The 57,671-nt window shown below is 37.8% G+C and carries 59 protein-coding genes and 1 tRNA gene (2 of these 60 cut by a window edge); 7 read left to right on the forward strand and 53 right to left on the reverse strand.

Features of this window, described 5'->3' with window-relative positions; translation table 11 throughout:
• The 13 genes from DLJ74_RS05610 to DLJ74_RS05670 all read right to left on the reverse strand — a co-directional run.
• On the reverse strand, window positions 1-97 hold the beginning of the coding sequence (locus DLJ74_RS05610; protein ID WP_109983689.1) for a DUF5702 domain-containing protein. 2,285 nt of this gene lie to the left of the window's left edge; only the first 97 of its 2,382 coding nucleotides appear in the window; its start codon is at window positions 95-97; its stop codon lies beyond the left edge, outside the window.
• A gap of 27 nt (window positions 98-124) precedes the next feature.
• Complete coding sequence (locus tag DLJ74_RS05615; protein ID WP_109983690.1) at window positions 125-751, reverse strand: hypothetical protein; 627 nt, start codon at window positions 749-751, stop codon at window positions 125-127.
• 34 nt (window positions 752-785) lie between these two features.
• Window positions 786-968 (reverse strand): Flp1 family type IVb pilin, encoded by a 183-nt coding sequence (locus tag DLJ74_RS05620; protein WP_054787202.1) that lies wholly within the window; start codon window positions 966-968, stop codon window positions 786-788.
• Between the two features lie 35 nt (window positions 969-1,003).
• Window positions 1,004-1,870, reverse strand: a complete 867-nt coding sequence (locus DLJ74_RS05625) for a type II secretion system F family protein (RefSeq protein ID WP_109983691.1) — start codon at window positions 1,868-1,870, stop codon at window positions 1,004-1,006.
• A 6-nt stretch (window positions 1,871-1,876) separates the two neighbouring features.
• Window positions 1,877-2,803, reverse strand: coding sequence for a type II secretion system F family protein (locus DLJ74_RS05630; protein ID WP_245902266.1), 927 nt, complete (start codon window positions 2,801-2,803; stop codon window positions 1,877-1,879).
• A gap of 7 nt (window positions 2,804-2,810) precedes the next feature.
• Window positions 2,811-4,037, reverse strand: coding sequence for a TadA family conjugal transfer-associated ATPase (locus DLJ74_RS05635; protein ID WP_425454564.1), 1,227 nt, complete (start codon window positions 4,035-4,037; stop codon window positions 2,811-2,813).
• A 1-nt stretch (window position 4,038) separates the two neighbouring features.
• Window positions 4,039-5,133 carry an AAA family ATPase gene (locus DLJ74_RS05640; protein WP_054787200.1) on the reverse strand — a complete coding sequence of 365 codons (1,095 nt, stop codon included), beginning with the start codon at window positions 5,131-5,133 and terminating at the stop codon, window positions 4,039-4,041.
• A gap of 611 nt (window positions 5,134-5,744) precedes the next feature.
• On the reverse strand, window positions 5,745-6,236 hold the full coding sequence (locus tag DLJ74_RS05645) for a PTS sugar transporter subunit IIA (RefSeq protein WP_109983692.1): 492 nt from the start codon (window positions 6,234-6,236) through the stop codon (window positions 5,745-5,747).
• An 87-nt stretch (window positions 6,237-6,323) separates the two neighbouring features.
• Complete coding sequence (locus tag DLJ74_RS05650) at window positions 6,324-7,094, reverse strand: sugar phosphate isomerase/epimerase family protein (RefSeq protein WP_109983693.1); 771 nt, start codon at window positions 7,092-7,094, stop codon at window positions 6,324-6,326.
• 17 nt (window positions 7,095-7,111) lie between these two features.
• Window positions 7,112-8,152, reverse strand: a complete 1,041-nt coding sequence (locus DLJ74_RS05655) for a Gfo/Idh/MocA family protein (protein ID WP_109983694.1) — start codon at window positions 8,150-8,152, stop codon at window positions 7,112-7,114.
• Window positions 8,153-8,168: 16 nt separating this feature from the next.
• On the reverse strand, window positions 8,169-9,137 hold the full coding sequence (locus DLJ74_RS05660) for a sugar phosphate isomerase/epimerase family protein (protein WP_109983695.1): 969 nt from the start codon (window positions 9,135-9,137) through the stop codon (window positions 8,169-8,171).
• A gap of 15 nt (window positions 9,138-9,152) precedes the next feature.
• Window positions 9,153-10,178, reverse strand: coding sequence for a Gfo/Idh/MocA family protein (locus tag DLJ74_RS05665; RefSeq protein ID WP_109983696.1), 1,026 nt, complete (start codon window positions 10,176-10,178; stop codon window positions 9,153-9,155).
• A gap of 18 nt (window positions 10,179-10,196) precedes the next feature.
• Window positions 10,197-10,922, reverse strand: coding sequence for a ThuA domain-containing protein (locus DLJ74_RS05670; protein ID WP_109983697.1), 726 nt, complete (start codon window positions 10,920-10,922; stop codon window positions 10,197-10,199).
• Between the two features lie 122 nt (window positions 10,923-11,044).
• Between DLJ74_RS05670 and DLJ74_RS05675 the strand changes: the two genes are divergently transcribed.
• Complete coding sequence (locus tag DLJ74_RS05675; RefSeq protein ID WP_109983698.1) at window positions 11,045-11,809, forward strand: AraC family transcriptional regulator; 765 nt, start codon at window positions 11,045-11,047, stop codon at window positions 11,807-11,809.
• 4 nt (window positions 11,810-11,813) lie between these two features.
• Here DLJ74_RS05675 and DLJ74_RS05680 read toward each other — a convergent pair whose 3' ends face one another.
• The 6 genes from DLJ74_RS05680 to DLJ74_RS05710 form a co-directional block, all read right to left on the reverse strand.
• On the reverse strand, window positions 11,814-12,491 hold the full coding sequence (locus DLJ74_RS05680; RefSeq protein ID WP_054859759.1) for a response regulator: 678 nt from the start codon (window positions 12,489-12,491) through the stop codon (window positions 11,814-11,816).
• Between the two features lie 169 nt (window positions 12,492-12,660).
• A complete protein-coding gene (locus DLJ74_RS05685; RefSeq protein ID WP_109983699.1) occupies window positions 12,661-13,692 on the reverse strand; it encodes a glycosyltransferase family protein in 1,032 nt (343 codons plus the stop codon).
• Entirely contained in the window at window positions 13,667-14,083 is a 417-nt protein-coding gene (locus DLJ74_RS05690) for a helix-turn-helix domain-containing protein (protein WP_109983700.1), read from the reverse strand. The genes DLJ74_RS05685 and DLJ74_RS05690 overlap by 26 nt, the downstream gene beginning before the upstream one ends.
• A gap of 33 nt (window positions 14,084-14,116) precedes the next feature.
• A complete protein-coding gene (locus DLJ74_RS05695) occupies window positions 14,117-15,232 on the reverse strand; it encodes a glycosyltransferase (protein ID WP_109983701.1) in 1,116 nt (371 codons plus the stop codon).
• A 365-nt stretch (window positions 15,233-15,597) separates the two neighbouring features.
• Window positions 15,598-17,748, reverse strand: coding sequence for an endo-1,4-beta-xylanase (locus DLJ74_RS05700; RefSeq protein WP_109983702.1), 2,151 nt, complete (start codon window positions 17,746-17,748; stop codon window positions 15,598-15,600).
• A 531-nt stretch (window positions 17,749-18,279) separates the two neighbouring features.
• Window positions 18,280-18,723, reverse strand: coding sequence for a DUF5392 family protein (locus DLJ74_RS05710; RefSeq protein ID WP_054859756.1), 444 nt, complete (start codon window positions 18,721-18,723; stop codon window positions 18,280-18,282).
• Between the two features lie 172 nt (window positions 18,724-18,895).
• Here DLJ74_RS05710 and DLJ74_RS05715 point away from each other — a divergent pair, with 172 nt between their 5' ends.
• Window positions 18,896-19,618 (forward strand): metallophosphoesterase family protein, encoded by a 723-nt coding sequence (locus tag DLJ74_RS05715; RefSeq protein WP_109983704.1) that lies wholly within the window; start codon window positions 18,896-18,898, stop codon window positions 19,616-19,618.
• 106 nt (window positions 19,619-19,724) lie between these two features.
• Here the strand turns inward: DLJ74_RS05715 and DLJ74_RS05720 are convergent, their stop codons facing one another.
• Entirely contained in the window at window positions 19,725-20,198 is a 474-nt protein-coding gene (locus tag DLJ74_RS05720) for a tRNA (cytidine(34)-2'-O)-methyltransferase (protein WP_054787190.1), read from the reverse strand.
• A 65-nt stretch (window positions 20,199-20,263) separates the two neighbouring features.
• The gene (locus DLJ74_RS05725) at window positions 20,264-21,088 is read right to left on the reverse strand and encodes an amidase domain-containing protein (protein WP_109983861.1); all 825 of its coding nucleotides are present in this window, start codon (window positions 21,086-21,088) and stop codon (window positions 20,264-20,266) included.
• Window positions 21,089-21,305: 217 nt separating this feature from the next.
• Here DLJ74_RS05725 and DLJ74_RS05730 point away from each other — a divergent pair, with 217 nt between their 5' ends.
• Entirely contained in the window at window positions 21,306-21,650 is a 345-nt protein-coding gene (locus DLJ74_RS05730; protein WP_109983705.1) for a hypothetical protein, read from the forward strand.
• 412 nt (window positions 21,651-22,062) lie between these two features.
• Window positions 22,063-22,206 (forward strand): hypothetical protein, encoded by a 144-nt coding sequence (locus DLJ74_RS20375; RefSeq protein WP_181397440.1) that lies wholly within the window; start codon window positions 22,063-22,065, stop codon window positions 22,204-22,206.
• A 32-nt stretch (window positions 22,207-22,238) separates the two neighbouring features.
• On the opposite strand, the gene DLJ74_RS05735 is transcribed toward DLJ74_RS20375, so the two are convergent.
• The 4 genes from DLJ74_RS05735 to DLJ74_RS05750 form a co-directional block, all read right to left on the reverse strand.
• Window positions 22,239-22,751 (reverse strand): methylated-DNA--[protein]-cysteine S-methyltransferase, encoded by a 513-nt coding sequence (locus DLJ74_RS05735; RefSeq protein ID WP_109983706.1) that lies wholly within the window; start codon window positions 22,749-22,751, stop codon window positions 22,239-22,241.
• Window positions 22,748-23,902: a tRNA epoxyqueuosine(34) reductase QueG gene (gene queG, locus DLJ74_RS05740; RefSeq protein WP_109983707.1), complete on the reverse strand. Its 1,155-nt coding sequence runs from the start codon at window positions 23,900-23,902 to the stop codon at window positions 22,748-22,750. The genes DLJ74_RS05735 and queG overlap by 4 nt, the downstream gene beginning before the upstream one ends.
• 14 nt (window positions 23,903-23,916) lie before the next feature.
• Entirely contained in the window at window positions 23,917-25,623 is a 1,707-nt protein-coding gene (locus DLJ74_RS05745; RefSeq protein WP_109983708.1) for an ABC-ATPase domain-containing protein, read from the reverse strand.
• Between the two features lie 276 nt (window positions 25,624-25,899).
• Window positions 25,900-25,973: transfer RNA gene (locus tag DLJ74_RS05750), tRNA-Gly, on the reverse strand.
• An 812-nt stretch (window positions 25,974-26,785) separates the two neighbouring features.
• Between DLJ74_RS05750 and DLJ74_RS05755 the strand changes: the two genes are divergently transcribed.
• Window positions 26,786-26,920, forward strand: a complete 135-nt coding sequence (locus DLJ74_RS05755) for a lmo0937 family membrane protein (RefSeq protein ID WP_109983709.1) — start codon at window positions 26,786-26,788, stop codon at window positions 26,918-26,920.
• Between the two features lie 45 nt (window positions 26,921-26,965).
• On the opposite strand, the gene zupT is transcribed toward DLJ74_RS05755, so the two are convergent.
• From zupT to DLJ74_RS05865, 22 genes are all read right to left on the reverse strand, one after another.
• On the reverse strand, window positions 26,966-27,781 hold the full coding sequence (zupT, locus tag DLJ74_RS05760) for a zinc transporter ZupT (protein WP_181397441.1): 816 nt from the start codon (window positions 27,779-27,781) through the stop codon (window positions 26,966-26,968).
• A gap of 191 nt (window positions 27,782-27,972) precedes the next feature.
• Window positions 27,973-29,424: a PH domain-containing protein gene (locus tag DLJ74_RS05765; RefSeq protein ID WP_245902267.1), complete on the reverse strand. Its 1,452-nt coding sequence runs from the start codon at window positions 29,422-29,424 to the stop codon at window positions 27,973-27,975.
• Window positions 29,417-29,899: a PH domain-containing protein gene (locus tag DLJ74_RS05770; protein WP_054787185.1), complete on the reverse strand. Its 483-nt coding sequence runs from the start codon at window positions 29,897-29,899 to the stop codon at window positions 29,417-29,419. The genes DLJ74_RS05765 and DLJ74_RS05770 overlap by 8 nt, the downstream gene beginning before the upstream one ends.
• Before the next feature lie 183 nt (window positions 29,900-30,082).
• Window positions 30,083-30,679, reverse strand: a complete 597-nt coding sequence (locus DLJ74_RS05775) for an ABC transporter ATP-binding protein (protein ID WP_054787184.1) — start codon at window positions 30,677-30,679, stop codon at window positions 30,083-30,085.
• Window positions 30,672-31,442 carry an ATP-binding cassette domain-containing protein gene (locus tag DLJ74_RS05780; protein ID WP_109983712.1) on the reverse strand — a complete coding sequence of 257 codons (771 nt, stop codon included), beginning with the start codon at window positions 31,440-31,442 and terminating at the stop codon, window positions 30,672-30,674. Before DLJ74_RS05780 ends, DLJ74_RS05775 begins: the two co-directional genes overlap by 8 nt.
• Complete coding sequence (locus tag DLJ74_RS05785; RefSeq protein ID WP_109983713.1) at window positions 31,420-32,229, reverse strand: ABC transporter permease; 810 nt, start codon at window positions 32,227-32,229, stop codon at window positions 31,420-31,422. The genes DLJ74_RS05780 and DLJ74_RS05785 overlap by 23 nt, the downstream gene beginning before the upstream one ends.
• On the reverse strand, window positions 32,226-33,233 hold the full coding sequence (locus tag DLJ74_RS05790) for an ABC transporter permease (RefSeq protein ID WP_109983863.1): 1,008 nt from the start codon (window positions 33,231-33,233) through the stop codon (window positions 32,226-32,228). Before DLJ74_RS05790 ends, DLJ74_RS05785 begins: the two co-directional genes overlap by 4 nt.
• Window positions 33,221-34,810, reverse strand: a complete 1,590-nt coding sequence (locus tag DLJ74_RS05795; protein WP_109983714.1) for an ABC transporter substrate-binding protein — start codon at window positions 34,808-34,810, stop codon at window positions 33,221-33,223. Before DLJ74_RS05795 ends, DLJ74_RS05790 begins: the two co-directional genes overlap by 13 nt.
• A gap of 33 nt (window positions 34,811-34,843) precedes the next feature.
• A complete protein-coding gene (larB, locus tag DLJ74_RS05800) occupies window positions 34,844-35,593 on the reverse strand; it encodes a nickel pincer cofactor biosynthesis protein LarB (protein WP_054787180.1) in 750 nt (249 codons plus the stop codon).
• A 17-nt stretch (window positions 35,594-35,610) separates the two neighbouring features.
• Entirely contained in the window at window positions 35,611-37,077 is a 1,467-nt protein-coding gene (locus tag DLJ74_RS05805; protein WP_109983715.1) for a gluconokinase, read from the reverse strand.
• Between the two features lie 72 nt (window positions 37,078-37,149).
• Window positions 37,150-37,968 (reverse strand): ATP-dependent sacrificial sulfur transferase LarE, encoded by an 819-nt coding sequence (larE, locus tag DLJ74_RS05810; protein WP_109983716.1) that lies wholly within the window; start codon window positions 37,966-37,968, stop codon window positions 37,150-37,152.
• 21 nt (window positions 37,969-37,989) lie between these two features.
• A complete protein-coding gene (locus DLJ74_RS05815) occupies window positions 37,990-38,760 on the reverse strand; it encodes a glucose 1-dehydrogenase (RefSeq protein WP_109983717.1) in 771 nt (256 codons plus the stop codon).
• Window positions 38,761-38,772: 12 nt separating this feature from the next.
• Window positions 38,773-40,041, reverse strand: coding sequence for a nickel pincer cofactor-dependent isomerase, group 22 (locus DLJ74_RS05820; protein WP_109983718.1), 1,269 nt, complete (start codon window positions 40,039-40,041; stop codon window positions 38,773-38,775).
• Window positions 40,042-40,062: 21 nt separating this feature from the next.
• A complete protein-coding gene (locus tag DLJ74_RS05825; protein WP_109983719.1) occupies window positions 40,063-40,986 on the reverse strand; it encodes an AEC family transporter in 924 nt (307 codons plus the stop codon).
• Window positions 40,987-41,225: 239 nt separating this feature from the next.
• Window positions 41,226-42,302: a Gfo/Idh/MocA family protein gene (locus DLJ74_RS05830; RefSeq protein WP_109983720.1), complete on the reverse strand. Its 1,077-nt coding sequence runs from the start codon at window positions 42,300-42,302 to the stop codon at window positions 41,226-41,228.
• 64 nt (window positions 42,303-42,366) lie between these two features.
• A complete protein-coding gene (locus DLJ74_RS05835; RefSeq protein ID WP_109983721.1) occupies window positions 42,367-43,212 on the reverse strand; it encodes a sugar phosphate isomerase/epimerase family protein in 846 nt (281 codons plus the stop codon).
• Entirely contained in the window at window positions 43,209-44,219 is a 1,011-nt protein-coding gene (locus DLJ74_RS05840) for a Gfo/Idh/MocA family protein (RefSeq protein WP_109983722.1), read from the reverse strand. The genes DLJ74_RS05835 and DLJ74_RS05840 overlap by 4 nt, the downstream gene beginning before the upstream one ends.
• Window positions 44,220-44,227: 8 nt before the next feature.
• Window positions 44,228-45,373 carry a Gfo/Idh/MocA family protein gene (locus DLJ74_RS05845; protein WP_109983723.1) on the reverse strand — a complete coding sequence of 382 codons (1,146 nt, stop codon included), beginning with the start codon at window positions 45,371-45,373 and terminating at the stop codon, window positions 44,228-44,230.
• A 5-nt stretch (window positions 45,374-45,378) separates the two neighbouring features.
• Window positions 45,379-46,224, reverse strand: a complete 846-nt coding sequence (locus tag DLJ74_RS05850) for an AraC family transcriptional regulator (RefSeq protein WP_109983724.1) — start codon at window positions 46,222-46,224, stop codon at window positions 45,379-45,381.
• 329 nt (window positions 46,225-46,553) lie between these two features.
• The gene (locus DLJ74_RS05855) at window positions 46,554-47,834 is read right to left on the reverse strand and encodes a TRAP transporter large permease (protein ID WP_109983725.1); all 1,281 of its coding nucleotides are present in this window, start codon (window positions 47,832-47,834) and stop codon (window positions 46,554-46,556) included.
• 5 nt (window positions 47,835-47,839) lie between these two features.
• A complete protein-coding gene (locus DLJ74_RS05860) occupies window positions 47,840-48,340 on the reverse strand; it encodes a TRAP transporter small permease (protein ID WP_054859744.1) in 501 nt (166 codons plus the stop codon).
• A 28-nt stretch (window positions 48,341-48,368) separates the two neighbouring features.
• Window positions 48,369-49,382, reverse strand: coding sequence for a TRAP transporter substrate-binding protein (locus DLJ74_RS05865; protein ID WP_109983726.1), 1,014 nt, complete (start codon window positions 49,380-49,382; stop codon window positions 48,369-48,371).
• A gap of 323 nt (window positions 49,383-49,705) precedes the next feature.
• On the opposite strand from DLJ74_RS05865, the gene DLJ74_RS05870 reads away from it, so the two are divergent.
• Together DLJ74_RS05870 and DLJ74_RS05875 are read left to right on the forward strand one after the other, a co-directional pair.
• Window positions 49,706-50,893 (forward strand): ROK family protein, encoded by a 1,188-nt coding sequence (locus DLJ74_RS05870; RefSeq protein WP_245902268.1) that lies wholly within the window; start codon window positions 49,706-49,708, stop codon window positions 50,891-50,893.
• Window positions 50,894-50,960: 67 nt separating this feature from the next.
• On the forward strand, window positions 50,961-51,683 hold the full coding sequence (locus tag DLJ74_RS05875) for a GTP pyrophosphokinase (protein ID WP_109983728.1): 723 nt from the start codon (window positions 50,961-50,963) through the stop codon (window positions 51,681-51,683).
• A 174-nt stretch (window positions 51,684-51,857) separates the two neighbouring features.
• Here DLJ74_RS05875 and DLJ74_RS05880 read toward each other — a convergent pair whose 3' ends face one another.
• From DLJ74_RS05880 to DLJ74_RS05905, 6 genes are all read right to left on the reverse strand, one after another.
• Window positions 51,858-52,775 carry an aldo/keto reductase gene (locus tag DLJ74_RS05880; RefSeq protein WP_109983729.1) on the reverse strand — a complete coding sequence of 306 codons (918 nt, stop codon included), beginning with the start codon at window positions 52,773-52,775 and terminating at the stop codon, window positions 51,858-51,860.
• A gap of 71 nt (window positions 52,776-52,846) precedes the next feature.
• On the reverse strand, window positions 52,847-53,935 hold the full coding sequence (locus DLJ74_RS05885; RefSeq protein WP_109983730.1) for an ABC transporter ATP-binding protein: 1,089 nt from the start codon (window positions 53,933-53,935) through the stop codon (window positions 52,847-52,849).
• The gene (locus DLJ74_RS05890; RefSeq protein ID WP_245902269.1) at window positions 53,932-55,635 is read right to left on the reverse strand and encodes an ABC transporter permease; all 1,704 of its coding nucleotides are present in this window, start codon (window positions 55,633-55,635) and stop codon (window positions 53,932-53,934) included. The genes DLJ74_RS05885 and DLJ74_RS05890 overlap by 4 nt, the downstream gene beginning before the upstream one ends.
• A gap of 41 nt (window positions 55,636-55,676) precedes the next feature.
• Complete coding sequence (locus DLJ74_RS05895) at window positions 55,677-56,684, reverse strand: ABC transporter substrate-binding protein (protein WP_109983732.1); 1,008 nt, start codon at window positions 56,682-56,684, stop codon at window positions 55,677-55,679.
• 37 nt (window positions 56,685-56,721) lie between these two features.
• Window positions 56,722-57,504: a 5'/3'-nucleotidase SurE gene (gene surE, locus DLJ74_RS05900; RefSeq protein ID WP_109983733.1), complete on the reverse strand. Its 783-nt coding sequence runs from the start codon at window positions 57,502-57,504 to the stop codon at window positions 56,722-56,724.
• A protein-coding gene (locus tag DLJ74_RS05905; RefSeq protein WP_109983734.1) for a sugar phosphate isomerase/epimerase family protein crosses the window boundary here: on the reverse strand, window positions 57,482-57,671 show its 3' portion. It continues 620 nt past the right edge of the window; only the last 190 of its 810 coding nucleotides appear in the window; its start codon lies beyond the right edge, outside the window — the gene reads right to left on this strand; its stop codon occupies window positions 57,482-57,484. The genes surE and DLJ74_RS05905 overlap by 23 nt, the downstream gene beginning before the upstream one ends.

The following is a 57,671-nucleotide window of genomic DNA, read 5'->3' on the forward strand; positions in this document are numbered from 1 at the left end:
CTGCATGAAAGAAGAATACAGCTGCTACGATTAATACAAAAAAGATTGTTACAGCACCCTTTGTATCATGTTTTAATTTGTACAAAAATCTTCTCATCTCTCCACCTCCTAGCAAGCTAACCAATCATCGACTTCCAATATACCCCATAATTTCTTTTCCATAATAAATGACAAAATCTGTTGTCCGGATTAGTTCTACTGGATCTTTCACTGATGCTGTAACCGTAACAGCAAAATCCTCATCTGCAATAAAGTCAACAAAATCCGGCAGCTTTAGATTACCAGATACTGTAACTCTGATTCTTCGGTCAAAGCCTACACTACTAGGCTCCTCTATTTCAACATCCCCACTGGCAAACATAGCGCTACCGTTTGTTCGTGCTCGTTCCATTTTGGCACCAGCCGCTCCACCTAAACCACCAGTTTTCAGGAATTTCTGAATTATTTGCTGCCCAATGTAGTTAGTTCGCCAATATAATCCATCTCCACCTGACATGGTTGTATATTGATTCTCAGCAAATTCTCCTGTTTCAAAATCTTTTTTACTGTTATCCCATGTAAAAGAGGTCCTCTCTGCAATTAAATGGGCTTTTTCATAAACAACTACCTTTTCATACACGACTAAACTAAATAGTATTAATGCAAGTGTTACGATAAAGATCGTTGGGAAGATGAGGGATGCCTCAATTGTAAACATCCCTTTTTCGCTTTTCTTAAAACTCTTCCAATGTTTGTGAAAGGAAAGGAACATAAATAGTACCCCTTCTTCATAAAAAATTTAAATATTAAGATCCACTTGGTACAGAAGGTGGTGTTGGGTTAATGCCTTCGATAATATCTTGTACCCACTCAACAATCGTGTTACCAAACAAAATAGCAACTCCTACAAGTACAGCAACAATTAATAATAGCTCCAAAGTTCCTAAACCTTCTTCTTCAGTCCATAATTTCATTAGAAGTTTATTCATCGAATCTCACCTCCTTTAAAGGGATGGTTTGTCTATTAAAATATCCGTAAAGCCGGATATGCGACAATAATAAGTACAGCGATAAAAATCAATACCATCGGGAAGATAAGCTTAGAGGAAGCTTCCTCACCACGTTTTCTAGAGATGGCTTTTCGCTTTTCCCATAGATCACGAGATAATTCTCTTAGAGACAATGCAAGTTGATTCCCACCACGCTTGTAATTTAATAACACAGTAGTAGTGAAAACAGATACTTCCTGCACACCACATCGCTTACTGAAATCCTCCATTACTCCATTAAACGAGTCACCATTTTTTATTTTCGTCACAGCATCTGTCAATTCCGTATATAGAGGGTGTTTGACGTCTGCTTTCATCATCGTACAGCGAACAATTGCCTGTTGGACGGTTTCGCCAGCATTGACAAGTAATGCAATTTTGCTCGCAAACTCAGGTAGTTCCATAATGATATCTTGCTTACGTTTATCCATCTTTTCTTCAAGCTTTTTAATCGAGACAATAGGGATAAGGATCGCTAATACAATAGCGAAGACGACAAAGCGCTTGTCACCACCGTTTAATACAGCAAAAATACTTCCACCTGCTAGGCACAGCATAATGACGGAGACAATTTGTGCAATGAACATCTTTGTATATTGTGGTACTTTCTTGCCTGCCGAATAAAGAATCGCTACCCTTTGTTGTACATTGGCAATCTTCGATGACAGTCGTTCCATTAATTTGAACCGATCGATCAAGCATAAGGAAGCAGGGGCTAGGAATAAAAATTGGAAATCTGCTTTATTTTCTTCGATAAACAATTTATATTGACTACCTGCTAGGATAAAAAATATTAATACAAGACCGACAGATAGGCAGCAAAATATAGCACTTATTACCATTCTTTATTACACCTCGATATCCATTATTCGTTGGCAAATCCAGAAAGAGAATACTAGAATGCCTAAACAAATCGTCATAATGATAGGTCCAAATTCTGACCATTGATACATCGGCTCCATGTAATCTTTTGAGGAGTAGGTTAATAGTGCAACGATTCCGATAGGTGCTACCGCTAATGCATTGGACTCAAATCGCTTTTGGGCAACCATTACGGAAATTTCTTGTTGAATTTCAAACTTCTCATTAATCATATTGGCCGTTCTTCGAATTACCTCGACAAGATCGCCACCCGTTCTTTTACACGTAACGAAAACATCAGTAAAATTCGAAATATCCTCTACACCTGCTCTTCTACTAAAATCCTCTAGAGCACTTTCAATTGTTTCTCTGTTTTCCAGTAGTTTATTAATCTGTTCAAATTCCCTTATGATTAGCGTTTCCTTACCAGGGTAAAGTAAATATAAATCGTTTGTAACCTCTCGAAAGGCATTCTCAATCGATCTACCAGCTACTAAAGAAGAGGATAAGGAAAAAAGCGCTTGTTGGAATTGACGGCTTAATTCAGCCTTACGTTTTTTAATTAATTTCTTCTTTCTTATTTTTGGATAATAGAAACCAATGAAAGAGAATAATAATGCTAAAATGACATTTTGATAGAATATAAATCCAATCACAAATAGTACGGCACCAGCTGTAAGGGCAATGAGCAGATATTCATGCCATTTAAAGGTATACACATTGTAATCCAACATACCATTTTCTGTAGTTGGTTCTTCTTTCACTGTTTTTGCGAAAGAGAAGGATTTTTTCTTTTTTTCTTTCTTTGACTCAGCACTTTTACTACCACGTTTTTTCTTATCGAGTATAAATAAGATAACGACAGTAACAATACACGCTATGATGGCTATAATAAAAATTTCGATTGGAATCACCCCTTTATTAAACTTTCATACCAGCCATTTCTAGCTTCAGTTTATTTTGTAATGTTTCTCCAGTCGGCTGAAGTGCACCAATAATTTTGCCATGGGCATCTTCGCCTTCTTCTTTAAATTCATATAAAGGTGTAAGTTGAATTTGTCCATCTACAATACCTGTTATTTCACTGATAGCTACAACTTTTCTTGAATGATCACGTAATCTCGATAAATGAACCATCACATCAATAGCAGAGCCTATTTGTTGTCTAATAACAGGAATTGGAAAATGAGCACCACTTAACACCATTGTCTCTAGACGACTTAACATATCAATCGTTGAATTGGCGTGTCCTGTTGATAGAGAGCCATCATGACCTGTATTCATCGCTTGTAGCATGTCTAATGCCTCCACACCACGAACCTCACCAACTACAATACGGTCAGGCCGCATTCTCAGTGAGGATTTGATTAGATCTCGGATGGTAATTTCACCTTTACCTTCTGTATTCGCATTTCTTGTTTCAAGACTTACGAGGTTTGGCACACTCTTGATTTGCAGTTCGGCAGAATCCTCTATCGTTATAATTCTCTCATCCTTCGGAATGAAATTAGACAATACATTCAAAAAGGTTGTTTTCCCTGAGCCGGTACCTCCACTAATAAAAATATTGTATCTTGCTTGAACTAGCTGTTTTAGAAACTCCGCAACATCTTCTGTGATCGAGTTTTTCTGAATTAAGTCTTCAATGGTGAGTGGTCTTTCAGGGAATTTACGGATCGTCATCGTTGGTCCTTTTAGTGCAATTGGTGGTAGGACCACATTGACACGAGAACCATCCTGGAGTCGAGCATCTACAATAGGAGAAGAAGCATTAACGGTACGATTCACTTTACCAACAATCATCTGAATAATATCCTCTAGCTTTTCCGAACTTTCAAATTGCACCTTACTCTCATATATTTCCCCGTTTTTTTCAATAAAAATTTCATCATGGTTATTGATCATAATCTCCGTTATTGCAGGATCATCAATCAATGGCTGCAACACATCTAATCCACGAAAAGCATTATATGTGCGTTCGATTAACCATTTCATTTGCTTCGAGGTTAATCGATTCTCATCTGCCTTCACAAAGACGTAAGATTCAATATATTCTTGTAGCTCTTCGTCCTTCATGGATTGCCTTTCATTTAAGACATCGCGGACATGCTCAATCGTTGAATTCACTAACTTTTCATCTAGATCCACCTTACACACCTACCCTTGAGAAGGAGCGAATCAATTTGTCCACATATTCACTAAATACAGGATTTTCTAATTGTTCTTTAGTAATTAATTGTTTCCATTCCGGAATATATGGAAGATAGCCATCAATCTCGATACCTGAATCGGCTAATTTAGGATCAATCATTCCTGTATATCGATTTAACACAAGCTGCACTCGATCACTAAATGCACCATCATTTAAAAGCCCGTGTAATTCCTCTAATAGATAGCTAGTTTTGTGAAAGCTATACATATCATTGGAGAGTAACCATAATACTTGATCACTTTTCTTTAATGCAGCAAGTTCAATTGGATCAAGGGCGCTTTCCAAATCGATCACAATATAATGATAGGTTTCGAGCTGTGTTAATGTATCTAGTAAAAGATTAATTTCCTGCTCACTCAAATCAAGCATTTCTTCCGCACTAGGGTGAAAATAAAAGAAAGGAACGGATGTATCTCTATCCACTACAATCAAATCTTTAAGCTTGGATTGTAATTGATCAGCATTTGTCTTCAAATAATATAAAAGTGGTGATGAGGATGGTTTGTCCTCCACATCAAAAAGCAATGCAATACTATTCACTAATTCTAGATTCAAATAGAATACCTCTAACCCTTCTTCTTTCATCTGTTTTGCTAAGTGAAAGGCAGTGGTGGTTTTTCCAGTACCTCCTGTTGCCGAGAAGACGGAAATAATTTTCGTTTCACCATCTGTCTTTTGGATCTTTTTCTTCTCGCGCTTTCCATTTCGTTCATAATGATAGGTAAGTACATTGGAAAGCAGCTGACTTAATGGTTGATATTTAAAAAGCTGCCCTACGTCACTTTCGTCCACCATATCTTCCACCAAATATAGAATAGACTCAATTTGAGGATACTCTTGAATGGATTGATCGTTCGATACGAGCAATATATCAGTTGGTTCCCCATTGTTTATGTATTGTTGAAAATGCTCTTCTTGTGAAAATAATTTCACATCAAACCGTTGCGCATAATCAGAACTTCTTATATAGTTTGCAAACAATTCTATGTATTCTATTTCTTGATCAAATAGGACCAATCGCAGCTTCTTCATGGTGACACCCCCTTCTGATTACATCATTAGTTTTAACAATCCACCAATTATAAAGACTAGCGATAGAACCCCTAGTATAATGATTATTTTCATATGAAGATTCACAGCAATGATTCCCCCGTTAATTAATAAAACTTACATGCAAAAAAATGAACTTCGACTATCTACCTAAAAATGATCATGATATAAAACTTCATCCAAAAAACGCTAAAATACCTTGAATTCAAACATTTCCAGACATTTATAGGTAAAGTTAACTATATCCAATTAAACCATAATTATTGAAAAATGATATAGGAAATCTCGCCTGTTTTATCAACGTAAATAAGTCCTAGTTTTATCATGAAAATGAAACATCAAATGGTCAAAAATGATCACCCGAATGATTGAGTAATTTTTGTTACTGCTTACATTCTATACATACCAATGAATGTAAAAATGGTATAAATGTTTCATTTGAAAAAAGTATGCTGTTTTTGAATTTATTGGAAAATAAGGACTATTAAAACAAACATTACTATTTTTTCGGAATGGAAACTTTTTTGGGGTTAAGAAAGAAAGAGCAGGGAAAAGCTATCACTCTTTCTTTTTAATAGAGGAGAGTCTATTTTTTAGTTCTTCTTTAGTTCGAATAATATGGTTTCTCCAGCCTTCGCATCTTCGTCCGAAATTTTTTGATCCGCTGTATACTCATCACCATTTAACAGAATAATTGGTGTAACTGTTTGGTAATTTTTCCCTGCGATAATGTCTGTATGGAATACAGCAATTGGATCACCTTTCTCGACTTTATCACCATTGCTCACTTTTACTTCAAACCCTTCACCATCTAGCTCCACCGTCTCTAAGCCCATATGTATTAAAATCTCAGCACCATTATTTGCTTTCAAACTAATGGCATGCTTTGTTTTAAACACATCTACTATTTCACCGTCGATTGGTGATACTACTTCATTACTAGATGGTTCTATAGCCACTCCATCCCCCATCATTTTCTGAGAAAAGACTTGGTCAGACACCTGCTCTAAAGCAATCACCTTCCCTGTTATTGGTGCAACCAATTCTGTATTCTCTGCTTTTTTCTTGAACAAGTTTTTCAACATTTAAAACACCCCCGGCAATTTACCATTATAATTACTTATACCCTAATTTAGAATAATAAAACATTAACTAGTAAAAATACTCGATCATTAAGATCGAGTATTAGCGATGACTTCTTTTAATTTACTTACATTGACTCTAGCACTATCCAATGGGTCGCCATCAAATTTTTCTTGCTCAATAACGTACCAATTGACTCCTGCTTTTTCCCCTGTTTGCCATAATGTAGCAATATCTAATGATCCTTTCCCAATTTCGATGCTTCGTTTTTCACCATTCTCCACCGTCATATCCTTAATATGGAGGGAGACGATCTGTCCTTTATATGCATCGATTACTTGTAGTGGATCATTTCCTGCATGTGTTGCCCAGTAACAATCCAGCTCTACCTTCACATTTTCTTGGTTTGTTTCTTCAAAAATGATATCAAAGCCTCGCTTACCATTTCCTAGATCAAAGAATTCCATATTATGATTATGATAAGCAAACGTAAAGCCTGCTTCTCTACATCTACGACCAATTTCATCCAATTCCTCAGCAGCTCGATAATAAGCAGCCTCATCACTACGATACTCATCTGGTAAAATCGGACATATAATTAGCTCATTACCAATCGTATGGTTATACTCAAGCGATGCCTCTAACTGATCTCCGACTAAGGAATCAAATGGCATGTGACTGCCAGCAGCTACAAGCCCTGCTTCATCCATTACTTGTTTTAACTTTTCTGCAGGTGTATCGAAAAATCCAGCAAATTGGACCGCTTCATATCCCATCTCTCCCAGTTTTCTTAACGTACCTAAAAAATCATTACTTGTATGTTCTCGAACAGAATATAATTGAATAGCAATTTTCCCCATGTGTTGATCTCTCCTTTTTATAGATTGACAGCCTTACCTGTTTCTGCTGATTGATAAAGTCCGTCAATGATTTTTTGGATATTCGTTCCTTGCTTCGCATACTCGCCTGTGACATTTCCAGCTAGACAGTCCGCTACAAAAACATGAATTTCTGTTTCATGAGCATTTACCTTTGGCAAATAAGCTGGTGTAATATCAAGTAGCGTCTCATGCTTCTCCTGGTACATCTTTAATGGAAAGATATCGGCACCACCCTGATTACCCATTAAGGAAACTTGCATCAGATCATTTTTTTCCACATTCGCAGCAAAGGCTGATTCTAACACGAGTGACGCACCGTTTTTAAAAGTGATCATTCCGATCGCCATGTCTTCTACTGTGAAATTCTCGTAATCCCATGCTCCTAATAATCCGACACCTTTCTTCGTACCTAACTGTTGATGGGTTTGGCCTAAGACAACGGAAGGTTCAGGATACCCCATTAAGTATAATGCTGTATCAAGCATATGGACACCAATATCGATTAGTGGGCCACCACCTTGTAATTCCTTATTTGTAAACACTCCCCATCCAGGGATTCCACGTCGTCTAATGGCATGAACACGTCCTGCATAAATTTCACCAAGTTCACCTGCATCAATAAAACGTTTCGCTGCTTGTGTTTCCGCTTGATAACGATAATGGAAGCCGTACATTAATAATTTTCCTGAAGCAGCTTGAGCATCCTCCATTTCTTTTGCTTCTTGCTGGTTCATAGCAGGAGGCTTTTCACATAGAACATGGCAACCAGCCTGAAGGGCTGCGATGGTCGCATCCTTGTGAAATTTGTTAGGAACACATACACTCACCGCGTCTAGCTCTACTTCCTTTAACATTTTTTCATATTGATCAAAGGCATGTGGGATACCTTTCTCTTCAGCAACTTGCTTCGCTCTCTCATAAGCCACATCAGCAATCGCTACAACCTCTACTTGATCCGATACACTATGATAAGCTGGAAGATGTACACTTGTTGCAATTCCACCTGCTCCGATTAAGCCTACTCGTAATTTTCCCATTCTCTTCATCCCTTTCTTATGCCCACCACATATCTGTGGGGCTTTCGGTAATATTGACTGCCTTTAAGTTTTGGACAGCTCGAGTGAATCCTTCATCAACGGACATAATTGGATCTTCATGTTCGATACTAATCACATAATCATAGCCAAATGTTCTTAGGGCACTTATCATATTAGACCAGTCTTGGAGACTGTGCCCACACCCCACAGAGCGGAAATTCCAAGCTCTTGTTTGGATATTACCGTATGGCTGCATATCTGTTAAACCATACATGTTTACATTGTCTTGATCAATATACGTATCCTTTGCATGGAAATGATGAATCGCATTTTCCTTCGCCAAAATTTTGATAGCAGCAACTGGATCAATTCCTTGCCACCATAAGTGACTCGGGTCAAGGTTTGCACCAATTGCAGGGCTTGTTTTTTCCCTTAGTTTCAACATTGTATAAGGGGTATGTACTAAGAATCCTGCGTGTAATTCAATCCCAATTTTGACCTGGTGCTTTTCTGCTAATTCCCCAATTTCTTTCCAATAAGGGATGAGTTTTTCCTCCCATTGCCATTCCAAAACATCTGCATACTCTGTTGGCCATGGGGCTACTGGCCAGTTTGGTGCTTTCGCATTTTCGTGATCTCCAGGAGTACCAGAAAACGTATTGACAACAGGCACCCCCATCAAACCAGCTAGCTCAATGGTTTTTCTTAAAACTATATCACTTTCCTTAGCAAATGCTTGATCTGGTGTTAACGGATTTCCGTGACAGCTAAAGGCACTTATCGTTAAGCCGCGATCCTTCACTGCTTCGGAGTAAGCTGCTCGTTTCTTTTCATCTGCTAAAAGCTCATCTATTTTGCAATGAGCATCTCCTGGATATCCACCTGTTCCAATTTCCACAGCGTCCAACCCATTTGCCTTCACATGATCTAGCATTTCTTCAAAGCTTTTTTCTGCAAAAAGCACGGTAAACACACCTAATTTCATCAGAATGCTCCTTTCTTATAATGAGATATTCTTCTTCGATTCATTTGCCTCTAATGCTGCTAAAATGATTTTCAATGATTTGTAGCCTTCTTCTCCATCGATAAGTGGTTTTGTATCATTTAATACACTATGAACAAAATGATCTACCACACCTGATGATGTTTGCCCACCACTATCATTTGTTTGGATTTGACCTAGATCATAATTTACCTTTGTACCATCTGTAAAACGTGCGATAAGGCTATATGTTGGATCATCTTCCAATCGAAGATTTCCTTTTTCCCCATAAATCACTGTGGAGTTATCCTCCCCATCTTTATAAGCCCAGCTTGCCGTCAATGTTCCGATAATGCCTTTTTCACTACGCAAAATCGTAACAGCCTGATCGTCTACATCGCTATTTTCCTTTGCCGATGATTCAATCATGGATGCTACTTCCACAAACTCTGTATCAAGGATGTAACGAATAACATCTGCTTTATGAACACCTAGATCCCCTAGCGCACCAATAAACGCTTCCTCTTTACGGAAGAACCAGCTATCTGCTCCGTCAATACTCCATCCTTCTGGTCCACCATGGCCGAATGTCGTGCGGAAGCTATAAATTTTACCTAGGTCGCCATTCGCGATGATTTCTCGTGCTTTTTGATGACTAGCTACGAAACGTTGGTTATGGGCGATCATTAGTTTTTTGCCAGCTTTCTCACTTGCAGCAATCATTTGCTTTGCCTCTTCATCAGATGTCGCCATTGGCTTTTCGCAAAGCACATGTTTACCATTTTCAGCAGCAAAAATGGAAACAGGGGCATGTAGGTAATTTGGTAAACAAACACTGACTAAATCGGCATCACTTTCTGTAATTGCCTGCTTATAATCCGTGTACGCCTTTGCTTGGTATTTTTCCGCTGCTTCCTGCGCTCTTTCCTCAATCACATCACAAACCGCAACAATCTCAACATTTGGATTCGCATTGTATTCTGGTAAATGACGATGAATGGCAATACTTCCACATCCAATAACAGCAACCTTTAATAAACTCATATTTATCCTCTCCTCAACTTATGATTTTGGTTCGATTTTTTCTAATGGTTTTGCATTACCGTATGTTGGATACTCTCTACCAACAGGCTTTGCCCATCTAACCGCATTTTGAATTACTTTTTGCACATCTTTATGGTAATAAGTAGGATAAGTTTCATGACCTGGTCGAAAATAAACTATACGGCCATTCCCTCTGCGATACGTACATCCTGAGCGGAATACCTCTCCACCTTCAAACCAACTCACCAATACTAGCTCATCTGGGGCAGGGATGTCGAAATGCTCGCCATACATTTCTTCCTTATCGATTTCAATAAATTCACCAATTCCGTCCACAATTGGGTGAGTCGGATCTACTACCCACATACGCTCCTTGTCATCTGCTTCGCGCCATTTTAGATCACAGCTTGTTCCCATAAGCTTTTTGAAGATTTTCGAAAAGTGACCAGAGTGTAATACGACAAGTCCCATTCCATTTAATACGTGTTCATGGATTTTGTTAACGATTTCATCTTTCACCTCATGATGAGCCATATGTCCCCACCATACTAAAACATCTGTTTCTGCCAGCTTTTCTTCTGTTATGCCATGATCTGGTTCATCTAAAGTTGCCGTATTTACCTCCACATCATCTGCTTCGAGAAACTGCTTAATCGCACCATGAATACCTTCAGGGTAGATTTTGGCAACCTCTTCGTTTTGTTTTTCGTGTCGATTTTCGTTCCATACTAATACTTTCACTATTCTTCCTCCTCACCTTTCTTATTTGATTATATACTAGTAGATTATTGTCGCCTTGAACATAAATGATATAATGAATACATGAACTATTTTGCTAAAATCAATGGTTGAAAAGGATGAAAAAAATGAAAATAGGTTTTTGTGGATATTCTTATCACAATTATGCGTACAATACTTCTCATCAATCTCGGTATGTATCCTATTTATTTCGATTACAGATTGATGGTACCGCACAAGTGAAGGTTGGAGGAAAAGAACACCCAATCGAAAAAGGGGATCTATTGATCGTAAAACCAAATGAAACATATGAGCTTTATGTTGGAGAACAACAAAAAAGTGGAGATTTTCACTTATATTGTGAGGGGGAATGGATCGATCAACGTTTCAGGCATGCACCAACCCTCTCAAAGATACACTTAGATGATACACTGCTGGATTTATGGCACCATCTAATTATTGAGGAAAGAAGACCTCTTAAAGAAAGAAACAGTGAACTTAACCAGTATTTGCTAAGTGCATTGTGTGTTTCCTTAGAAAGGTCTATTGATCGAAAAGTTAGTGATATTCATCGCCCATATATCATCACAAGAATGATGAGATATATCGAAGAGCATGCAACAAAACAAGGATTTAAAGTGCAAGATGTAGCTGACCATTGTCATCTAAGTGTATCGAGGTGTGTTCACTTATTTAAAGAACATCTGCAAACGACAATTATTGAATATGCTCAATCTATTCGAATATCTACTGCCATTAACCAAATGAAATACACGACGATGACACTAGAAAATATTGCGCTAAACTGTGGATTTGGTTCCTATTCCTACTTCCATCGAGTATTTAAGAAGCAATATAACATCTCACCTAGAGCCTATCGAGAAAAAATGTAGGCATCTATCCGGTCATTTCAGATAATATTTTTAAAAGCTCTACACGACTTTTGATATTTAATTTTTTGTAAATAATCGATAAATAGTTCTTTACGGTACCTTCACTTATTCCTAAATGCTCCGCAATCATTCGGTTTGTCCAGCCTTTTTTCATTAATTGAATGATTTGCCATTCTCTCTTATTAAAGTCTTTTCGATGATTAAAATGCTCTTTTATATAGTGAAGTGAGCTTTCACGTTCCATCTTTAATAAGCTATCTAACCTTTTGGCAAAATGATGGACCATTTTTTGTGGAGCAACAAATTTTCCATCGATAATAAATCGTAACGTTTCTTTAAATTCGTCTAAACTAGAGCTCTTTAAAATATACCCATCCGCACAAACTGACAAAACCCGCTCAATCGATTCTTCATCTTCATAGGCAGATAATAGGACAATTTTAATGTTTGGATAAATTTCCTTTAACTTTTTTGCACATTCCATACCATCCATGATAGGCATATGTATATCCAACAAGCAAAGAAATGGGCGTACTTCCTTTTGCTTAATAAAGTCTATCACCTCTTGGCCATTAGTTAACTTTCCAATGACGCTAAATTCCTCCATATCCTCAACAAAGCTTGTTATCATATCTCTGAATAGCGTTTGTGCTTCTGCAACTACTACTGTATGTTTTACCATCTTGACTTCCTCCAGTTTTTCATTTACTCATTTCATACTATTATTATTCCTTTTTACATTAGTATGATTCACATTCCCTCATGTATGACTATTTTTCCTAATGTTTTTATATTATAAAGCATTTCCGTTCTTTTAAAAGAACATTAAGTCAAACTTTTTGTTTTTTTGTCTATTTTTGTATATGTTGTCGAAACATAGTGACTACTTGTAATAATTCATATGAGAGTACTTTTCCTTCTAAATAACGAACGCACGGATAAACTAAACCCAAGGATAATACTGGTTTATCGAGAAGAATGGCTTCTGACAACAGGGAATGTTGTCCCTCTTCCCATTCCATATAAAAATCTGCTTGCTTTAAATATTGATAAAGATTATGCTTTTCCCCTAACAAGACGATTTGATTCTGTAATTGGTATTTATGGATCTCCTCTATGATCTGATAGATGAACGGGGTGTTGCCATATAAATACCATCTAACAGATAACTTTTTCTTCTTGATTTCCCGACAAATGTGAATAAATTCATCCAGCTGTTGTGGAGTGGACCAGTTACCAGGTGAAAGAATTCTCATCCCACCTCTATCTGAAAAACCTTCGCCAATTTTTGCTGCCGCTAGCACCATTTCCAGCTGATGGTTATCTCTCTGATACAATACATTGACACCCGAAGTCTTTTGCCAATGATAGAAAGAAAATGAATTGGTGATATATCGCCAATTTGGCAACTCTTCTCTCAGGTCTATCAATGGAGATATCACATGAAGATAATAAGTAACTTTCGCTGTTTCTATTTTTTCTTTTACATAAAAAACGGATACTCCTTGTGAAAAAACCAGGACATGATCATACACTCTTCTATCCAGCTGAATCAACGGACTTAAATGATTCCAAAAAACAGTTGTAATACTCGGGTAATTAAAGCTTGCGATACGAATGTTCCTTGGAATTGTCAATGGGACAAAGCTAAACTGCCAATAATGCTGGTTATTAGATTCATCCTTTTTATTACTTTTTCTTAAGTTAAGAGGAGGTAAGACACTCGCATAATCTTTTAAATATTCGTAAAGACCACGATGGTATTCCATCATTTGAACATATACTTGATCTTTTTCCTTATAATGATAATGAAACATGGACTTTATCTGTTGGATAGAGAGAATAGGATCATACGGATCAATCACCATTAAAATTTTTTTCATTGTTTGACTCCATTCCTTGTATTTGATTGGCAATGCCATCATAATCGCCAACATCTTGACAGGATTGCTTATTTTTCCAACGAATAAACTCAAATAGGACTTTATATTCTTCCAATTTCGGTCGATCAATTCCAAGCTTTTTCAATTCATAAACAAAATCATTCCATTCCTTTTCCGCAACGAGAGATTCTTTTTCTTCCCCTAGTAATGTAGAAACATCGACATGTAATACTTCTGCTATTTTTTCAACAATATGTATCGACGGGTTACCATTTGAACTTCTTTCTAGATTACTTAAATAAGATTTTGATATATTCGCTCTTTCGGCTAATTCTGATAATGTCATGTTCTTTTTCTTGCGAATGTCACTTATATTCCTACCAATCTTCATTTTTAGTACCTCTGTTCTAATGATCTTTTCACCTTATATTCGTTCATCACGTAGCTCTAAATATCTTTGTTCAGTTTCATGTGCAAGATTTTTAAGCTCAAATCCACTTTCTAATAATGTTGCTTGGTTTACCTGGATTCGCTTTCTTTCGCTGTATATCCTTTCGATTTTCTCTAGCCATAATAATTTTTCCTCAATGGAAATATAATCAATTAATTGATAGCCCATATCTACTTCTTTTGTAACCGTATCAGACGCTAGAATCGGAACTCCAGTACCTTGTGCTTCTATCAGTGATGTTGAAAAACCATCGTAGAGGGAAGGATAAACAAACACATCAAATGCTTGAATCCATTGCCATTGATTTTCTTCGTTGTTTAAAATATGGACATATTCTTTTATTTTATATTGATCTATCTTTTCTTCGATCTCTCTTTGTAATGGACCATCTCCGACAAGCACTAATCTTGCTTGTGGAATTCTTCTTCTGAATGCAATGAATAAATCCAATAGATAAGAATGGTTTTTTTGCTTTGTCATCTCACCAACATGACCAATTACAAACTCTCGTTCTGTTAACAATAGGTGCTCGCGCATTTCCTCTCTCGTTGATTTCGAATAACAGAACCTTTCTAGATCGATCGCATTTCTCATCAGCACAGCCTTTTCAGCTTTCCATTTAAACAACCATTTAGCAGCATCTGTCGAACATGCAAAGTAATCGGTCGCCAGAAATAAAATAAATAAACCGACAATATTCTTCCGCATTTTTAGACTCCAAGAGCCATCATTTGCATTCTGATAGCTGTGTGCTACTCTAACCGGAATACCTACACGTCTTGCTTCTCTTAGAGCAAAGGTACTCCATTGATCTAAATGACTATGTACAACTATGTAGAACCGATGCTTCTTAAAGAACTGTCTCAATGATCGTTTATGGGCTAAATATCCTTCCGATAGACTTGGTATTCGGTAAATGTGTCCACCTAATTGTCTAATCTCGTTATCAAATTCCCCATCCCCAGTTGTCAAAAAGTCAAACTGAATTTTCTTTCTGTTTATTTTTCGATACACATTCATTAGGAAAGCTTCTTTTTCTCCATTTTTCATTTCCTCAACAACATGTAATATTCTTAATGCACTCTCCACTAAAATCCCCCTCTCCGCAAAAGACTTTCTCTTAGTCCATTGTGCTTCTCTGTTTTTTGTTAATTATTATAATGAACACTTTATTCTTTATAAAGAACGCATGTATATATTCTCATGATTTACCTTTTATGTCAACCTAAACTTGTACAAAATAGGAAATTCACCCTATTAAATTCTCTTATTGCAATAACCTTAACAACTGTTAGTTTCGATCAATCATTATATTTAACCATAAAAAAACACCCCCGAAAGTTAATTTTTTGGGGGGCAGTTCAGTATTTAAACAATTTTTACTTATCACATCATACCTATGCTCACAACCATAACAGATAGCAATTATGATCGGAACAATTGTTATGATTTAGTTATTGTTTCAGCTTTCTTTTTGTAAATATTAATAGTAAACCAACTAGTAATAACATCATACCAAATACTAACGAATTAAATGTATAAGTTGCAGTATCAGGAAGTTTCTCACCATCATCTGGATCCTCACTATCTATCGAGTCTTCCATGTTCATTGGATCCTTATTGTCTATCGGATCTTCTCGGTCTACTGGATCCTCGCTATCTATCGGCGCTTCCCCATCTACTGAATTATCACTGTCAACCGGAGGTTTTTCATCTATTGGATCCTTATCGTCTACTGGTGGTTTCTCTTCTACTGGATCCTCATCGTCAACCGGAGGTTCCTCTTCTACTGGATCCTTATCGTCAACCGGAGGTTCCTCATCGTCTATACCTTTAGGCCAATTAACAAGAAGGGTGTCGGGATCCTCGTTTGTTCCTATCTTTTCCACCTTAATCCAGTTAATAGAGAAGGCATTACCACCTCCACCGCCACGGATGGCGATGTTACCAATCAGACCATCAGTAGGTTGTGAACCATCTAACTTTATCTCAGTTGTTAAAGTATAGCTTCCCATATTCACCATACCACTGTTGAAATAAGCAGGTATATGCTTAGCCACTTCGTTAGCAGAATACTGGTAGGTGTTTACATCCACTCCATCAGCACTAGTATAACCACCATTTGAATTATCGTTTATCCAACGTACACGAATAGAAGTGGTACCTTTTGCTGTATAGTTAAAAGTTAAACGATATGTCGCGTCTTTCTCAGGAATGAAGGCAATTTTTCCATCTTCACCTGCCGTAGACCATGGCCATTGGGAGGCATCGCTACCTAGTATGATATTTGCCCCGGACCAACGATCTCCTTTACCTGTATCATACACATAGACGCCGTCAATTTGAACTTGTTCTTCTGTATTAGTATCCATGTATTCATGGGTTGCAAGAAACTCTTTAGGGTATAAAATACCTAGCAATGCTTCTTTGGCCTTTCCGTCATAATCATACGGCATAGCAAATTCGCCACCCTTCCAGCCAGTTCTTACATCTCTCACACCTGCTAGTTTCACTGATTCGATAACCTTTGAATTGCCCGTAGTATTTGCTGGACCTGCAGCATAATTTCTATAAATTTGAAATAGTTCGGCATACTTCATGCCCTGATTATTCTCTTTCTCTGCAGTAAGTTCACCAGGTGGTAATGCAATGTCCATTTCGGTAACATGAACCTTAACTCCTGGAAGTTTCGCAAACAGTTTGATACTGTCCTCAACTTCTTGTGCTTTGGTGAAGAGACTGTAGTGTCCCTGCATACCAATAACTTCAATCAGAGGTTTACCATTTGGTCTAACACCTCTATACTTTTCATTAATATCTTTTACCATCTCATAAACTACTCGAGCTTTGTCAGGTGAATCAAGACCAAAATCGTTGTAGATCAATTTGACATCCCAGCCGTTGCTATCAACAACTTCTGCCGCTTTCAAGAAGGCAAGCTCTACCCATTCCCATCCTAGCGCCATATACCAACCTTCTCCTTTGGCTAAGGATGCTTTCCAATCGTCAGGGTTTGAGTCTCCAATTGCTTCGTTTACTACATCTATACCTTCGATGCGACTGCCGTAGTAGCCGAGTACATTCTCAATATGAGTATTGAGATTTTCTAGAGCAGTTTCTCTGTCAAATTCACCAGGCTGATCGTATCTAGCCGGTGGTGCATCCCACATCCACGTAGGTGTCTGTGAATGCCACGCGAGAGTATGTCCGTAAAAAAGCATATCACGGTTTCTATCAGAATAGTTTTTCATCGCGTTATCCGCACTAGTGTAAGTAAAAGTGCCTTTTTCTCTTTGAGTATTCTCGGGTTTCATCTCATTACCCGGTGTATATGAGGCGTAATTGTAAAGCAATCCCTCCATTTCACCTTTACCAAAGATACCAAAGGAAAAGTAATCTTTATATACATCCTTTAATGGTGGGTAATTTTCGTAGGTTAGTCCTGTGGGGGGTAAGTCATTGTTGGTAGTTACGTTTGCACTTAACAAGTCGTTATTTAGGATTGATGCCAGCAGCATAATTGACAAGGATAGCGAAAAAGCTCGTCTAAATACGATTTTTTTTGACAATAATGTTAACTGATTAAGAGATAATTTAGTTTTCATAAAGAGATTACTTCCTCCAAAAAAGAATTTTTCCCCATTTATCTGAGTGGGGTATCTCGAAGTTCCTACCCATTATTCTTTTTGTTAAGCGTTTTCATTTTAAAAAAATTTATATCACTCTCCTATCAAATGCTCATTTAATTTGTATACTAGTATACCAGATGTGTTAGGGATTTCAATTAATTTTCAAAAATATTTTAAAAAGAATCCACTTCTATTCAACAATAATTTCATTCTTTAGATGGAGATGGTTCTTTGAGATTACTTCAGTATAAACTGTATCTAATGCACTTAATGGATCCACAGCCATTTTGGATGATAAAGACAACATTGTGTTCATATCAAATAAAAAAACAAACCGAATATACGGTAATCCGCATAATCAGTTTGGGTTTGTCTCACCTATTATCTCAATTTCTTCTTAATATGGATGCCACTTACGACTTCATCGCGATACACAAGCTTATAGGCTTAATTCATATTTTGATTGCCTAAAATCTCCACACTCATTCTATTCTTTGTAAGTGACTTTTATTCTTGCATCATTTTTCTTCTTTCATGTTCCTCTGTTAAGAAGTTCATAAATGTCTGGATACCAATCTTTGGTTGGTTTTTTATAAGCGAAATATAATCCTTCTTCTTATAATCATTCATTACTTCGCTTTTTTCAATTCTTGTAACAATATGTTCTACCTCTAGTGCAAGGATTTTTTTCTTGATATACTTAGTTTCTTTATATAGTGCCATTCCTACTGCTGCCATTAATGCATACACTAATATAATGGCCGTCATACCACTTTCGAATCCACCGAAAAATAGAAAGAAAATCAAATTAAACACAGAAATAAATAATAAAGGCATTGCAAACATCATGTATTTCGTATTTTTCTTCATTAGAGGACTTAATTTATGGAATAATTTTTCTAATTCGATTTTAATAAAAGATGGTATTTCACTTGTCATAAATGAGAACATTTCCATACCTCCCTCTCATCTATAAAATTATACCCTTTTTATCAGATTGTAAAACCTAAATTCATAGTTTTCCTATTCTCATTATAATTCTTTTTTCGAATTCTAGTCAAAATCGTTGCTTATACTTGGAACTACGTTTGCTTTGAATTATGATGGAGTTGAGGTGATACTTATGAAAATAGCATTTATCTCCGATATTCACGGGAATGCGGTTGCACTCGAAGCAGTTTTAGAGAATATTCACCAACAAAAGGTTGACGAAATTATTGTACTTGGTGACATTGCTTATCGTGGTCCTGAGCCAAAGCGCGCACTAGAAATGATCCGCTCTCTAGATACAAAAGTAATAAAAGGAAATGCCGATGAATGGATCCTTAGAGGTGTAGAAAAAGGAGAGGTACCAGACCAAGCGCTTTCTATCATGCAAGAGGAGCAAAAATGGACGGTAGGACAGTTAGATGAAGAGGATATAGATTATTTAAGACACCTACCTACAGATTTATTCCTTGAGGTGGAGCTTGTTACTATACACGCCTTTCATGCAACCCCAACAAGTTTATTTGAAGTGGTATTACCTGAGGCCACTGATCAGCAGTTAGTTGAAAAACTAACTAAAATAAAACCAGCCGATCTTTACTTATACGGGCATATTCATAAAGCATATAAGCGAGTGGCTGATGGAAAAACCATCCTTAATTTAGGAAGTGTTGGCCTGCCTTTTGATGGAATATCACAGGCTTCATATGCCATCGTAGAGCTTCATCAAGGTGCATTCTCCACTAGTCATGTCCGGGTCCCATATGATACAGAGAGGGTATGCCAGCAATACGAAAAAGTACAGTATCCTAATAAAGAGATGATGAAAAACATTATTATAACAGGACGTAATGATTAGAAATGGTGCTACTAATGAAACTCTCATTAGTAGTTTTTCTTTTGTAAAAAGGAAAAATCCGAAGATTTTCGGATTCTCACCTTCCTATTTCGATATATTTCAGCCTTTAGGTTAATCCTGGAAATCCCTGCTGCTTCATAACATCATACACAATAATTGCTGCCGTATTGGATAAATTCAAGGAACGCACCTTATCTGTCATATGAATTCGTAGACAGTAGTCCTCTTTTCCGACTAGTAGCTCCTTCGGAATCCCATTTGTTTCTCTACCAAATACGAAAAATAAGTCCTTGGATGAATCACTAAAGTCAAAATCCGAATAATATTTGGAGCCAAAATTTTCGATATAATAAAATTCGCCGTCAGGATAAGCTTCATATAGTTCCTGTAATGCATCATAATAATGAATCGTAACATCATGCCAATAATCTAGGCCTGCACGTCTTAGCATTTTATCATCTGTTGAAAATCCTAATGGACGTATTAAATGTAATTGTACATTTGTCGCGAGACATGTTCTCGCAATATTACCGGTATTTGCCGGAATCTCTGGTTGAAATAATACTACATGGACTGCCAATTTATTTTCACCTCTAAACATGCTTCATGCTTAGTTATTATACCATAATTTCTTCATATTGCACTTTATTCTGAGCCAATCTTAAAAAACCGATACTGACAATTAGGTGTCCATGCAGCAGAATCCTCATATGTCCAATAACGATGTCTACTGTTATTCGTATGTGCATTAACAAGAGGCATATTTTGGCTGTCCTTTGCTACGACAATCGTATTATGATCCCACCTTCCATCACCTTGGAAATCATAACAGATCACATCACCTGGTAAGAGCTCGACAGGTTCAGCTAGCGTTTTTGTATTACTTGAACCACTCAAATACCATCTTAAAGCATTAGCAACCGACCAGCTATAGCTCCAATTTTCTCCTGTATACCACCAGCCTTTTGAGCGATTTGGCATTCCATGCATAGGCATGCCCCCAGCCCTCAAGCACTGAGAGATATAATTCGTACAATCATTACTTTCAAAGTAACGATATTGAGGATTGGCACTATTCCACCAACGTTCAGCATATTGAACTGCAGCTCTTCTGTCATATGAAAACCTTATGTCCTGATCATTGGCATAACGTGAAGATTGAACAACAGTTATGCTAGGACCATTTTCCATACGTTGATCCTCCAATAATTCATTATCTTTAAGCAATGCCACACGGCGATCACTTTCTTCCTCATGATATAAATTATCGTGATCCTCGATAAGATATTTGGTGTGGAGCTCATATACTACTTTCTCCTTTTGTTGATCAGCGTAATGGATCATTTGCTTTCCAGAAACGGTAATTTGTTTTATTTTTTTATTATATTTCTGATGAATCCTCATTTTTTGGCGTAGTGGATAGGCTCCATTTCGGTAATTATCCATCCAGTATTGTTTAATCACATTCATCTCATTCAACTTCTCCACCCCCTGTTTATGTATATTCAACAGATGATTGAAAAAGAAGAAAATGACAAAGTGAACACATTATATCTAAAACATTGCAAAACTTTTACTATTATTTAAAGAATGTTAAAGATATATAAAATGTTAGCATTTTAGGATTAATCTATTTTTTAGCTGGGTATGCATGAAGTGATTGATATTTTAAGGAGGTAGTTTGAAAATGAAAACAAAAAAATTATTATCGTTATTAGGAGTATCTGTACTATCTGTAGGAATGTTAGCAGCATGTGGTAGTGATGAGGAAGCACCAGCAGACGAAAACGATACCCCAACAGAAGAGGCACCAGCGACTGAAGACGAGGCTCCAACAACAGGTGAGGATGCACCAGCAACAGGAGATGATCCTGCCGTTGGGGAAGAAGATCCTGCAACAGGAGAAGATGCTCCAGCTGGGGAAGAGGATCCCGCAGCAGAAGATGGAATGATGGAAGAAAATGGAGCAGCAGAAGACGGTAGCGATGCGGAAGGGAATTTAGGTACTGGTGAAACAGAAGAAAGTCAATAATGCGAGTAACGGTTAACGCCGTGACAATATACATCTAAAGGATAAGCGGGTATCGCTTATCCTTTTCTTTGTACGTTAGGAAAGTATAAAATTTCTAAATTTCTACACAGTAGCGTTTCGACGTAGCTGAAATTTTAAGGAACCAAGTATAAGTAAAACTAGGCATTCGCCAAAGAACGAGCGAATGCCTAGTTTTTCTAATATGTTAGCAGGAAGTAATGTGACGAAGCGAAAATGTTGAAGTCCAAAGGATAAGAAAAGCTAACGCGCCCGCTAAAGGACGAGGGAATGCGAGTTTACTGCACAGGAATATTAATCAGATGTAAAAAATAGGTAAAGATTGTAAAAAACCGCATTTTTTATTTGAATTTATGGTATTAATAGTTAGAAGAGATAGAAAGGGGGGATAAGGATGAAAAAGAAATGGTTATCTATTTTCGCTGCAGCTATCTTTTCAGTAGGTGTACTTACAGCTTGTGCTGAAGATGATGGGGAAACAGAAGATCAAACAGAAGAAACAACGGAAGAAACAACAGAAGAAGAATCAGCAGAATAAATAAATATAGCGGGTAAGGTTAACCTCTAACCTTACCCTTTTAATTCTTCTAGCTTTAGTAGATATTCTTTTTTATCTAACCCACCACCATAGCCGACCATTTTACCATTTTTGCCGATGACTCGGTGACATGGGATGATGATAGATATTGGATTTTTATTATTCGCTCCCCCTACCGCTCTTACTGCTTTTTCTGTGCCTATTTTCCTTGCGATATCTTGGTATGAGCAAGTTTTACCATATGGAATTTCCGACAATGCATGCCAGACTTTTTTCTGGAAAGAGGTTCCATGCAAGACATAATCAACAGAAAATTGCTTTCTTTCTCCATTAAAATACTCGGTTAGTTGTTTAATAGCTTCATCAATAACAGGAGATTGATGGATAAAAGAGGTTGGCAATTGGTATTTTTTACACCATTGAATAAGCTCTGTTTCGTTTTGCTTAAAGCTTCCATATTGAAAGGAATAGAGCTTTTCATTGTCTGCTACTATCGTAATCATACCGATTGGTGACTGCCACTCCTCATATGCCAGCATGCTCATTTGCTAATCCCCCTTTTCTTTTCATCTCGAAAGTTAAGACCTTTTTTCATTTCGATTAACACTTCTTGATCGTTTTCTTCTTCCATAGCCTTTTCAATGGCTTGATAACCTTCTATTGTTCCAATTTTCCCAATTGCCCAAGCTGCTGTTCCTCGAATAACAGGACGAGGGTCCTCATTCATTAATTGGATTAGTTTCTCTATCGCGTCCTTTTCCTGATAATGGGCAAGGGCCAAAATTGCATTTCGTTGTAATGGCTTCTTTCCTCTCCAAGAACCTGCCATTTTACCGAATTTCTTCTTGAAATCACGGTTAGAAATGAATAATAAATCTACTAGTTTTGGTTTAACAAGATCGGGATCTGGCTCAAATTCTGGGTGATGATGAAAATCAACGCGATAGTTATAAGGACAAACGACCTGACATGTCTCGAAGCCATAGATGAAGTTGCCAAGCTTGTCTCTATGCTCCTCTGGCATATATCCTTTTGTTTGAGTGAGAAAAGCGAGACATTGCTGTGCATTTAGCCTTCCTGGTTCAACTAAAGCACCGGTTGGACATGCATCAAGACATTTTGTACATGTGCCGCAGCCTTCAGATAAAGGCTGATCAGGTGTAAATGGAATATTTGTAATCATTTCACCGAGATAAATATAGGAGCCTAGCTCTGGTGAAATTAATAAAGTATTTTTCCCACTAAAACCAATACCCGCGCGTTCGGCGACAGCCCGATCAGACAGTTCTCCTGTATCCACCATCGAACTATATTGGAAATTAGCGATTCTTTCTTCTAAAAAGTCTGCAAGCTTTTGAAGCTTTTCCTGAAGGACAATATGATAATCCGTTCCCCAAGATGCTCGACAGAACATTCCTCTACGTTCACCCTTCTTGCTTCTAGGTGCATTCGGAATTTTTGTCGGATAGGCTAGTGCAATGGCAATGATCGATTCTGCGCCTTGCATCAGCTTTTGTGGTTCTGTTCTTTCCTCTATCGTACCTTTTTCAAAACCTGAAGCATAGCCAAGATCTTGTTGTTCCTTCAAACGAGATTTCAATTCCGAAAAAGGTGATGCACTCGTAAATCCGATTTTATCGATACCTATCTCTTTACTATATTCGATTAACTGTTGTTTCAATTGGTTATATGCCATTACACTCACCTCCTCTATTTATTGACGACCTTCACGCCACGCATTCGATTGAATGCTGCTGCCAATTCAAAGCGTCTTGGTCTCGCTAAGTCACCAGGGTGTTGGTTTTTATATGGAGCAAAAGCTTGTAATCCTTCCTCCTCTATCATTTTTTCTACTAAATATAAAAAGTGAGATAGCGTTAATTCCTGCGTCATCATATCCTGTTCTTCCGCATGACGAATGATTTCCGCAATCGCTCTGGTTTGGGATGGATCCACTAGCTGTTCGACATGATCCAAAACAATGGTTCCATTTCCGACTAGTATGTTTTGTCGCCCTTTTGCCTGTATCTTCTTTTTCTTTCCTTTCTTCACCTGCAAGCTTTTGGAAAGAAAAGCTCGTTGATTCGATTGCGTGCTAAGCACTTCGCTCTCTTTTTGTCTTTCTATCGGATAATCTTTTGCAATATCATGGGCTTGTTTCGTAACATTGTATGGCAAATATTGATCCATCATAATCACTTCATCTGCCACATCAAAATAATCGCCTGAACCTCCCATTACCATTATAGTCGATACGCTTAAATCATCTCGAAGCTGTTGAATTCGATCAATAAACGGGGTAATAGGTTCCTTTTTTGTATGAACTAATGCCTTCATTCGTCTATCTCTTATCATAAAATTCGTTGCACTAGTATCTTCATCAATCAATAGCGTGCTTGCTCCTATCTCCATTGCTTCGACAACGTTCGTTGCTTGTGAGGTGCTCCCACTTGCATTTTCTGTAGTAAATTGCTTCGTGTCTTGTCCTTGAGGCAGGTCATTGATAAACATGGAAATATTAACGGAATTGACTTGTCTACCATCTTCTGCTCTAATCTTGACGGCATCAGGGTCTGTTAAGACATATTCTCTGCCATCTCCTTTCATATGATGATATACCCCTCTCTCTAATGCTTCGAGTAGTGTACTTTTCCCGTGATATCCGCCACCAACAATTAAATTAATTCCTTTTCTTAAAGCCATCCCAGTGAGTGGTTCTACTCGGTGAGGCACTTCAATTTCTACACGGTTCTCTTCAGGACTCTGGAAGGTTACAGCTTTTTTTAGAGGTTTATTACTAATCCCGCTTGCACGTGGCAAAACTGCTCCATCTGCAACAAAAGCAATCCAACCATTTTCCTTCATTTTCTCACGAATAACCTTGTGTTGGTCTGCCAATTGTACACTTGCTTCTATTTTTTCATCCTTTATGGCTAGGATCGAGTTATTGATAATGGAAGGAAGAATGGTCAAAAACAACTTTTTTGCCTCTCTCCCATTAATTCTTCTTCCGTTTGCTGGAAGACCAAGCGATAGACATATGATGGTGCTATTTTGGTTCAATTGAACAGCGGTTCTCTCTAATATTTCTTGTCCAGGTTGATCAATGTAAATAAGTCCACTTTTACCTGAACCTCTTGATTGATTACTTTCTTTATTTATAGCTTCACCAACAGCTCGCGCAATACAATCCTCGGTATATACTTTACGTTGTTTAGACTCTTTCCACTGTTGTTTTATACTACGGATATGATTGGGTACAATGATGCGAATCTTAGATGGTGAGGCAAATGGATCTCCCTGTACATAGTCTATCGATAGCTGGTATTTCGAAAATTCATATTTTCCTTGTATCGATTTATATGCTTTATAGCCTTTCCCATCGATATGATGAAGTAATGATTGTAATTGTTTCATAAATTCCGAAACTCCTTTATGATACTTTCTTTCTAAGGATACATTCATCAAGACAATTAGAGCAAATGATACGGCTATTTGAATAAGAGTTTCCTATTAGAGAAAAACTCGCATTCGCTCGTCCTTTGGCGAATGCCTAGTTTTGCTTATACTTGGTACCTTAAAATTTCAGCTACGTCGAAACTCTACTGTGTAGAAATTTTATCTTTTCCTAACGTATAAAATAAAAAACGTAATGCTTCATTTAAAACGAAACACTACGTTCACACCTATGTATGGAGCGGGTGAAGGGAATCGAACCCTCGACATCAGCTTGGAAGGCTGAGGTTTTACCACTAAACTACACCCGCATTTTATAAAAATAATATCAATTTATGTATTACGCACACCATGCTCCTGCATCTTCTAGCTTATTCGGTGAGGATGGATGCTTCGGAGCAACTCGTAGCGTACTCGGTGGATGCTTTTGCTCGTGGCTGAGGTTTTACCACTAAACTACACCCGCATTTTATAAAAATAATATCAATTTATGTATTACGCACACCATGCTCCTGCATCTTCTAGCTTATTCGGTGAGGATGGATGCTTCGGAGCAACTCGTAGCGTACTCGGTGGATGCTTTTGCTCGTGGCTGAGGTTTTACCACTAAACTACACCCGCATTTTATAAAAATAATATCAATTTATGTATTACGCACACCATGCTCCTGCATCTTCTAGCTTATTCGATGAGGATGGATGCTTCGGAGCAACTCGTAGCGTACTCGGTGGATGCTTTTGCTCGTGGCTGAGGTTTTACCACTAAACTACACCCGCATTTTATAAAAATAATATCAATTTATGTATTACGCACACCATGCTCCTGCATCTTCTAGCTTATTCGATGAGGATGGATGCTTCGGAGCAACTCGTAGCGTACTCGGTGGATGCTTTTGCTCGTGGCTGAGGTTTTACCACTAAACTACACCCGCATTATTTACGGAAATTTTACAAAAACTACAAGATTTACGCTAATTTCAACAAATTTTTACGTTTTCTTAACAAAACCACGTTTATTATTATAGCAATCAGTCTATTAGATTGCAATATTTTTTTAGAAAAAGTTTAAATCACCTGATGTAGGGTAACATATTGTTAACAAATAAACCAAAGGAGTGAACACCATGATTTGGACAATTATTGGTATTCTATTACTTGTGTGGCTACTTGGTTTTCTCTTTGAATTTGCTGGTGGTCTCATTCATATACTACTGGTCATAGCATTAATCGTATTCATTGTTAAAATGATTAGAAAATAATCCGATGGTTAGTGCGATAAACGGGGAAAACTCCCCGTTTATTTCTTATATAAATAATAATAGGCTTAATGCCATAACGGCCATCCCTGAGATTAAACCATAAATGGATTTATGAGCTTCATCATATTTTTTGGCAGCAGGAAGCAATTCATCTAACGAAATAAACACCATTATCCCAGCAACACCAGCGAATATTAAACCAAACATCATATCATTTAAGAATGGCATAAGGAATAGAAATGCCACTATTGCTCCGATTGGTTCTGCAAGTCCTGATAAAAAAGATAATTTAAAAGCTTTCTTCCTATCACCTGTTGAAAAATAGATCGGTACAGCGACAGCGATCCCTTCTGGTATATTATGAATCGCAATGGCGATAGCGATCGCTATCCCCAAGCCCGGGTCTTGTAAAGCTGCAGTAAATGTGGCAATTCCCTCTGGAAAGTTATGAATGGCAATGGCTAAAGCTGTGAAAGTCCCCATTTTTAATAAGGCTCCATCCCCATTAGCCGAACTTTTTTTATCCATCTCCTCTACTTTTTTAATATTATGAGGATTTCCATGGGAAGGAATAAATTTATCAATTAACGCAATAAGAACCATTCCACCAAAAAAACCGATAACGGTTAGCCAATGGCCCATTACATCACCACTAGCATTAATCAAGGCATCCTGTGCTTTAAAGAAGATTTCTATCATGGAAACATAAATCATGACACCTGCTGAAAATCCTAACGCCCACGACAAAAATTTGGTATTCGTATTAGATGTGAAAAAAGCTAATAAACTACCAACACCTGTTGCCAAACCAGCAAATAATGTTAGACCAAACGCAAACATAAAACCATCCACTTCACCCATGACAGCTAAACACCCTTTCAACATAAAATGTAGTCAACTAATCCTAATATATGCCTAAATCACAAAATGTTTCTCGCACGAAACATGTTACTCTTAATCTAAAAAACAGTCAATATTTAAATACTCCTCATTATATTTTACAAGCTACATAAAGGAATATTACTGTCATCCTTAACATGAAAAAAATCGCTCTAGATGTTAGAGCGATTTTTTTGGTAAGAATACCAATCTGATATTTTGTCGACATCTTCTTGTTCTAGATCTCGGACAATAAAATGCCTACCTAAAAATTTGTTTAGAATGGCTGTATCTAGTGATGCAAGGTTTTGCTTTTTTTGAATAAAATGTTGTTTTTTCTTCATTGCTTGTAATCTTCTATGTTTGACTATGATCGTATCCTTACTTAGGTCTCGATTTCGAATAAATAAGTGCTCTCCCTTAATCTCGTAACCAATTGTTTTATATTGAAAATAGGCAAGCAAACATGCCAATATCGTCACAATCAATGGAATATAAGCCCAGTCCGTTAAAGTAAAATAAAAGACAATCGTTACAATGAGTGGAAGGATAGCCAAACGGAATAAATAATACGGTAATGCACGCTTAGGTAAAGAAATCCATTGATCGATATTGTACTCATATTCTGGTAAGAGCTCTCGTAAAAAGTTCTGCACTTCACTTTTTCTTATAAGTGGAAATAACACAGTATGCATCTCTGAGTCTGAACCCATCTCTCCACTTGCTATATCTACATATATTTTTGCAAGGCCAAGTGGTTGATGAATGATCGTTTCAACTACACCCACTGCTTGAATTCTTTTCAATGGGATGGTTGATTGTTTCTTTTCGAGAAGTCCTCTTGTTATAAACAGTTCTTTTTCATAGCGAGTAATCGTAAAATCCCAGTATTGGATCAATGTTACTAAAATTCCCAGTAACCATAAAATAATCAATGCCACAATAGCTAACAAAATCAATATTTGGATCGCTTGTGAGAACACCCAGTCTGTCGCATGATTATAATAACGATCTGGAATAATGCTTTCAATCTCTGAAAATCCTAAACCTATTAACCCTAAAATCACTCCAAAGCTACCAGATGTAGAGCCTGCAATAATCAGTGCCTTTGGCGTTATTTTTCGAGATGGATGCTTTTTTTCATCCTCTGGATGTTCGTTCGTGTCTACCTCTATGTCCTTCGGTACCTGATTATACTTCAACTGGTCGTGAACCATTTTCCCTTCATCCATTGTTACGGCATGAAGTGTTGCATCGATCTTATGATCATTACCAGCTGTTTCGATTTGCACCTTCGTTAGTCCAAATATACGATGAATAATATTTTGTGATAAATCAATCGATTGGATTCGATGCTTGGATATCGTACGTTTTTTTCTTATTAGGACACCTTGTTCGATTCTAATTTGATCTTCTTCTAATTGATAAGTATAGCGCAACCAAGACAAAATACTAGAAATAATAATGATAGTTACAAGTGCGCCTGCTGCAATGACAACATAAATCCATTTCGCTTCCCCAATTGCCAAAATGACAATAGGTAACAAACTAAAAATAGATGTTTTGATGGAATGAATAACAGAAAAGATCATGGCAGCAGGATGAAGACGCTTCGGATTAGACATCATCTTGTTCCACCCTTGCTAATTCAGAAATTTGATCTCTCAGATCAGACGCTTCTTCTTCAAGAAGTGCCGGAATTTCATGTGTCGTAGCAGCTGTCGAAATTTGCAAGGTAGACAACCCATATTTCTTTAAAATGGGGCCCTGCTTTGTATCCACATGCTGAACACGAAGCATTGGAACTATCGTTCTAGTTACAATTAAAATACCATGTTGAATATAAATCTCTTGATCAAAGATTTCATAACGCCATCTTCTCCATCTCAATTTCGGAATAATCCATGCCGAAACAACCCACAAAATAATCGAAGCAACAAGCAATATGATTCCAATCCAATAAGGAATAAACTCAACATAATAAGCTATTACAAGTGCTGCAATGGCAAATAATATGGCAATCACTGTAACAAGGTGTGCTGTTATTTTCCATGCTTTCATCGCATCTAGCGCAATACGTTCTTTTGGTTCATTTCTCATTAAAGTACTCCCTCCTACACAACTTCCCCGCTATCTTGTTTTACAATATAGCTATTTTCATTATAGCTGGATATAGAAAATAATCAAGGTAAAATGGTAGTTGATTCCACCAATTAATAGTTATTTACGAATAAAACACAAAAATAGTTTCAAATTATTTGAAAATATCCTACTTTATTTCTATTAACCTTGTAATTCCTCTATATCTAGAATGTGATCTGTTATTCGTTCGAGAAGCTTTCTTTCATGACTAATAACGAGCAATCCTGTATTGTTCGCTTCCACAATATGCATGAATTGTTTCCAAATTTCTGCTTGTGAAACCGGGTCAAGCATGGATGTCATTTCATCCGCGATAATATAGGAAGGATTAACCATTAAACATCGCACAATACATATTCGTTGGAGCTCTCCACCCGATAATTGTTGTGGAAATCTTTGTAGCCATTCGCTTGGAATGTTAAACTGCTGGAGTAATCCTTGATCGATCTCTCCTGCTTCCTCTAATATTTTTCTCACACGCCACTTCGGATTAACGGCTTGCTCTGGATGTTGCCAAATTAATTGGATGGAAGCTACTCCATCCCTTTCCTTTGGAGGAATCACTTCACCACTAGATGGTAGAAGAAAACCAGCTAAAATTTTTGCAAGGGTTGTTTTTCCTGCACCGCTTTTCCCCATTAAACCAATCTTTTGGCCATACTTCCATTCCCAATTTGTATGATCAAGTATCCGTGTTCCAGCTTTTGTTTGATAGGAGACATTCTTCGTTCTAATCATGAGAATACCCCCAAAAACTATTTTCAGGTAATGCATTCCATAATTGACGTGAATAGGAATGATTTAGTTTCTCTCCTTTACCACAGAAGGCATGAATTGGAGCTATTTCAACCATTTGTCCCTCACGTAAAATCGCTATTTTATCGGCGATCTTCAATGCAGCATCGAAGTCATGTGTAATGATTAGCATGCCATTATTTTTCGTTTTTAAGGATTGTAACAAGCTTAGCATATCCTCACGAGCGTCTACATCTAATCCTGGTGTTGGCTCATCTGCCACCAATAGAGGAGCACTTTTTATTAGAGCTATGGCTATTAGCACTCTCCTTCTTTGACCACCAGATATTTCAAATGGGTATCGATTTAATACGGTATGGTTCAGATTTAAATATTCTAATATTGTATCCAGCTTTTGAGCATTTTTTTCTTTATTCATTAATGTGGTTAGTTGTTTCCCTATCTTCATTAATGGATCCAAAGCATCAATCGATTGAGGGATCAACATCATTTTATTCCCTCTCATTTTTCTAACCGTTTGGTCGGTAATCGCTAGACCATCTAGAAAAATTTCCCCGTTTTGCTTCAGGTTTTCTGGTAGTAAACGAAAAATACTTTGAGCGATCAAGCTTTTTCCAGATCCGCTTGCACCTACTAGTGCAATCGACTCCCCCTTATGTACCGTCAAATGAAGAGGGTGTAATAAGCTTGTACTAGATGGTTTGTGTAATATCGATAATTGCCTAATTTCTAGTAATTTGTCCATAGCTATAATCCTTTTCCAGTGAATTTCTTAAACCTTTAGCTGTTAATTGAAACAACACGATAACTATTAATAATACGAATCCAGGGAAAAAGGCGAGCCACCACATCCCAGAGGATAAGTATTGCATCGATTCTGAAAGGATAATGCCAATAGCTGGTTGTTCTGCTGATAGTCCAAATCCAAGAAACGTAATAGAAGCTTCGTGCAATATCGCATGAGGAAAAATCACCGTAATTCCTACAAGCATTTGAGGTAATATATGTGGAACAAAATGATGCCATGCTCTCCACCAGAAGCCTTTTCCTAGTTTTTTTGACATTTGAACATAGGTGGTTTGCTGAAGCTGTAACATTTCCGCGCGAAGGATCCTTGTAAGGCTCGGCCAATGGGTAAGAACTAACCCTATCACTACTCCTTTCATCCCCCCACCAAGTGTAAAGGAGATGAGAAGCAATGTAACGAGATGTGGTAGACTCAAAAACAAGTCTACTAACCAGCTAATTATTCGATCCATTGGTTGATTAAGCATGGCGAGAGTACTCATAAAAAAACTACAAATTGTTGACAGTATTGCCGTTAAAAGCCCTATGCCAATACTTAATTGTAATGCCTTCCATGTACGAAAAAACATATCACGCCCAAGCCAGTCAGTTCCAAACAAATGGGAAAAACTTGGCGCTTGGTTTTTCTCCATTAAATGAATCGAAAACCTCTCCCCCGAGATCAAAAAAGGGAAAAGGAAAAATAGGAGTAATATGATAGCAGGTACCCAAAATTTCCTAGTCATAATCCAGCTTCCCCCTTTTCGCGACGAATTCTAGGGTCAACCAGAGAATAAAACATATCCGCCAAAAAATTCCCTAAAAAGACAAAACAAGCACTTATCACAACTATTCCTAGCAATAATGGAACATCCCCATTTAATCCAGCATCCACGATCGCTTTCCCTAAACCTGGATAACTAAAAACCTGCTCTAGTAACACAGCTCCCCCAAACAGCTCGCCAAATGAAGCAAAATGGACTGAAATCGCTGGTAGGATCATATTGCGTAAACCATGTCGCTTGAACAAAGCTAGTCCACTAAGGCCATTTGCTCGTGCTTGAAGTATGTAAGGTTGCTTTAACACATCGATCATTTTTTCCCTTGTATGTAAACAAACATTTGCAATACCGATAATACTTAAGGTGATCGCTGGTAATATAGCATGATAGAGTCTATCCATTATAGTTATTTCACTTGTCGTTATACCAACTGGGGCACTTAGCCCAATCGGGAACCAGTCAAGCCATACGGAAAAGATCATCAGCAATAGTAGCCCGAGCCAGAAACTAGGAGTTGAGAGAAGTAAATAACAATAACCCCTTATGAAGTGATCCGTTTTACTTCCTTGCTTCATAGCCGCAACAGCCCCTAGCAATAATCCTATCACCCCTGACAAAAGCCAAGCAACTGCCAGGAGTAGGATAGAGGAAATAAAACGGTCAGCAATCACATCAAGGACAGGAGTACGATAAATGAAAGATGTCCCAAAATCTCCAGTTATCACGCTAGCTAACCAATGCACATATTGGCTAATAAACGATTCATTTAATCCCCAGTATTCCTCAATAGCAGCTCTTTGTTCTGGACTAACCTTCATCATATCTGCCCCAATATATGCTTGGACTGGATCGATAGGCGATAGACGAATGAGTAGATAGGTGATAAAACTAACAGCTAGAAGTAGCAATAGTAATCTAATTATTTTTTTTACGACAAAAATTGATAGATTTCTAGTCAATTCTTCCATTTCCATTCTGTAATAAAATCTGTGATTGGCCAGCCGTGTCCATGTGGTTGTACCTTTTGATCTCCAATATCCAATCCTTCCTTCACATAATAGATGTGATGAATATTGACGAGCCATACCCATGGTGCATCACCTTTAGCACTTACCCCCGTTTTTCCATCCCATTGTATTTTTTTCCAATATTCATTAGCCTTTTCTTGGGAGGTTTCCTGAATCGCTTTTTGAAAATATTGATCAATCGTTTGATTAGCATAATAATTGCTATTATAATATTCGACTCCTTGCATTTTTGAGCTAAATAAATAATACAATTCAACAGGATCATGACTTCCCCAGCCCATCATAACTGGATTGGCATGCATCACCTTTTCTAAATCATTCCAGCTCTTTCCTTCGGGCTTAACCTCGATACCGAATTCGTTCATCATTTCTGCAAATACTAATGAAAGAGACTGTCTGAGTTGATCACCTGTTGGATAGTATAAGGTAAATGATGCTTTTATTTCGTCTTTCTGATAGATTCCGTCTGTACCCTTTTTCCAGCCACCTTCTTGCATGAGCTGTTTTGCTTTTTCTACATCATACTCCACTACTGCATCCTCATTACCCCAAGGCAGTCCATCCACACTGGAAAAGGATTTTGTTCCTTCTCCATTTAAAACACCGTCTACGATTGCTTGTCGATCGACTGCATAGTTCATCGCTTGACGAATATAGAGATCACTCGTCACCTCGTTTCCTACTCTTTCGCCTGCCTCGTTCTCATACGGCTCTGGTATAGGTAGCATCACACCTCGATTATCCACACTTTTAAAGGAAAGGCGGTTCATTCCTGATATATTTTGTTCAGCTAAAGTTGCAGGGACGGATAATACATCAACTATACCTGTTTTTGCTGCAGCAAGCGCTTGATCTTCTTCTATAAATAAAAAGGTTAGCCTCTTAAACTCTGGTTCTTCCCCATAATAGTTTGGATTTTTTTCAACAATAAGTTGTTCGCCTTTGCGCCATTCCACCATTTGGTAAGGTCCTGTACCGATAGGGTTTTCAGCATAGTCATTCCCATATGCATGCTTTGGGACAATCCCGAGTGTTAGTAATGTTGTGATAAAAGTAGATTGAGGTTTTTCTAGATGAAAAACGACTTCATCTTCGCTTTTTACTTCAATCTTCTTTAGATTGCTCAAGTCAACCACAGATTGTGCCTGCATTGCTGTTTCATATGTAAAGGATACATCCTCTGCTGTAAGCTCTTCTCCATCAGAGAATACGACATCCTCTCTTAACTGCACCGTCCAATGCAAGCCATCCCCTGATACTTGATAATCTTTAGCTAGGTCTGTTGTGATTTCAAGGTCTTGATCTCGCTTTAAGAGCGTGCTTTGGAACAATGGTGATCCATATCGTCCCCAGCCAGTTGTTGGATCAAATCCTGCCTCAGGTTCTCCGCCAATGGCTAATGTTAAAGTCTCTGGATTATGTTGTTCCTCCTTAGACTGGGCCGTTTCTTTTTGACTGCAAGCTGCTAGCATACAAATGATCACTAAAAAAATTGAAATGAAACGAAAGCTTCTCATATAATCCCCACTCTATCTGTCATTATGATGAATCTAAATGTTATTTTGATTCGCTATCCGATGAATCATCACCGCATTATAAGCTCCGCCAAATCCATTATCAATGTTGACAACACTTATTCCTGATGCACAAGAATTTAGCATCGTTAAGAGAGCGGAAAGCCCATTAAAGCTTGCCCCATATCCAATACTAGTTGGAACTGCTATAACTGGATGGGAAACAAGTCCACCTACAACACTAGGTAGAGCTCCTTCCATGCCTGCTATTACAACCGTAACAGTTGCCTTCCTTATCTCATCAATATGTGCAAGTAATCGATGAATACCAGCGACACCAACATCATAGAAGCGTCTTACTTCTACTCCATATGCTTCAGCTGTTTTAGCAGCCTCTTCTGCAACGGGAAGATCGGATGTTCCTGCACAGACTATCGAGATATATCCCTGATAATGAACACTTTCCTCATGATTTTTCATCAACAATATCCGAGCTGTTGGATCATAGCTAAAATTCGGTAAATGCTCCAAAATAATCTGTGCTTTTTCTAATTCGACTCTAGTAACTAATATATTCTCATTTTTCGCCATCATTGCCCGGGAAATATCGATAATATGTGCAGGCTCTTTTCCTTCCCCAAAAATCACTTCAGGAAATCCTTGGCGCTTTGTTCGATGATGGTCTACTTTGGCAAAGCCTAAATTTTCAAAGGTAGCGAGCCTTTTCTTTGCTTCTTCTGCTGTTAATAAGCCTTTTTCTACCTGTTTTAAAATATCCTCTAACATTATTTCACAACCTATTTTTATTCGAAGTATTTTTGTATATCCTTTGCTAACAGCTGATAACGGATAAAGACCTTCTGATATTGCTGATGATTACTCTTATTCGGCTGTACAACTTGGTTAATGGGGATGTTTTGTTTAATCGCTTCAAACGAATCTACTTTTCCAATAGCAACAAGCGCTGTCCACCCTGCTCCCCATGCTGCACCATGATGAGTATCTGCTAGCTGAATTTCTTTTCCAAAGACATCTGCTAGAATTTGCACCCACAATGGAGACTTGGAAAGCCCACCATTTACAGAGATGCTAGTTGGTGATCCTGCAATTTCTTCTAATGATTGACTAATTTGATATAGATTAAAGACAATACCTTCTAAAACTGCTCTCACTAGGTGTGGCCTTTTATGTGTTACACTAAGCCCAAAAAAGTTACCACGCGCATTTTGATTCCAGACTGGTGCACGCTCCCCATTTATATATGGAATAAATAATAGTCCATCGGCACCAATGCCGATATTGTCCGCATCTTTTAAAAATTCTTCATGGGTTCCTTTATATTCTAGCATATCTTTTAACCATTGAAGGGCAATTCCACCATTATTTGTTGGTCCACCGACAATAGACGTATTCTCTGTAAAAGCATAGCTAAAGGTTTCTTGATTGTCATTTACATGCTGACCTGAAATAAGCTGACGAATAGCTCCACTTGTTCCAACAGAAATCGCAACCTCCCCAGGTTTTATTGCACCATTTCCAAGGTTGGCTAATTGGCCATCAGCAGCCCCAATCACAAGCTTTACATCTATTGGCCAGTCTAATTCCTGTGCGATACTTTCCTTTATACTACTAATTATTTCAGTAGGAGGAACAATTTCTGATAACTGGTCACGTTCTACTCCGGCAATTTTTAGCGCTTCTTCGTCCCAATCTAATGATTGTATATTCATTAATCCGGTTGCAGATGCCATCGAATAATCCGTTATTCTTTTGCCAAACCATTTGAAAAGAATGTATTCTTTCATGGACATAAAATAACTTGCTTGTTTGTATGGAGAGTAATCCGTTTCCTTCATCCACATTAACTTCAGTAATGGTGACATAGGATGGATAGGTGTTCCTGTTTTTGTGTATACACGCTTCTTCGTCGCTGGATCCATTCTTTGCACAAGCTCACTGCTGCGGCCATCTGACCAGATCAGCATATTGGACAGTGCCATTCCTTTTTCATCGACACAAATCAAGGAATGCATAGCACAAGAGATCCCAATCGTTAAAACACGATTCTTTTTGGTTAAGGAGAAGATTTCTGCTAGAACATTTTTGGTGCTTTTTTCTATTTGATCAGGGTTTTGCTCCACATAAGCTATTTCCGGGTAAATTGTTTCAATAAACTGTTCCGACTCCGCCAATACCTTCCCTTCTAGATCAAAAGCAATGGCTTTAACACTAGTTGTACCTATATCTAAACCAATGACAACTTCCTGCATAAGACTCTCCTCCGTTATTTTTAGTGAAACCAAAAGCTTTGGACATACTTCCAAAGCTTTCCCCAATTTCTATTATGAACGATTAACATGGGATAAGGTGGTATTCATACTACCACTTTTATAACCTACTAGGTCCATTGTTACAAATTTATAACCATAGCTTTGCAGTTTTTCCGTAACACGCTGATGATTTGCTAGTAGTTTTTGCATATCTTGGGGTTCAACCTCAATCCGAGCGATATCATTATGTGTACGAACACGAACCTGTCGCAAACCGAGTGTTTTTAAAAAGGCTTCTGATTTATCCACCTTCGTTAATTTCGCCTGGGTGATTTTTTCTCCATAAGCGATTCTCGATGAAAGACAAGCAAACGATGGCTTATCCCACGTTGGTAGCCCCATTTCCTTTGATAGCTGACGAATTTCTTCCTTAAAAAGATTGGCCTCTTGTAAGGGACCGCGAACCCCTTGTTCCTTCGCTGCACGCATTCCTGGACGATACTCACTTACATCATCTGCAATCACACCATAAATTATATTTTGGTATTTTTTTTGTTGCATAATAGGAACTAGATGATCAAATAAGCTATTTTTGCAAAAATAACATCTATTTTTATCATTTTCTGTATAGCCTGGTATCGCCAATTCACTTGTTTGGATAATTTGATGATTAGCTCCTATTAAAGCTGCAAGACTTTTTGCTTCTTCTCGTTCACTAGTTGGATATGTCTCTGAATCCGCAGTAACTGCTAAGACATTGTCCACACCAAGTGTATCGACAGCAGTCTTTAATAAAAAGGTACTGTCCACACCTCCTGAAAATGCGACTACTACTCTTTTCATTTCTTGGAGAATAGATGTCAACGCTTGGTATTTTGATTCGATTTCCATACTATCTCTCCTCCCCAAAAATTAAATAGTCATACTGCCAAATCCACCATCCACTCGTAAAAAGGTCCCTGTCACAAATCCACTTGCTTTATCAGATGCTAAATATACAGCAGCTCCTTGAAGCTCTTCAGGTTCGCCAAAACGATTCATCGGGGTATGGTTCATAATGGATTGAACTCTTTCTTCACTTAATATTTTACGGTTTTGTTCTGCTGGAAAGAACCCAGGAATAATGGCATTCACTCGAATATCGTGTGGTGCAAATTCGCGTGCTAAAAATTGTGTCACACTATTCATCGCAGCCTTCGAAGCAGAATAAGTAAACACTTTGGATAATGGTGTAGTGGAGGATACAGAAGAAATATTAATAATACTACCCCCACGTTTTTGTTCCATCATTTTTTTAGCAAAAATTTGAGTTGCAAATACGACTCCTCTTAAATTGACATCCATAATCTTATCCCATTCTTCTGTTGCTAGATCTAGAAATGGTGTTGTACTATTCATACCAGGTGCGTTGAGGAGAATGTCCCAGCCACCTGTCCATGCCTCAATTTCTGTGGCAACATTTTCTACGGTTGCTAAATCACTTACATCCGCTTGAAAGGCCTTTGCCTCCCCACCATTAGCATTTATTTTTTGGGCGACCTCCTCTGAAGTCTCCCTATTTCGACCGACTATTGCGAGCTTTGCTCCATGCTCAGCCAGCCCTTCGGCAATCGAGCTACCTAGTGTACTATTTCCCCCAAGTGCTACAGCAACTTTCCCTGTTAAATCGAATAATCTACTCATGCTCCTACTCCTTTATAAGAAATTTCCGTCTTTATCAAAAGCTAATTCATAAAGATCCGTTATTTTTTCTAGGTTCTCATGTGCTTCCACATCTGATAGCATATTTTCTGATACTTCAATTTCACCAATCTCCAGCGTATTCTTAATTCGAACTACCCTGGCTTTTGTAAAATTCAGAATATTACATGTTTTGATCGCTGCTTGGATAGCAGTTTTATCAGATGGCATGGCCGTTGAGATATGAGTTGGACCAACTACTGTTGATGTTAGGCCATTAGCATAGGTAGTTTCCCGATCCATCTTATCGACAAGCTTTTGGGTGGTGAAGTCTGCTGTACCAACCCCATTGGCATTTCCTTCTGTCTGTTTCGTTAAATCTAGCACAACCATTTTGGTCACCTCTGGCCCGCCATAAGCATAAGGAGTCGGATAACGCCCTGTAATATTTGGGTCCATGCCATCCCCACTAATGTTCTTACCGATTTCATCAATGACTAACACATCGATTTGATCGAAGAAAAGCTTTGGTAAGGACGCCTTAGCAAGCCTCTGTAAATCTGGTTCCTTTTCTTCGATTTCTTCAGGTAATAAAACCTCTAGTTTTGCTACCTTATCAAATGCATTTTCGACTGTGGCCACTGCAAATAGGATCGGCATTTTATCGATAATAATTTTAGCCATAGCTGGCACATGCTCAGCCATATGCTTAAAGCCTAATTGGTGACAAGCCTCTGCACCCTTTTGTTTGCCGAGCCCTATACTGATCATTTTCATAATTCCACTTTCAACAGGACCACGAAATGCCGTATGCGGTTTCACTCGATTAATGACGACAATACCATCAGCTTCTGAAGCGATTTTATCGACATAGATTGGTAGACCATTTTCTAGTTCATCAATTTTGATCACTTCCATGGAGGAACGAATCTCAGCACCTACTATTTCTTCTTTTACACCTAAATGCTCTAAAACCGCTTTTTGCCCAGGTCCGGTAGCGCCGCCATGACTCCCCATGCATGGAACGATAAATGGCTTTGCGCCATGCTTTTTTAAAAAGTCGATCGTAGTTTTGGTCATTTCTACTAGACGATCTAAACCACGACTACCTACTGCAACCGCAATTTCCATTCCTGGCTTGACCTGTTGTGCTAATTGCTTTTGATCAAATTGTTCTAATAAGACATTGCTCAGGTTATCAATCTTTTTATCATCAAAGGACTGTTTTACCTTGACCATTTTAGGAATCGGAATATCTTGTACAAGCTCATGTAATATACTCAACCTAATCACTCCTTATCAATTTTAAAATAGAACACGAGAAAGGTATATAATCACTGTAACAGTAAGCATACTGGCAACCGTTGAGAATAAAACCGTCTGTGCGGCAAAATCTGGATGACTTTTGTATTCCTCTGCAATCACAGCACTATTAACAGATGTAGGCATTGCGGATGCAATAAATAATGCTTGTGCCATCACTCCTTCTAAGCGGAATACAGTGATAATCATAAGAGCAACGATAGGTCCACCTATTAATCTAATAAAAACACTAACATAGACAGAGATTAATCCTTTTTTAAATTCCATCTTGGCTACCTGTGCCCCTAACGTAAGTAAAGCGATTGCAATCATAGCATCTGCTATGTAATTGGCAGATACCCAGATCGGTTCGGGAATAGCTACATTCCATGCATTTAATAGTACACCTGAAAGCATTGCATAAAGGACGGGCATTTTAAAATAACCAAGTGCTGCTTTTAATTTTCCTTCTTTTGCTGCCCTTAACGAAAAGATCCCATAGGAAAAAAGAAAGATATTTTGTAATGTCAGCATAATCACTTGGATCGACATCGCGAATGGATCACTACGAAAAACAAGATCATTAACAGGTACTCCGTAGTTACCAGAATTAAAGAACATAACACTATTAGCAAATGTCGTCTTCTTTCCACCTGTTATATTCATCACCTTAGCTACAATGAGAGCAACAAAGTTTAGTAATACAACGAGCAGGATAAAAAACAAGAGAACCTTGATAAACAATGCTAATCCAAATGTTGCACTATACAGCTTCACAAATATAAATCCAGGTACAAGAAAATAAATGTTAAGCTTCGCCAATGTGGAAAGATCTAATTTGAATTTCAAATGCAAATAAAAGCCTATCGTCATTAGGATAAAAACAGGGAGAATGATGTCTTTAAAAATCACGAAAAATTGCTCCATGTAATTCCTCCCCTTCTTCTAGCTAACAAAATAACAACGTTGTTATACTTATATTATCACATATTCTTATAAATGGAAACTCAAACTTTCGCTTGAGGTTTTCCGATAATTCCGCCACTTCTAAGAGTTTTCTCGCCACTTTTTCTTTTTTCCCGCCATTTATCCTTGTTATTCTACGATGGACCTTCACAACAAAAGCTGTTTTCCAGACTTTCTCTGAAAAACAGCTTTTGTATCTATTATTTTGTCACATCGATTGCTTTCTCTTGTGCTTGTAGACATAGTTCCGCTGCTTTGAAGGCATGCTTTTGCGTCATTGCATTTTCGGTACGATTGATACAATCCTTAATTAGCTCACCAAAGAATGGATAGCCCACTTTTCCAGTTACATCGAAATGCTGTTCACCATCCTTATTAACAAGGTACACCTGATTACCGCCAGTGTCACGAGCCAAATCTACGTATTTCCGTACCTCGATCGTTCCTTCCGTCCCAACGATAAATGTCCGACCATCTCCCCAAGTGCTTAATCCATCCGAAGTGAACCAATCGACACGGAAGAATTGGGTTGCCCCATTATCTCCTCTTAATGTGGCATCACCATAATCCTCAAGCTCTGGATACTCAGGGTGGTCGTAATTGCCAATTTTACTATGTAACACCTCCCCATCCTCACAGCCTGCATAAAATAGGAATTGCTCTATTTGGTGACTACCAATATCACAAAGGATCCCACCATATTTTGCTTTCTCAAAAAACCAATCAGGTCTGCTCGGTGCATTTAAACGATGTGGGCCAAAGCCTGTTACTTGAATAACCTTACCGATAGCCCCTTGTTTGACAAGCTCTCCTGCAAAGACGGCACTTTCCACATGAATACGTTCACTATAATACACCATATATTTCTGTCCTGTTTCTTCCACAACTTTCTTCGTTTCTTCCAATTGAGCTAGTGTCGTAAAAGGACCTTTATCTGTAAAATAATCCTTTCCTGCACGCATGACACGATTTCCTAATGTGCTTCGTTCTGATGGAATTGCAGCAGCAGTAACTAGCTTTACTTCTTCATCTTCTAAGATTTGATCAAGAGAATCTGCTTTTTTTGCCTGTGGGAATTTTTCTATAAATTGAGTTACCTTATCGTCATCAGGATCATATACCCATTTTAATGTTGCGCCTGCTTCTACTAGACCATTGCATTGACCAAAAATATGGCCATGGTCTAAGGCAACAGCGGCAAAAACAAATTCTCCCTCCTTGACCACTGGATTTGGTTTCCCCTTCGGAGCATAGTTCATCCCATCCGCTTTACTCATTTGTACACTCTCCTTCTACTGATTCTTTATCTACCATTGTAAGTGTTTTCACTGAATTTTACTATTAAAACCAATCGGCATAACCCATTTTTCGTAGATTCTCTGCTGAATCATGTAAACAATCAAACGGGTCCCGTCCATAGGTATCATCTTGTTCAATAAGAAATTGCTCTGCACCCGCTTCTAGACTTGCTTCGATAATGGCTGGCATGTTCAGATTTCCTTCACCAACCTCTGCGAATTCTATTAGATTGATAAATTTATTATGAAATTTGCTTCGGTCCTGTAAATCCTCTGCTGTCAAACCTAAATTTCCGATCCGATAATCCTTTAAATGAATAAGAGCAACACGTCCTTTATACTCCCGTATAAGCTGAACAGGATCTACGCCAGCTCGATGAATCCAATGAACATCCAACTCAAAACCTAATAAAGACGTATTTTCCTTCATGATATCGAGCAAAAACTCTCCGTCATAGCGCTCAAACTCGATATGATGGGTATGATAATAGAGAGAGATTCCCTCTGAATGAAGCCTCTGTGCCATTTTCTCAGCACGAGAGATATAATCCATTATTTTATCCTTATCTCCCATAATCGTTACAGGAAGCATTCCAATACGAATAAACTGACAATCTAATCTTTTACAATCGGCAACAATCTTTTCAAAATTATCTTCTAGGTTTTCGTTATCTCCATCAAGAGGGGCTGTTATAGACGTAATGGTTATCGAAAAATCCTTACTTGCTCTTCTCATTTCCTCTACATTTTCTGGTGTCATCGGTATTTGAGATACCTCTACAGAATGAAAGCCAAGCTCGTGGAGCTTTTTCATTGTTTGATAGGCTCCGTTCTCAGCCACCTTGCCTTTTAACATCATCATTTGAACACCGATTTTCCCTTTTTTCATTGGAATACCTCCATTGTAATAGGTTTTTTCGCTTCTGATGAATTACGAATTAATTGAATCATTTCCATCGAAACGAAAGCATCTCTAACATGTATGTAATCACATGTACCGCCAAGAATTTCCTGATAAAAATGGGCAATTAATTTGGCATGACTAGCTCCATAATAAAACTTAGAGCCAGGTAGCTTTGTGTCTTCTGTCACCCTTTTTTTCTGCCCATCTTCTGTCGTGATGGTTAGTATACTATCTTTTATCGTTAATATAGCCTTTTCTAACATTACTTGAAATTCAATCGATGAATTTTGTGCATTGGAAACAGTGGCAAAGAATAATCCTGTAGCACCATTGTTAAATTTTATATAGGCAGTAGCTGTGTCTTCAATATCATATTCATAATCTAATAATTGATCAATGGAACCGCGAATGGATTCGATCTCCCCGCCAACTAACTGTATTAAATCTAACGTATGGATCGCTTGATTAATCATTACACCACCTCCAGCTGTTTTAAGAAAACCGCGCCATGGTTTGGCATCATAATAAGCCTTAGGCCGATGCCATGTCACCAGTCCTTTTAATCCAATGATTTGCCCATATTTTTTACTCGAAACCATTTGTTGTAATGCTTTTACCGTTTCGTTTAAACGATTTTGTAGACAGACACCAATTTTGATATTTGGATGATTTTCTTCCAGTTCAACGATAGCTTTGGCATCCTGGATGGAGTGAGCTAATGGCTTTTCTAACAAAACATGCACACCAGCTTCTACAGCTGTTTTTGTAGCCAAATAATGAAGGTGATGTGGTAAGCAAATGTGAACACAGTCTAATGGTTGTTCTGTTAGCATTTTAGCGAAATCCGAATAAAACGGTATTCCATCAAACCTTTCCTTCTGTGATAGATCTAAATCACAAACGGCAGCTAACCGAGCATCCTCCATTGCTTGGATAGACTTTAAATGAATAGAAGAGATATCCCCAAGTCCAATTATCCCTACATTAAGCATAGGTGCACCTACTTTCTCTCTGCTTCGCGTCGTTTCGTTAATTCCTCTAAGTATAGATCCTCATCAATTGGTATACTTACTTCCTGATTTAACCAGCTTGACAAGTGCATGGCGTTTGCTAGCTCTACACCATGAATTCCATCACTACCAGGAGCGATTAGTGGCGTTCCATCTAAAATGTTTGCGGCAAAGTTTTCTAATACAGCTTGGTGCTGTCCACCCCACATACTGTCAAACTCGATCATTTCTTCCTCATAAATTGCTCCAGGGCCGTCTCCACGTAATATCTCGGAAACCTCATGCATCGACATCGTAGCACTCATTTCACTTTCTGGTTTCAAAAGTCGCTTAATGTTTACTTTTTTACTATTATCTACGACGATTTTCCCCTTGTCCCCAAGGATTTCTAATCGATCAGTGCCCATGACATCATGTGTACATGTAATAAATACACCGGTTGCGCCATTACCATAATCAAAAATGGTCGTCACATCATCCTCCACTGGTATATCACGCTGGAATCCATACTGAGCTTTTGTATACACTTTTTTTGGCATGCCACAAATCCACTGGATTAAGTCAATTTGGTGTGGGGCTTGATTAACGAGAACTCCGCCACCTTCGCCATCCCATGTTGCTCGCCAAGTTCCTTGATCATAATAGCCCTGTGGACGCCACCATGTGGTAATGATCCAATTTGTCCGTCGAATCTTGCCAATCTCTCCATTATCGATAATTTCTTTTACTTTTTGATACAATTTGTTTGTTCGCTGGTTAAACATGATTGCATAGGTTAAATGTGGCTTCTGCTTCGCGAATTCATTGATTTCTCTTACCTGTTTTGTATACACACCTGCTGGTTTTTCTAATAATGCATGGATATCGCGCTTTAATGCTTCTATCCCCATCTCTGGGTGTAAATAGTGTGGGACACAGGTTACGATAGCATTGACATTTTTACTTTCTAACATGTCCAAATAATTTTCATAAAATGGGGTTTCAGGGTAGCGCTCCTCTGCCAGCTTCCTCTTCTGTGGATCATGGTCACAAATAGCCCCAAGCTCCATATTGGAGATTTTACCTTCTTGAAGAAAGTTTGCGTACGCATTACCTTGCTGTCCTAGACCGATAACACCTAATTTTACCTTTGCCATTTGACTCACTCCTTAAAGATTTTTAATCGTTCCATTCGATACGTTTTTGCAGTGATGCCCATCTGTTTCTTAAAAAATCGACTTAGATGTGAAACGCTTTCAAATCCACTCTCATCAGCAATTTGCTGTAATGTCTTTCTTTCTTCTACTTCTAATAGGTATTGAACTTGCTTCAGTCGACATGCCATCACATATTCCATCACGGTAAAACCCGTCATTTCCTTAAATACGTGCGAGACATATGATTTACTAAGGTTTAGCTGTGTGGCGATTTTATCAATCGAGAGCTTTTCGTGAAAATGCTGTTGGATATATGTTGCAATCCTTTCTGCCTGCCATGTTTTATCCAATTTCTTTGATATCACTTTAATGGACGATGTATTCCCAAGCCGATTGACGATGATCAGCACCTGTACAAGCAATGCCTTCAGTTCCCACTCTTGCTCTTGTTTAGACATAGGCTCATGATTAATTTCACTCATTTGTTTAATCAGTCCAGCTAATTTATTCACTTCTTGCTTGTTTGTTGTCCTTATTAAGCAATGCCCAAGCTTGTGAAAAACGTCTAATAAACTAGAAGCATTTAAGGATGAAAGTAATGTTTCGATGGAATGTGGTGCAAAATGAACATGGCTTCGTATGTACTCACTGTTTATCGGTACATTCGGTTTATGTAGTGCCAATCCGTCCATTAATAAAATATCGCCTGGCTGTAAATCGTATATCTGATTATGGATCAAATAACGACAGGTTCCTTTATGAAATAAATATATTTCATATTCAATATGGGAATGGGCCTTAATTTTGCCAGCTTCTCCTTCTAATCGATAGTTCACTTTAAAGTTTTTCAATGAACATCACCTAACCTATTATACTTTTGATTCTATTGTATACGATTAGATAAAAAAATAACTACTATTGCTTTATTTTTCCGTTTTTTTGACTAAGAGTGCTCTTATGATGAACATGGCTACAAAAAAGTAATTAAAGTAAGCAAAAAAACGAACGATCCTTTAAAATCGTTCGTTTTATTTGCCTTTTAAAACGAGTTTCCATCACCGCTTTGTCAAAATACTTCACTTTCCCGCAGGAGTCTGCGTATTTTGACAACAATATCTTTATCATTCGTCTTTCTAGTATGCTATTTTCTTTATGATCTATCGATAAAGTTTTTCTTGTATTAAGGTTCAAAGATCGATGGCAAGTATAGTGAAATCTCAGGTACATAAGCGACAAGTAAGACCACGACAATCATTGCCGCATAAAATGGGATCATTCCCTTGGATGCTTTTTCGATAGGAATTTTTCCGATTGCCGATCCTACAAACAGCACAGAGCCAACTGGAGGTGTCACTAAACCTACTGCTAAACAGATGATAAGCAGAACTCCGAAATGGATAGGATCAATACCTACAGTTGTTGCCACTGGAAGTAGGATAGGTGTTGTAATTAAAATCAATGGTGCCATATCCATTACCATACCTAATAAAAGTAAGATAATCACTATAAACAGAACGGTGATGGCATCATTTGGAGAGATACCGATTAAGAAATCAGATACCATTGCTGGCACCTGAAGTAATGCTAATAACCAGCCAAATGCAGAAGAGGCAGCAATAAGAAACATAACCATTGAAAGTGTTTTAAACGTTCGGTATAGGATAACCCCCATTCTTGCTAACGGTATTTCCCGATAGACAAAGAATGTAATAATGAATGCGTATAATACTCCGATAGCGGAAGATTCCGTAGCAGTGAAGAACCCACTAAGAATTCCTCCCATAATAATAACAACCGTTAATAAGCCTAGTAAACCTTCCCACATAATACGAGGGATCTCCTTACGATCAATGACTTCTCCTTTTGGATAGTTTCGTTTAACTGCGATGACATAAGTTAAAACCATCAAGGCAATCCCAAGAAGTAATCCTGGACCAAGTCCTCCCATAAATAGGGCTCCGACAGAAACACCACCTGCTGCCGTTGAATAGATAATCATATTATGACTTGGTGGGATTAATACACCTTGTGCAGCACTAGAAATCGTGACAGATACCGAATAATCAGAATCATAACCATTTTTCTTCATCATCGGTATTAAAACAGAACCGAGAGAGGAGGTATCTGCTAATGCTGATCCAGAAATACCACCAAAGAAAGTACTTGCCAATACATTCACCATAGCAAGACCGCCTCTAATTTTCCCAATGATAACATTCGCAAAATTGATCAATCGACGAGAAATTCCTCCTTCATTCATAATCTCACCAGCTAATATAAAAAATGGAATAGCTAATAAAGAAAAGGAATTCACGCCACTTACCATACGTTGTAAAATAGCGGCTAAATCTATATCCATATACATTCCTGTTATTAAGGAAGACAAGATCAGCGTAAGTGCTATTGGGACTCTACATAATAATAAAATAATAAAGCTTCCTATTAATATAGCGACTTCCATCCTTCTTACACCTCACTTATCTCTTCTGTTAAATCTTGGTGTAGCCCTTTAGTAAATAACAATTCCACGCCATATAATGTAAGGAAAAAGCCGGACACAGGTATACTTGCATATAGGAAACTACTTGGTAATCCTGTACCAGGCATCGTGGACGCTCCCATTAGAACAACAAACTGATAGCCATAATAGATCATCATGATCCCAAAGCCAATAATTAATATCTTCGAAAAATAATCAAATAGATGCTGAATCGACTTAGGTAGCTTATTGATAACAAGACCTAGGGCTATATGCAATCTTGCCTTTACACCATAAGCAATTCCTAAAAAGCTAATCCATACTAACAGTAATCGAGAAAGTTCCTCAGACCAAGATGGAGTGTAATCGAAAAATTGCCGAGAAAAGACTTGAATAATAATGACAATCGCCATAGATCCAAGCATTGTTAGAACAATTCCAATTAGCATCTTGTTTAGTAGAGAAACGATTTTTTTAAAAAGATTCATAAAATCTTCCTCCTTCTAGCTAACAAAACTATTTCGTTAGCTTCTCAATCCAATCTCCATATTGCGATTCATATTCATCGTAAACTGGCTGAACTGCCTCTCTCCATACTGCGATATCTTCTATTTCTGTTAATTCACTTCCTGCTTCCTCTACAGCTTGCTTGGACTCTTCCACTAATTCAGTCCACGCCTCTCGTTGGACAGCTACCGATTCTTTTGCAGCTTCCTTGAAGGCTTGTTTATCCTCTTCACTTAAGCTATCCCACAACTTTTGAGAGCCAATAACAATCTCTGGTGTTCCAGAATAACCATTAACCGTATAATATTTAGCTACCTCATAGTGGTTACTCGTGTAATAGCTTGGGAAGTTATTTTCCGCTCCATCAATGACTCCTGTTTGTAATGAAGAGTAAACTTCCTCATAGGCCATTGGTGTGGCAGATGCTCCTAATGCCTCTACAACAGAAATTGCTAAATCAGATTGTTGAACACGTAATTTTAATCCTTCTAGATCCTCTGGCTTCTCAATCGGATGTTTCGAGTTATAAAAAGCTCGTTCACCAGAGTCATAGTAAGCTAACCCAACTAAGCTCGTACCTTCAAATGTTTGAAGTAGTTCTTCTCCAATGTCTCCATTTAATTTCTCCCATTTCTCCTCTTCACTCTCAAATAGAAATGGCATGGATAGAACACCAATCTTATCATTAAACTGTGTTAGGGGTGTGGCATTTACCCGAGCGAGATCGATGGAACCTAATTGTACCTGCTCGATAACACTCACTTCATCCCCTAGCTGTCCACCAGCGTATACGTCAATTTTATAACGACCATCTGTTTTTTCCTCTACTAATCTTGCAAATTCTTTATCTCCAACAGTTGTTGGGTAATCCTCTGGTTGATTTTCAGCAAGCTTTAATGTAATAGTTTCCCCACTACTATCGCCACTACTTCCTTCCTTGTTATCAGATGAATTACTACAGGATGCTAATAACGTGATAGCGCTTACCATAACAATAAACATAAGAAATATCTTTCTCTTCATGTTGTCCTCTCCAATCTGTTAAAATTAACTAACTCCCACATTAGTTTATTGGGTAAATTAATTAGTTGAGATCATTATAAATGAAAACGTTTTATATTTCAATATTTTTTTAAGATTACCTTATTTCCTTTGTTTTTTCTATATTAACGAATCGGTTAAGCTCATCATTTTAATTCTATTAAATCTATCTAGTAAACAAATTATCATCTTTCTTGTGAATTTATAGCCAGTTTTACATTGATTTGTTATAATTCCATTTAATATAAGTTTACATCTATAATTTATCCGTTAAACAAATAACTATTTGAAAAAGGGGGAGAATCGTGATAGGAGATGGAACCTATATAAAAAAAATGAATCGTGATCTGATCCTGCAGGAAATATTTACTCAGAAAAAAATCTCAAGAGCGAATCTATCAAAGAAGACAGGCTTAAATAAAGCAACTATATCTAGTCAGGTTGGAGATTTAATCAAGGACCATTTTATCTTTGAGACACAGGAAAAACATAGTGGTTTAGGTAGAAGACCTATTTTACTATCTATCAATGAAGAAAGTGCGTATTTTTTAGGGATCGATTTAGATTATGAAAACATTCTATTTAATGTGATGAATCTTAAAGGAGATACAGTCCTTTTTGAGAAAGTCGATTTATTTTCCGATATTTATGAGGAGATAGTTGAGCTTTTAGCAAATAAAATTTCCCAATATAAAACAATTTTCGCTGATTCAACCTATGGTTTAGCACAAGTAACGATTGGTATTCATGGAACTGTTTCTACAGATGAAACGATTTATTTTATTCCAAAATATCAATGGCGAGAGAAGGATTTAAAGAAGGATCTGATGGCTAGAGGTATAAAAAACGTCTATATAGAAAATAATGCAAACCTTTCTGCTTATGCTGAAAAAGTTTTTTACTACCATCAAAGCAATCATTTATTAAATATTACATTATCTACAGGAATTGGTGCTGGAATTATTATTAATGGAAATTTACAAAAGGGATACAATGGACATGCCGGCGAAATCGGGCATATGATTGTTTATCCGAAAGGAAGGCCTTGTCGTTGCGGCAATGAGGGCTGCTGGGAACGATATGCCTCTGAACCAGCACTGTTGAACCGTGCAAAGCATGTCCTTCCAGTGAACATTTCATCCCATGCAGATTTGGAGAAATTAGTCGATAATCGAGATAAAGACGCGATAAAAGTAATCAACGATTGGTTAGCAGATGTAAGTATTGGTTTAAATAATATTATTAATATTTATAATCCTGAAATGATTGTCTTAAACAGTCCTATTTTAAATTTCTATCCACATGCGTTAGAAGAACTAGATAAACATTTGGTTTCTTCTGTATCGAATTACCATAAGATAGCCGTTTCTGAGCTTGGTGGAAAAGCTGGTGTTGTAGGTGCATGTGCCATAGGTATTCAGCGATTTATGGGACTACCTCAGCTCTCTTTATTAGGAACCAACAATATAACCGTAAATGAAGCTAACCTTTGACTTTCATTCACATGCTAGTAATAATAGTAATAGATACCAGTCATTTGAGAGGAGTTCTACTAACTAAATGGATACACCCCTAGATTACAGCAATATCAAAAAGCTAAAAGTTGAATTAACTCGTTTTATGATGGCATATAAATTTGCACTAGAAGAGGTTAATACGAAAATTAATATACTTCAGCAGGAATTTCAGTATATGCATGATTACAATCCAATTGAACATGTCAAATCACGGGTGAAATCACCCGAAAGTATTATGAAAAAGGTACAAAAGAAAGACCTACCATTTGATCTTGCTACGATTAGAGAACATATTCATGACATTGCAGGAATTCGTATTAATTGCTCTTTTGTATCCGACATATATCGTATTGCTGATATGCTTGAACAGCAAAAGGATATTACCGTTATTCAGAAGAAGGATTATATTAAAAATCCTAAGCCTAATGGCTATAAAAGCCTGCACTTAATTATCCAAATACCTATTTTTATGTCAGATAGAGTGGAAAATGTGTTTACAGAAATTCAAATTAGAACGATTGCGATGGATTTTTGGGCAAGTCTAGAACACAAAATTTATTATAAATATAATAAGGTCATTCCAGAACCCTTACAGAAGGAATTGAAGGATGCAGCTCTATCTGCTAATGAGTTAGACGAGAAGATGGAGCGAATTCATAAGGAAGTCAACAAAATAAAAGCAGCTGACACTCTCGACCAACATAGCGATCAGGTCGTATTTCCACCTGAGATACTATCCATTATTGCAGAAACAAAAGATCATTAAAAACATTAGAAAAACTCGCATTCGCTCCTCCTTAAGCGGATGTGTTAGCTTTTCTTATCCTTTGGATTTTCGCTTCGTCGCATTATTTCTGCAGAAATTTTATACTTTCCAAAGGTATAAAGAAAAACCTATGATTACTTCCATAACATAGGTTTTTCTCATTTAGACTGCTTTTTATGGTAGACGATTGCCTGCTGTTCGATACAACTCATACCATTCTTCTCGCGTTAACGAGACATCGGAGGCTTTCGCAATTTCCTTCAATCTTTCTGTGTTCATAGTACCGACGATTGGTTGCATATGAGCAGGATGTCGCAATATCCATGCAGTAGCAATCGTTGTTTTCGATACACCTTTTGCTTCAGCTATTTCTGCTAACTTTTTGTTTAATTCGGGAAATTGATCATTGTCCACGAAAACTCCACCAAAGAAACCATGCTGGAATGGTGACCATGGCTGTATCGTCATATCATGAAGACGGCTGTAATCTAAAATAGCACCATCACGAACAATGGCTGGATCATCTTCCATATTAACGTTAAGTCCTGCATCTATCATTGGTGTAAACATTAAGCTTAATTGGAGCTGATTCGCAATTAAGTCCTGTTCTACATATTTTTTCAACAATTCAATTTGCATGGGATTATGGTTACTCACACCGAAATGGCGCACCTTCCCGCTTTGCTTCAATTCATGAAATGCCTCTGCAACCTCTTCTGGTTCTACTAATGCATCTGGGCGATGGAGTAATAAAACATCTATGTAATCTGTTTTTAATCTTTTTAAGCTACCATCGACAGAGCTTATAATATGTTCCTTAGAAAAATCAAAAAATCCTTTTCGAATGCCGCATTTTGTTTGAATAACGATTTTTTCACGCGTTTGTGGATTCATTTGAATCGCATCTGCAAATATTTCCTCCGACTTTCCACCACCATATATATCTGCATGATCAAAGAAATCAATACCTAGATCCAGTGCATTCTCAATAACACGACTTGCTTCCTGTATCGAAAGCTGATCGATCCGCATACAGCCTAATGAGATTTCACTAGCATGCAAACCACTTTTTCCTAGTTCTATTTTTTTCATCTCTGATCCTCTCCTCTCCACAAGGTAGCATTAGTTTATCATACCCTAACTTTGAAAGCGATTAATTAGCTCTAATAGACGTAATGCATATGTGTTGGAGTACTACTTAATAAAACCTCCTGCTTTATCTCTAGAAAAACCTGCTCACCTAAATCGAATGGATCCCCTAGACCTGTTTGAATCTGCCACTCCTCCCCTAAAACCTGCACATTGTAATGCATTTCTTTTCCTTGAAATTGTATCGATGTAATCACTGCTGGAACAGCTTGATTGGAGGACTGCTCCTTAGTTAGGATCAGCTGTTCTGGACGAATCGGATAGTAACCTAATTGCTTCATATCTGGCTCTATTCCTATATCTGGCCACTGAATACTTGGGATCAAATCTGGTGTAAAACAATCCTTCGTCCACTTCCCTTTCATTAAGTTTGCCTTCCCTACGAATTTCGCAACAAATGGCGTCCTAGGATGATGATAAATCTCTGTAGGTGTATCAATTTGTTCTATTTGTCCATTATTCATAACGATGATTCGATCTGCCATTGCTAATGCCTCACTCTGGTCATGCGTAACGTATAAAATGGTTGCATTCGTCAATCGATGCAATGATTGAATTTCACTTCTCATCTCCATTCTGAGCTCTGCATCTAAATTACTTAAGGGCTCATCCATTAGTAGCAGTTCAGGCTTTGGAGCAATGGCTCTTGCTAAAGCGACACGTTGTTTCTGACCACCAGATAGTTCACTTGGCATCCTGGTACGGAAGGATTCTAATTCCACTATTTTCAGCACGTCCCCCATGCGTTTCTTCTGATTTTGCTTTATTTCCTCTGATACAAATCGATGATGCTGTAAAGGAAATCGAATATGTTCTGCCACATTTAAATGTGGCCATAGAGCAAAGGACTGAAAAACCATTCCAATATTCCTTTTTTCAGGTGGTAAGGTTTTCGTTGGATTGCCAACCTCCTGATCCCCAATGGTAATCGTTCCTTCTGTTGGTGATAAAAATCCTGCCAATAGCCGTAGTAGCGTTGTTTTTCCACAGCCAGATGGTCCAAGAATTGCAATGAATTCACCCTTCTCTATAGAAAAATCTATGTGACGTAATGCTTCAAAGCTAGAAAATCTTTTACTTAGCCTTTGCACCTTTATAGTCATCTTGTTCGAGCCACCTTTCGATTCCATAAGAATTGTGTGATATACAATAGAAAAAAGCCGAGTAATATGAAAATAATGATCAGACTAGAAAATGCCGTCGAATAAGTAGTATAGCCAGCCTGTTCAAATCCAAAAATGACAACACCTATTGTTTCTGAATTACTAGACCAAAGAAGAGAGGAAACCGTTAATTCAGTTAAAGCTGTCAAAAAAACTAGAAAAGCACCACTTAATATACTTGGTAACAATAATGGTAATAAGATCTTCCTCCATTTCACCCAACTGTTAGAACCACTAACAATCGCTGCCTCTTCCATCGTATAATCAACCTGTAACACTGCCGTAATGCTCCCTCTTACTTGTAAAATGAGGAATCTTGTAAAATAGGCAATAAATAAGATAAGCACAGATCCATAGATTCCAGGATTCCAGCCAGGGATTGGCTCCATCCAAGCAAAAATCATGGATAATGCCATTACCGTTCCAGGCAATGCATATGGTAGGCTTATCACGATTTCCGATAATTGATTCCACCTATTTGGTTTACGCACACGGAAATAGGCAAACATTGTTCCAATCATTACACCGATAATCGTGATGACGACAGCTAGCTGAACACTATTGCCAATCGCTCTTTTCGCTTTTGGACTCGTTTCTAGTACAAATTGATAGTTTTTCAGGCTGATATGATCCCAAGTAAAATCTACCCCATAAGCAGGAAGTAAAGAGGTCATTCCCATCGCCAAAAGTGGAACTAAGCTGGTCAGTAGTAAAAAACTCCATAATATGATTTCAACGATGACCTTTGATTTTCTTAAAAAAAATCTAGCCTTCTCATCCTCTACTGTTGTTTCGATTCGCTTTGATTTTCTGAGTAAAAGCCATTGCAGGAACGTCCCCATTAAAGCAATTACACCTAACAAAACGGATAGTGTGGAAGCACGTTCAAAAGCAGTGGGACCAAAACCGACAACCTGTTGATAAATATAGGTGCTGAGCACATCAATTTTTGCTGGAATTCCTAGAAAAGCTGGAATTCCGAAATTATCTAAATTGGCTAGAAACGCTAGAAAACCACCACTTGCTATCCCAGGTAATGCTAGTGGTAAGGTCACTCGTCGAAAGGTTTGCCAGCTACTGGCACCCGACACACGCGATGCATGTTCTACTTCACGTGGTATTTTTCGAAAAACACTAATGGAAAGTAAATAAACGAGTGGATAATGAGAAAATCCAAGTACAAAAATGATGCCACCCATACTATATAAATTAACCGATCCTAATGAAAAGGGAAAAAGTTCTGCTAACTTTTCGTATAAACCATTTGCTCCGAAAAATTGTGTCCATGCCAATGTCGTAATATAAGAGGGTATAACAAAGGGCAAAATGATAAATAGTTGCATTAGTCGCTTTCCCCGAATATCGGTATATGCTACAAGCCAAGCAAAAACAATGCCTAGCGTTACAGAAATAGTAGTAGATCCGAGCACAATGAGAATCGTATCTCCCATAACTGACCATGTCTTACTATCCTGTAAAATCGTCGTATAATTCGCAAGGCTAAAGGATCCATCAACCTGAATGCTTAAGGCTATTAATCGATAAATTGGAAGTAAGAAAATAATTGCAATCATAACTAAAGCTAGACCCATTAAAATTTTTTGCCAGGTAAAGAGAGAAGATAATGCACGTTTTGGCATTATCCCCCTGTTTTCTTTTGTGGAAATTTGCATGTTTTCACCTATTCTCCAAAGAGTTGATTAAATCTTTGCTTGTCTTCCTCTCGTGCTTTAAATAATTCTTTAGTATCCGCTTCTAAGACTTTCATTTCCTCAATCGTTTTTAGACCTTTAGGTGCTTCTACACCTTCCCGAATCGGCGTGTAGCCTATTTCTGATGCAAGCTCTTGTCCTTCTTCTGATAAAACAAAATCGACAAATGCCTTAGCGGCAGCTTCATTTTGTGTATCTTTCATAATTCCAATCGGCTCCGTGATGACTGGTACTCCTTCTTCCGGATAGACGAGTGTCACGGGAGAACCTTCTGCTTCAGCACGTGCCACGACAAAATCGACAACCATACCATAGTCCACCTCTCCTGCAGCAACAGCTTTTAAAACGGCGCCATTACCTTGGGTGATTGTCGGATTACCTGCTTGTATAGCTTCGTAAAATTCCCATCCAAATCCATCAGTGCGTGTGAAAACTCCTAGATTGTAAGCAGCTGCTCCGGAATATAATGGGCTTGGCATCGCTACATTACCACTTTGTTCTGTTAAAACATTCCATGATGCTGGGGGCTCCTTTACATTATCGGCATTCACTACCATTGCCGTCGACATAACCTTCGTGCCTGCATACATATGATCTGGATCGACGAATGGCTCCGGAATGGATTCCATTTCAGGGGATTCATATGCTTTTAGCATCTTTTGTTCCTTTAAGCTTTCAAATGTTACCGAATCTGCAACTAAGAGAACGTCTGCTTGCACTTCTCCCGCTTGTTTTTCAGCTTGCACTTTACTCATCACTTCTTCTGTTCCAGATCGATAGATAGAGACATTTACATCCGGATATTTTTCGTTAAATGCTTGAACTAATTGTTCTGCATCCACATCTGGTTGAGAGGTATAAAAGGATAATTCTCCTGAAACGTCTGAGCTTTCCTTCCCAGAAGTTTCGGAGGTAGAACATGCTGCTAAAACGGTGATAAGACCAATGAATAAAATCATATTTTTCCAACGAAACATAACATAATTCCTCCTTAAATTAAAATTCTACGGAAGCTTACGGACGGTTAACGCTGTGGGAAAACCATCGATTCAGTTGTTCTTTTTTTCTTTTATTACTTGCTCTTAGCTCAACAGGCGAAATCGTAATATATCCTTCTCGCAGGCTACTAAAATCTTTATTTTCCCTCAGTTTATCTAGCTGCTGGTATTCGTCCTTTAACCAATAATAGATTTGACCATGTGGATCGTTCAGTCCAACATAGCGATAACGTTGTACCTGCATATCTACATCCACCACTTTAACACCACGGCACAATTCCTTTGAGGTGTATGGTAAGTTCACATTTAGCAGTATTTCCTTAGGTAATGTATATTGAAAAATCACCTCCGCCAATCGATAAAATAAAATTTTGACCTGCTCGTAATTCACATATTGACTGTCAAACGATGCTAACGAAACAGCAACAGCAGGGATGTTATGTAACGTAGCTTCCATTGCTCCTGCGATCGTACCCGAATAAAAAATATCTCTTCCTAAATTAGGCCCAATATTAATCCCTGAAAAAACGATATCTGGGGGTTCTTTCATTAATACATTGATCCCCATGTTCACACAATCTGCTGGTGTGCCATTCACCATCCATGATTGGATTGCTGTCGTAAAAAGCTTATTTTTGATCGCTTTAATTGGATGGCGTAATGTTATGGAATGACTGATAGCACTTCTTTCCTTATCTGGACTTACGACATATACCTCTCCAAAGTGGCCAAGAACATTCACCATTGCTTCTATACCTGGATGAAAGATGCCATCATCATTTGTAACTAAAATTCTCAAGCGCTTCCCTCCCTAAGACTGCCTTTTGCTCTACATACTGAAGATGCTTTTTTAATAAGGGGAATGATGGATTTTGATCGAATCCTTCCAAAACAATAGGTAAATGACTATCCTTTAATTCGGTAATGATTCTATCTAATTTGCTCTCCCCATCACCTAATGCAATA

Origin of the sequence: Gracilibacillus dipsosauri, from assembly GCF_003176895.1 — a bacterium.
In the GTDB taxonomy this organism is placed as follows: domain Bacteria; phylum Bacillota; class Bacilli; order Bacillales; family Amphibacillaceae; genus Gracilibacillus; species Gracilibacillus dipsosauri.

Excerpts from the sequence above, each read along its gene's own strand:
- queG (WP_109983707.1), bottom strand. The coding sequence starts at position 23,902 with ATGGCATATAACCAATTGAAACAACAGTTAATCGAATATAGTAAAGAG.
- DLJ74_RS05825 (WP_109983719.1), bottom strand. The coding sequence starts at position 40,986 with ATGGAGCAATTTTTCGTGATTTTTAAAGACATCATTCTCCCTGTTTTT.
- DLJ74_RS05780 (WP_109983712.1), bottom strand. The coding sequence starts at position 31,442 with ATGGACAAATTACTAGAAATTAGGCAATTATCGATATTACACAAACCA.
- DLJ74_RS05835 (WP_109983721.1), bottom strand. The coding sequence starts at position 43,212 with ATGAAAAAAGGGAAAATCGGTGTTCAAATGATGATGTTAAAAGGCAAG.
- DLJ74_RS05865 (WP_109983726.1), bottom strand. The coding sequence starts at position 49,382 with ATGAAGAGAAAGATATTTCTTATGTTTATTGTTATGGTAAGCGCTATC.
- DLJ74_RS05675 (WP_109983698.1), top strand. The coding sequence starts at position 11,045 with ATGAAAATAGGTTTTTGTGGATATTCTTATCACAATTATGCGTACAAT.
- DLJ74_RS05640 (WP_054787200.1), bottom strand. The coding sequence starts at position 5,133 with ATGAAGAAGCTGCGATTGGTCCTATTTGATCAAGAAATAGAATACATA.
- DLJ74_RS05790 (WP_109983863.1), bottom strand. The coding sequence starts at position 33,233 with ATGGAAGAATTGACTAGAAATCTATCAATTTTTGTCGTAAAAAAAATA.
- DLJ74_RS05725 (WP_109983861.1), bottom strand. The coding sequence starts at position 21,088 with ATGAATGTGATTAAACAATACTGGATGGATAATTACCGAAATGGAGCC.
- DLJ74_RS05685 (WP_109983699.1), bottom strand. The coding sequence starts at position 13,692 with ATGAAAAAAATTTTAATGGTGATTGATCCGTATGATCCTATTCTCTCT.
- DLJ74_RS05875 (WP_109983728.1), top strand. The coding sequence starts at position 50,961 with ATGGATACACCCCTAGATTACAGCAATATCAAAAAGCTAAAAGTTGAA.
- DLJ74_RS05860 (WP_054859744.1), bottom strand. The coding sequence starts at position 48,340 with ATGAATCTTTTTAAAAAAATCGTTTCTCTACTAAACAAGATGCTAATT.
- DLJ74_RS05755 (WP_109983709.1), top strand. The coding sequence starts at position 26,786 with ATGATTTGGACAATTATTGGTATTCTATTACTTGTGTGGCTACTTGGT.
- DLJ74_RS05735 (WP_109983706.1), bottom strand. The coding sequence starts at position 22,751 with ATGAGCATGCTGGCATATGAGGAGTGGCAGTCACCAATCGGTATGATT.
- DLJ74_RS05620 (WP_054787202.1), bottom strand. The coding sequence starts at position 968 with ATGAATAAACTTCTAATGAAATTATGGACTGAAGAAGAAGGTTTAGGA.
- DLJ74_RS05745 (WP_109983708.1), bottom strand. The coding sequence starts at position 25,623 with ATGAAACAATTACAATCATTACTTCATCATATCGATGGGAAAGGCTAT.
- DLJ74_RS05665 (WP_109983696.1), bottom strand. The coding sequence starts at position 10,178 with ATGAGTTTATTAAAGGTTGCTGTTATTGGATGTGGAAGTATTGCCATT.
- DLJ74_RS05855 (WP_109983725.1), bottom strand. The coding sequence starts at position 47,834 with ATGGAAGTCGCTATATTAATAGGAAGCTTTATTATTTTATTATTATGT.
- larE (WP_109983716.1), bottom strand. The coding sequence starts at position 37,968 with ATGGAAATCGAATCAAAATACCAAGCGTTGACATCTATTCTCCAAGAA.
- DLJ74_RS05625 (WP_109983691.1), bottom strand. The coding sequence starts at position 1,870 with ATGGTAATAAGTGCTATATTTTGCTGCCTATCTGTCGGTCTTGTATTA.
- DLJ74_RS05805 (WP_109983715.1), bottom strand. The coding sequence starts at position 37,077 with ATGCAGGAAGTTGTCATTGGTTTAGATATAGGTACAACTAGTGTTAAA.
- DLJ74_RS05680 (WP_054859759.1), bottom strand. The coding sequence starts at position 12,491 with ATGGTAAAACATACAGTAGTAGTTGCAGAAGCACAAACGCTATTCAGA.
- DLJ74_RS05645 (WP_109983692.1), bottom strand. The coding sequence starts at position 6,236 with ATGTTGAAAAACTTGTTCAAGAAAAAAGCAGAGAATACAGAATTGGTT.
- DLJ74_RS05815 (WP_109983717.1), bottom strand. The coding sequence starts at position 38,760 with ATGAGTAGATTATTCGATTTAACAGGGAAAGTTGCTGTAGCACTTGGG.
- DLJ74_RS05775 (WP_054787184.1), bottom strand. The coding sequence starts at position 30,679 with ATGATTAGAACGAAGAATGTCTCCTATCAAACAAAAGCTGGAACACGG.
- DLJ74_RS05700 (WP_109983702.1), bottom strand. The coding sequence starts at position 17,748 with ATGAAAACTAAATTATCTCTTAATCAGTTAACATTATTGTCAAAAAAA.
- DLJ74_RS05710 (WP_054859756.1), bottom strand. The coding sequence starts at position 18,723 with ATGTTCTCATTTATGACAAGTGAAATACCATCTTTTATTAAAATCGAA.
- DLJ74_RS05770 (WP_054787185.1), bottom strand. The coding sequence starts at position 29,899 with ATGAGAAATGAACCAAAAGAACGTATTGCGCTAGATGCGATGAAAGCA.
- DLJ74_RS05690 (WP_109983700.1), bottom strand. The coding sequence starts at position 14,083 with ATGAAGATTGGTAGGAATATAAGTGACATTCGCAAGAAAAAGAACATG.
- DLJ74_RS05785 (WP_109983713.1), bottom strand. The coding sequence starts at position 32,229 with ATGACTAGGAAATTTTGGGTACCTGCTATCATATTACTCCTATTTTTC.
- DLJ74_RS05885 (WP_109983730.1), bottom strand. The coding sequence starts at position 53,935 with ATGACTATAAAGGTGCAAAGGCTAAGTAAAAGATTTTCTAGCTTTGAA.
- DLJ74_RS05840 (WP_109983722.1), bottom strand. The coding sequence starts at position 44,219 with ATGCTTAATGTAGGGATAATTGGACTTGGGGATATCTCTTCTATTCAT.
- DLJ74_RS05880 (WP_109983729.1), bottom strand. The coding sequence starts at position 52,775 with ATGAAAAAAATAGAACTAGGAAAAAGTGGTTTGCATGCTAGTGAAATC.
- DLJ74_RS05830 (WP_109983720.1), bottom strand. The coding sequence starts at position 42,302 with ATGAGTAAAGCGGATGGGATGAACTATGCTCCGAAGGGGAAACCAAAT.
- zupT (WP_181397441.1), bottom strand. The coding sequence starts at position 27,781 with ATGGGTGAAGTGGATGGTTTTATGTTTGCGTTTGGTCTAACATTATTT.
- DLJ74_RS05765 (WP_245902267.1), bottom strand. The coding sequence starts at position 29,424 with ATGTCTAATCCGAAGCGTCTTCATCCTGCTGCCATGATCTTTTCTGTT.
- DLJ74_RS20375 (WP_181397440.1), top strand. The coding sequence starts at position 22,063 with ATGAAAAAGAAATGGTTATCTATTTTCGCTGCAGCTATCTTTTCAGTA.
- DLJ74_RS05895 (WP_109983732.1), bottom strand. The coding sequence starts at position 56,684 with ATGTTTCGTTGGAAAAATATGATTTTATTCATTGGTCTTATCACCGTT.
- larB (WP_054787180.1), bottom strand. The coding sequence starts at position 35,593 with ATGTTAGAGGATATTTTAAAACAGGTAGAAAAAGGCTTATTAACAGCA.
- DLJ74_RS05795 (WP_109983714.1), bottom strand. The coding sequence starts at position 34,810 with ATGAGAAGCTTTCGTTTCATTTCAATTTTTTTAGTGATCATTTGTATG.
- DLJ74_RS05845 (WP_109983723.1), bottom strand. The coding sequence starts at position 45,373 with ATGGCAAAGGTAAAATTAGGTGTTATCGGTCTAGGACAGCAAGGTAAT.
- DLJ74_RS05730 (WP_109983705.1), top strand. The coding sequence starts at position 21,306 with ATGAAAACAAAAAAATTATTATCGTTATTAGGAGTATCTGTACTATCT.
- DLJ74_RS05890 (WP_245902269.1), bottom strand. The coding sequence starts at position 55,635 with ATGCCAAAACGTGCATTATCTTCTCTCTTTACCTGGCAAAAAATTTTA.
- DLJ74_RS05615 (WP_109983690.1), bottom strand. The coding sequence starts at position 751 with ATGTTCCTTTCCTTTCACAAACATTGGAAGAGTTTTAAGAAAAGCGAA.
- DLJ74_RS05650 (WP_109983693.1), bottom strand. The coding sequence starts at position 7,094 with ATGGGGAAAATTGCTATTCAATTATATTCTGTTCGAGAACATACAAGT.
- DLJ74_RS05660 (WP_109983695.1), bottom strand. The coding sequence starts at position 9,137 with ATGAAATTAGGTGTGTTTACCGTGCTTTTTGCAGAAAAAAGCTTTGAA.
- DLJ74_RS05655 (WP_109983694.1), bottom strand. The coding sequence starts at position 8,152 with ATGGGAAAATTACGAGTAGGCTTAATCGGAGCAGGTGGAATTGCAACA.
- DLJ74_RS05715 (WP_109983704.1), top strand. The coding sequence starts at position 18,896 with ATGAAAATAGCATTTATCTCCGATATTCACGGGAATGCGGTTGCACTC.